Origin of the sequence: Brachybacterium sp. AOP29-B2-41, assembly GCF_052378395.1 — a bacterium.
Taxonomy (GTDB): domain Bacteria; phylum Actinomycetota; class Actinomycetes; order Actinomycetales; family Dermabacteraceae; genus Brachybacterium.
Window position 1 is genome coordinate 55,442 of sequence record NZ_JBQSXR010000006.1, and the last position, 56,313, is coordinate 111,754.

Consider the following 56,313-nt stretch of genomic DNA (forward strand, 5'->3'; position numbering starts at 1 on the left):
GGCGCTCGCGATCCCGCTGCTGGATCTCCCGCTCCCCCAGAACCCTCTGGTGCTCGTCCTCGGCCTGGGTCTCGGCGCACTCATGCTGGTCCCGCTGGCCCTGGTCACCGCGAACATCACCCGCACCGTCGAATCCGCGCAGATCACCTCGCTGCCCGCGATGGCGGTCCTGATGATCGGTGCCGGCGGCATCCTGCCCGTCGAGCTCCTGCCCGACTGGGTGGCCCGGCTGATCACCTTCCTCCCCTCCGCCCCCATCACCGCGCTGGTGCGGCTGGGCTGGCTGGGCATCGACGCCGACGGAGCCGCTCTCGCCGGCCCCGATGCGTGGATGCTCATGGCCGGACAGACCGGGATCCTGCTCGGCTGGACCCTCGTCGGCGCCCTGATCGTGCGCGAGCACTTCCGCTGGGAACCGCGCGGCTGAGCCCGCTCCTCCCCACTGCACCTCTCCCCCACCACACCACGCCGCCACTGCGACACCAGACAAGGACATCTCTTGTTCCAGGACCTCCTCTCCCAGCTCCACACCCTCGTCTCCGGCCTCGAGCCATGGCAGCAGGTGCTCGCCCTCGTGCCCGCCGGCGCGATCCCGTTCATCGAGAGCTACTTCGGCAGCTTCCTCGGCGCCGCGCTCGGCATCCCTCCGGCGATCGCGATCCCCGCCGCCGTGGCCGGGAACCTGATCTCCACCTTCGCTGTGATCGCCCTGTCCGGCAGGGCCCGCGACGCTGTCACCGACGGCAGGAGCCGCCGCAGGGGTGGGATCCAGGCGGCGCCCAGTGTCGAGGCGGGGCCCGGCGCCGAGGCGGAGCGCGGGGTGAAGCCCTCGCGGTTCCGCACGAAGATCGCCGCCGCGCTGGACAAGTACGGAGTTCCGGGAGTCAGCCTGCTGGGACCGCTGCTGGTCGCCTCCCAGATCACGGGACCGACCCTGGTGGCCCTCGGCGCCACCCGCGGAAAGGTCTACCTGTGGATGGGCATCTCGATCATCGCCTGGGGCATCGCGTTCGGCCTCTTCGGCAGCCTGTTCCTCGCCACGATCGTCTGAGCGGATTCGAGCCGATAGGCTCCCGACCTGGCCGCCCTTCTGAAAGGTGGCCGCGAGAGGAATGACATGGAGTCGACCGTCGGCCGCCAGTGGAGCGTGTTCTACGCCTACACGGCCTGGACCGTCGTCGGGGTGGTGGTGCTGCTCCCGCTGGGTATCGCCCTGTTCCTGGACCTGCGGATCCCAGCCGCCTTCGCCGCCGCCCCGCTGAGCGCCGCGGCGCTGTGCGGGCAGATCGCGCTCGCCGCCTGGTCCGCCTGGCGCGCCATGGAGGCATGGGCCGCCGCCGACGCCTCCACCGCCCGGGACCGCTGGGGCATCCGTCAGGTGGGGACCCTCCCCTCCGACCTGTCGCTGGTGGCCGCCGCAGCCCCGTCGGCGCTGATCGCCGGGACCACGCTGCTCGGCGGCGGAGATCTCCGCTTGTTGATCCTCTCGCTGTCCGCGCTGGTCACCACGGCGACGATCCGGTGGCGTTGGGAGTTCGGCCTCGTCCTCACCCTGGGGTTCACAGCGGTGGCGGCGCTTCTGATGGGCTCCCTCCCGGCGAGCCTCCCCACCGGAATCCTCATGGTGGCGGCTGTGCTCACCACTCGGCTCTCGCTGTGGCTGGCGGCGATGGTGCGCGAGCTCGATGACGCCCGCCAGGCGCAGGCCCAGCTGGCCGTCGCCGAGGAGCGCCTGCGCTTCGCCCGCGATCTGCACGACGTCTCCGGTCGGGACCTGTCCGTGATCGCGGTGAAGGCCGAGCTGGTCGCGCAGCTCACCGAGCGGGAGGATCCCCGCGCGGTGGAGCACAGTCGCGAGGTCGCCCAGATCGCCCGCACCTCGCTGGCCGAGATCCGCGGCCTGGTGCGCGGCTACCGTGAGGCGGATCTGGCCACCGAGCTGCGCGGCACCGCCTCGCTGCTGCGCTCAGCTCATGCTGAGGTCACGATCCACGGCGAGGCGGACGACATCCCAGCACCGCACGCAGGCACCGCCGCCTGGGTGCTGCGTGAGGGCGGCACCAACATCCTGCGCCACGCGAACCCTTCCGTCGTGACGATCACCCTCACCTCCGGCGGTGTCACGCTGGTCAACGACGGCGCCCCGGGCGACGACGACGTCCACGAGGGCAGCGGGCTGACCGGGATGCGTGAGCGCCTCGGCACCGACTCCGCGCTGAGCATCCACCGCGAGCGCGGCACCTTCACCCTCGACGTCCGCTTCGATGCCGCAGGAGGCACCCGATGATCCCCGACCCCGTCCCTGCTGCATCTGCTGCCACGTCTGCGCACTCCGGTCCCGCTGCCGCCGCGCTGCGCGTGATCCTCGTCGATGACGAGAACCTGATCCGTTCAGCGCTCGCCACGATGCTCTCCCTCGAGGACGACCTCGACGTGCGCGGAGAGGCGGCGACGGTCGCGGACGGTGTGCGCCTGGCGCAGGCGGAGCAGCCGGATGTCGCCGTGCTGGACCTGCAGCTGCCCGACGGTGACGGCCTCGAGCTGGCCAGCCGGATCGGCGAGGTCTCCCCCGCCACGCGCTGCCTGATCCTCACCTCGCACGCCCGGCCCGGCTATCTGAAGCGTGCCCTGGCCCAGGGCGTGCTGGGATTCCTGCCGAAGACCACCTCGGCCGATCAGCTGGCCCGGGCGGTGCGCTCGGTCGCCGCCGGGCGCCGAGTGATCGACCCCGAGCTCGCGGCGGAGACGATCTCCTCCGGCGACTCGCCGCTCACCCCGCGCGAGGCGGACGTGCTCGAGTTCGCCGCAGATGGCGCGGCGATCGAGCAGATCGCCCGCCGCGCGCATCTGGCCGAGGGCACCGTGCGCAACTACCTCTCCAGCGCGCAGGCGAAGCTGCAGGCCGCGAACCGGCACGAGGCGGTCGCGATCGCCCGCCGCCAGGGCTGGATCTGAGGTTCGTCCTTTCCGGCGAGACAGCCGACCGTTGCGCAGTGGGCGTTCTGAGCGCCCAGAACGCCCACTGCGCAACGGTCGACAGCGTCGGGATCAGGCGCTCGCGCCCTCCGCAAAGCTCGCATCGACGATCCCGGCCACGTCGAGCGGCTCGGTGTAGGTGATCTGCTCCGCCTGGATCCACGCCGCCTGCATCGCCTCGAGCTGTTCGGGCTGCGGGGCGAGGTCGGGCAGGTAGGTGTACATCGGCGAGGCCTTGAGCACGTCGATCTCCTGGCCGAGGGTGTCGGCGAGGATCTGGTAGACCTCATCGGTCTGCACGCCGTCCTCCGAGAGCTCCTGGGCACCCTTGGCCAGCGCGGTGAAGAAGCCCTGGGCGAGCTCCGCGCCCACGAAGGTCTCCGAGTAGATCACGCCGGTGCCGGTGGTGCCCTGCTTGGGGACAGCGATCGGGGAGGCCACGCCCGCCTCCTCCATCGAGGTGGAGAAGGGCGCCGAGGGGGTCGCCGCGTCGATCGAGCCGTTGGTGATGGCGGGCTCCTGATCGGGGGTGGAGAGGTTGGAGATCTCCACGTCGGCCAGGGTCAGGCCGCCCTCCTCGAGCATGGCCGCGAGCAGGTAGCCGCCGGTCGCGCCGGGGCCGCCGGCGACGCCGATGGTGCGACCCTTGAGATCCGCGACGGAGGTGACCGAGCCGTCGTCGATGAGCTCCTGGCGGACCTCGAGAGCGGTGGGCGAGTTCTCGGGGTCGCCCGGAGAGATGCCCATCGAGCCGACGACCTTGAAGGCGAGTCCCTGCTCGAGCGCGTTGAACATGCCGGCGCTGACGCCCGCGACCATCACGTCGAGCTGGTTGTTCGAGAGCATCGGAATGCCGTCCTGCCCGGACTTCAGCGGGGTGAGCTCGAGGGTGATGCCCTCCTCCTCGAAGTAGCCCATCGCGTCAGCCACGTACAGCGGGGCGAACAGCGCCGAGGGCAGGTGGCCCACGCGCACGGCGCCGGAGCCGGAGCCGGCCTCGCCGCCGGCAGCGGGATCCTCACCGGTGACGGCGGAGCCGCAGGCGGCCAGGGCCCCTCCCACGGCGGTCGCGGAGGCGAGGGAGAGAAGGGTACGACGACGCATGACGTGCTCCTATGCAGGGGTCTTCGGGTGAGGTCTTCGGGTGGCTCTTCCGGTGAGGTCCTCGGAAGCGCGGGGTCTTCGGGTGTGCGGGATCTTCGGGTGGGGTGCCGCTCAGCGCTCGCGGCGCCAGGGCAGCAGCAGCTTCTCGGAACGACTGAGCACGGTGGTGACGGTCGCGCCGATGACGCCGATGACCACCAGGCCCACGTAGAGCTTCTCGGGGATGAACAGCTGCCAGGAGTTCCAGATCAGGTAGCCGAGCCCGGTGGTGGTCGCGCCCGTGAACTCGACCGCGGTGACCACCACCACGGCGGTGCCGGTGGCGGTCTTCAGCCCGGAGAACACGAAGGGCATCGCGCCGGGCAGGACCACGAAGCGGAACCGGTCGAAGCCCCGCGCGCCATAGGCGGCACCCGCCTCGAGCAGCTTGCGGTCGATCGCCCACACGCCGGAGACGGTGTTGATCTGCATGATGAAGAAGGTGGTGATGAAGACCGCGATGATCTTCGGCGTCTCGGTGGGGCCGAAGATCATCAGCAGGATCGGGAAGATCGCGATCTTCGGCAGCGGGTAGAGGGCCGAGAAGAGCGGGCCGAGCGCGGCGTTCAGCGCGCGTGAAGAGCCCATCAGCAGGCCCACCACGATCCCGGCGAGCGCCCCGAGACCACCGCCCACGAACAGTCGCATCAGGGTGGGGGCGGTGTGCATCCACAGCTCGCCGTCGAGGAGCATCTCGTACCCGGCGGTGACGATCTGCGTGGGCGGCGGGAAGAAGCGCGGGTCGATGACCTGGCCGCGCGCGCTGAGCTCCCACAGCACCAGCAGCAGGATCGGAGTGATGATCGACAGCACCAGATCACGGGTGGCCAGGGTGCGCTCGCGGGCGCGCTGCGCCGTGGCGGCGACCAGGGTGCGCTGCTCTCGATCGCCGCGCACAGGGGTATCGGTGGCGCTCATGCGGTCTCCTCGGCGGTGCGCGCATCCTCGCGCAGCAGGTTCCAGATGCGGGAGCGCAGCTCGCTGAACTCGGGGCTGCGCTCGATGTCGAAGGAGCGGGGGCGATCGAAGGGGACGGTGATGTCCTCGCGCAGGGTGCCGGGACGGCCGGACATCACGATCACGCGGTCGGAGAGGATGATCGCCTCATCGATGTCATGCGTGACCATCAGGACCGTCTTGCGCTCCTGCTCCCACAGGGCGATGAGCTCCTCCTGCATGAGCATGCGGGTCTGGGCGTCGAGCGCACCGAGCGGCTCATCCATCAGCAGCAGCGGGGAGCCGGTGGCGAAGGCCCTGGCGATCGCGACGCGCTGGCGCATGCCACCGGAGAGCTGGTGGGGGTAGGCGTCGGCGAAGTCGTCCAGCCGCACCCTGCTGAGCCAGTCGCGGGCGATGCCGGTGCGCTCCGCCTTGCCGATCCCGCTCATCCGCAGGCCGAATCCGATGTTGTCCAGCACCGTCATCCAGGGGAAGACGCCGTGCTCCTGGAACACGAACGCCGCAGGGATCCGCTGCCCTTCATCGGGCATCGTCACCGTGCCCACGGTGCGCTCCTCGAGCCCGCCGAGGATCCGCAGGAAGGTGGACTTCCCGCAGCCGGAGGGGCCGACGATGCAGGTGAAGGACCCCGGGTCGAGGGTCAGCGAGAAGTCCTCGAGGGCCCACACCGGATCCTGCCCGGAGAAGAAGACCTTCGAGACGTCCTCGGCGACCACGGCCGATGACGGCAAGCGTGCATTCATGACTGCTCCTCGACCTGCTCGATATCGGCGCCAGTGTAGTAGCGGCGTTCGAATGGCGAGATTCCAAGCCCACAGGCTGGACAGATCGTCCGAGCTCCTGTGGCACGATCGAACAGCCCGCCTCGACCGACGGCGACGTCGCGGAGCTGAAAGTCACCAGGAAGCGATCCGGTCCTCCAGATCAGACGATCGGATCAGGCTGTCCTCCCGCGGCCCGCTTCCGCCGCGCCCGGAAGAAGTCCCGCAGCAGGTCCCCGCATTCCTGGCCGCGCACCCCGGTGGTGAGCTCGACCCGATGGTTCAGCCGAGGCTCGCGCACCAGGTCATAGAGGGACCCGGCCGCGCCCGCCTTGGGATCCATGGCGCCGACCACCACTCGGTGCGTCCGGGCCAGCACGATCGCCCCGGCGCACATGGTGCACGGCTCGAGGGTGACCACGAGCGTGCAGCCGGTGAGGTTCCAGCGGCCGGTCACTTCTGCCGCGCGGCGCAGCGCGAGGATCTCGGCGTGGGCGGTGGGGTCCTCGTCGGCCTCGCGGCGGTTGCCGGCGGTGGCGAGCACCTCGCCGTCGGGGCCGACGACGACGGCGCCGATCGGGACGTCGGCCGGTTCGCGGTCGGCGGCCGCTCGGGCCTCGTCGATCGCCAGGCCCATCAGCTCGTCATCGGTCATGGGTCCATTGTCGCGCGCGCCTCAGGGACGCTCGCCCACCACCCGGTAGCGGGCCTCGAGGAAGGCTCCGTTGGTGCCGTGCTCGAGCAGCTCCAGGTCGAACGCGCCGTCCAGCAGCGGCTTCCCGGATCCGAGAGTCACCGGCGCGATCGAGACCAGCACCTCGTCGAGCAGCCCGGTCCGCGCGAACTCGGCGGCCAGAGAACCTCCCCCGACGATCCACACGGCGCCGTCCCCGGCGGCGGCCGCGATCCGCTCATGGTGTGACTGCGGGCTGCCCGAGACGATGCGGACCGTCTCCGCGGCGGGCTCGAGGTCGCGATGGGAGAAGACGAAGGTCGGCTTGTCGTACGGCCAGCCGTCGGTGTCCGCGAACTGCTCGGCGGGGTGGTCCAGGATCCACTGATAAGTGCTCCGCCCCATCACCAGCGCGCCCACCCGGGCGTAGAAGGTGTCGTAGTCCAGCAGGCTCCCCTGCTCGAGGGGCTGGGAGAGCAGCCAGTCGAGTCCGTCGTGCTCATCGGCGAGGAATCCGTCGAGGGTGACCGCGGTGTAGTAGAGGTGCTCGGGTCGGGTCATGGGGACGAGTATCCCTGCCCGGCGCTCCCGGGGGCTGGCCGTCGTCCGGGTTCTCGACCTCGTGGTTCCGCACCAGTTCGTCACGAGGAGGCCTGGCTCACCCCTCTCGCGGGGGCGGAACGCGCATGCGCGCCGCGGCGCTCCGGTAGATTCGCCTCATGCGCGTTCTCGAGATCGACCATCCGCTCGTCGCCCACAAGCTGTCGGTGCTGCGCAATCGCGCCACCCACTCCTCCGTGTTCCGGCAGCTCGCCGATGAGCTGGTGACCCTGCTCGCCTATGAGGCGACCCGGAACGTCGCCGTCGCCCCGGTGCAGATCGAGACCCCGGTGACCACGATGACCGGCACCCGGCTCACCAACCCCAAGCCGATGGTGGTGCCGATCCTGCGCGCCGGCCTCGGCATGCTCGACGGCCTCACCCGCCTGCTCCCCACCGCCGAGGTGGGCTTCCTCGGCATGCTGCGCAACGACGAGACCCTCGAGGTCACCACGTACGCGAACCGTCTGCCCGACGACCTCACCGGGCGCCAGTGCTTCGTGCTGGACCCGATGCTCGCCACCGGCCATACCCTCATCGCCACCTGCGAGTACCTCCACGAGCGCGGCGCCCGCGACATCACCTGCGTGACCCTGCTGGCCGCCCCCGAAGGGCTCAAGGCGATGGAGGAGCAGATCGATCCCTCGATCGACCTCACCATCGTCACCGCCGCCATCGATGAGAAGCTCGACGAGAAGGGCTACATCGTGCCGGGCCTCGGCGATGCGGGAGACCGCCTCTTCGGCGTCGTCGACTGACCTCACCGCCCCGCAGCACGTCGCACGATCTGCGCGCCCCCGCCCTCCGGTGGGGGCGCGCAGTGCGTCGGGGCGTTCCGGCGCCCGAGCATGCAGGGGACGCCTGCGCAGCACCTCTCCCACTATGGGCCTGTTTGCCCACGGACGCCCCCGCGCGTCGCGCGCTTCCGTGGCCACCGGTGGCGGCAGGTGACGTCGCATGACGGCAGGTGACGGCGGGTGACGCCGTGTGACGTCCCGCGGCGACGCCGTTCCACACTGTGAACACCCTCTTGCTCTCCGGGGTGGGGCGGGGCATGCTCCTCCTATGACCTCGATCGCCGCATTCCGCGAGACCACCCACCGGGTGGTCAGCTCCGCGATGCGCTCGATGATGTTCATGATGATGATGCCGATGATGCATCGTCAGCCGAGCCTCTAGAGCTCAAGACACCTCCAGGGTCGGCTGACAGGAGCCGGCCGGAAGGCGCGGGCTCCAGGTGCTACCGGGAGCACACCCCCTGAACGATCCGCGTGAGGGCGTCGATCTCCAGGGATCCCGGGTCCACCAGCCGCCGCGCTCACCGCGCCGCACCTCGGAGAACTCGCATCATGACCATCACCCTGGATCGCCCCACTCACCACACCGACCTCCGCTTCGCCGCCCCGCGCCCCCTGTACCGGGTCGGTGGCACCGCCCCGCGCCCCAGGGCCGCGGAGGATGCGGTCACCATCACCGTGTCCGTCACCCTGCCCGCAGGCACCGGCGACGTCGAGACCGCCCTGATCGCCGATGAGCTGCGCACCCGGGCTCAGCGCCTGGTCGCAGCCCGCGACGGTCGCACCACCGTCGCGGTGAACAGCCCGAACTCCTTCGCCGCTGCGGGCCGTACGGGCTCCCGCGCGCTGCCGCCCCGCAGCCAGGGGGTCGCCGCGGTCAGCCCGCTGCGTCCGCGCCGCACGGGCATCGTCTCGCCGAACGCTCCCGCCCGCCGGGATGCCGAGGCGGTGCGTCGGCGCACCCTGCAGGCCACCGCGGTCAGCCCGTCGAGCCCCTCGGCCGCGCCGGAGGACAGCCTGGTGATCGACCTGTTCGGGCGCCGGGTGCGGATCGACGGCCACGACGTGGACTTCACGTACAAGGAGTTCGAGCTGCTGGCCCAGCTCGCGCAGAACGCCCGCCGCACCATCTCCCGCACGGAGCTCATGGAGACGGTCTGGGTCGATGCCCCCGAGGAGACCGGCGAGCGCACGGTCGACGTGCATGTACGTCGGGTGCGCACCAAGCTCGGCCGCTACCGTCGCCTGATCTCGACGGTCCGCGGAGCCGGCTACCGGCTCGATCCGGGCAGCGACGTCGCGATCCTCGGCTGAGCGACGTATTGCGAGCTTGCGAGCGATAGGAGCCAGCCAACAGGCGCAGCCTGAGCGACGCATTGCGAGCTCGCGAGCGACAGGAGCCAGCCAACAGGCGCAGCCTGAGCGACGCATTGCGAGCTCGCGAGCGACAGGAGCGCAGCCACCAGGCGCAGCCTGAGCAGTCGCCTGACGATTTCGGTCGCGTCCGAGCCACACCTGCACCGATTGTGGCTCGGACGCGACCGGGATCCGCGGTGAGCGCGACACGAGATCCGCGGCGAGCTCCACAGCAGACTGGGCGCTGGGCAGGATATGAGAAGGGCATCTGCGGCACAGGCTGGGTCTGACGCAAAAAGCGACGAGCGGCCCGGAGCACTCAACCGACAATGTCGGGGGCTCGCGGACCGCTCGTCAGGCCTGTCGTCCGTCAGGGGTGGGTGCGGGCGAACAGGCGGACGGGCTGCCATAGGTGGGGGAACCTGGCATTGATGCCCGTCTGGCCGCTCCCCATGAGGGGGGTCTTGAGGAACGGCACATCTATAAAATTTTCAACGTCTTCCGACTCTCGGAAGAGTATCAGCCGAATCGGGGATGGGCGCCACCCCCTGGCCGCCGAGCGGGAGCCCTTCCTGGCGTTCCCGTCGTGCTCCTGAGCATAGGCCTTCAAGCGGCCTCTGTAAACGCGGCAGCACTGAGTGTTCTTGCAGGTGACATGCAGGTTCGGCAAAGGTATTCCTCGGTGTCCCGCGCTTCAAGGGCGCGTCATGAACCGGGCAAATCGCCAGGCTGGAGGACGGTTCCCCGCCACCTCACGAAGTGCTGCAGACCACGCGCCCGAGGCCTGAACGGATGGTCGACACCCGGGGAGTTCCCAGCTTCAGGAGCGTCCTCACGGGCCGGTCAGGCAAAGTGTGAGGACGGTCGCATCATCGTGCAGCTTCCGGGGACGGCGAGCCGGGGCCAGCCCCGCTTCTGCGGCGCGCAGCTGGCGCAGCAGCGCCTGCGGGTCCTTCGCCAGAGAGGCGGCGAGCGAGGCGTCGTTGTGCAGCCCCAGCAGGTCCACGGCACGGGTGACTCCGTCCGAGACCAGATGCGCCCTCTGCCACTGTGCGAGCGGGCTGCTTCCCTCGATCGCCTCGTCGGCCGCCTCGGGCTCATGCCGAGCCACCCAGAAGCCGCCCGGCCTGTTGCGTCGCGCTTCGATCGCGTCGGCGGTCCGTTCGGAGCGCACCACCTCTTCGACCCTGGTGTCCGTCACCCGCATGACGTCGCCGCCGGGGCCGTGCAGCAGCAACGAGGAGTCACAGAGCACCAGATGCTCCAGCCGCTCCTCGGTGCGTCGCACTGCGACCACGGTCGCCGAGGGTCCGCCACGATCGAGGTCACAGGTGGCCTGGTGCAGCGCGCCCACGTCCTCGATCGCGCGGGCCAGCGCGGTCCGGAGCGGAACCGTCGGATCCTGGGCGTGCCCGAGCAGACGCGCGGCCAGGGCATGGGAGAACCAGCTGACCGAATGGCTGCAACCGGCTCGGAAGCGCCGCGGCACTCCGGCTCCGTCGAGCAGCACCGCGACCTCGCCGAGCACCCCGCCGGCGTCCTCATCCATCCCGGGGATCGCGGGATCGCTGAGCAATGTGGTGTGCACGCCGCCACTGTAGGTGAGCAACAGGGGGAGCACCCGGCCGTGCGCCCGTAGAGTGGTCCCGAACCAAGCCGCCCGTCCTCGGACGCGGCGGCGCTCAGTACGCGGAAGGAACCCAGATGATCGCGCAGGCGCGGATCACCTCCGATACGACTGCCACCGTGCACCTCGCCGACGAGACCGTCGAGGTCTCCGGCGCTGACCTGCCGGAGATCCGGGACCGGGTGAAGCAGGCCTTCATCACCTCCGCGAAGGCGACCGGGCAGGACATCGCCGTGGTGATCGTCGAGCCGCATGTTCGTCACCACCTGCTGGTGGAGCCGACGGGACGGATCACCGGCCGCGAGGCGGACGACCGCCCGCTGTACGGCCCCGGGATCGACGATCCGCTGATCGCCCCACCCACCGATGACACCGCGGACCTCAGCAGCATCGACCAGGCGGCGCTCCGCGGTCCGGTCACCGGTGAGCATGCGGCGATCGGCTCGCCAGCTACCGGTGAGCATGCCGCGATCGGCTCGCCGGCGACCGGGGAGCTGCCCACGGTGCGCCCGCACGGGGCCCGCCGCCGTCGGGCTGCCGCGATGCCTCCGTCGACGCTGCCCGCTGCCCGGGGCGGTTCGGGCCCGTCGGGCGTCTCCGCCGTATCCGGCACCTCGGCATCGCTCGCCGCCTCAGCCGGTTCCGGCCCGTCGGCCACCTCTGCCGTCTCGGCGTCCTCTGCCGCGTCTGCGCCGTCAGCCCTATCGGCCCCGTCGGCCCCGTCGGCGATGTCTGCTTCATCGGCCCCGTCGGCGATGTCTGCACCGTCTGCCCCGTCGGCGATGTCTGCACCGTCTGCCCGGTCGGCTCTGTCAGCCCCGTCGGTTCCTTCGGCGGCGTCCGCATCGTCCGCATCGTCGGCGTCACCGGCACCGTCCTCTCGTCCCGCGTCGCGGACCGCGCAGGAGACGGCTCGGAAGCGTCCGCTGCCAGCCCGGACCGTTCCAGAGAAGGACGCCCACCGGCCCACACTCCAGGACCTGCAGTCCTCGACCTCCAAGCGCGAGAAGGTCAAGGCCACCCGCGGGGTGCCGGGCTTCATCACCCGTCTCACCGGCGGTGTGATCTCCCCGCGGCCGAACCGTCGTGAGCGGATGGAGACCGAGCGTCTGGAGCGGATCCGTCGGCCGCTCGAGGGCCCGCGGAACATCGCGGTGGTGAACCTCAAGGGCGGCGCCCACAAGACCACCGCGTCACTGATGGTCGCGGCGACCCTCGGCGTGACTCGTGGCGGAAACGTGCTGGCCTGGGACAACAACGAGACCCGCGGCACCTTGGGCTGGCGGGGCATCCCCACGGACCACCACCGCACCGCTGTGGATCTGCTCCACGACATCGAGACCCTGCGCGCCCCCGCGGCGAGCAATGCGGACCTCGATCCGTATGTGCGTCCCCAGGGCGAGATGCGGTTCGACATCCTCGCCTCCGACGAGGATCCGGGCTCGGCCGCCTCGATCGACGAGACCGCCTTCGCCGACCTCAACGACGCCCTCTCCCGGTTCTACCGGATCAAGGTCATCGACACCGGCAACAACGTGCGCGCCTCGAACTGGCTCGCAGCGGTCAAGAGCGCAGACCAGCTGGTCATCGTCTCGACCGTGCGCGAGGACACCTTCAACGCCGCGGCGTGGATGATCGATGAGCTGCGGGCGACCGGCCTCGCGGAGCAGGTCGACCATGCGGTCACGATCCTGTCCCACTCCTCCAAGGGGAAGTTCGATCCGACTCTGCGCAGCCGCCTGCTCGCCCACTTCGGCGCCCATACCCGCGCGGTCACCGAGGTGCCCTATGAGCAGCAGTTCGTGGACGGCTCCCATCTGGACTGGCCCCGGGTCTCCGCCAAGACGAAGGAAGCCTGGCTCGACGCGACGGCGCTGATCATCGACGGGCTCTGAGCGTTCGTCCACAGTCGGGCGCCCGGCCCGGCGACTGTCCGCCCCGCCGCATAGTCTGAGGTCATGCCTGTTCGCCGCCTGCACCTCGTCGTCGATGACGACCTGGGCCCTGCGCTGTGGGTGCGAGAGCAGACCGGGCCGGGCCGATCGCGCGCGCTCGAGGATCTCTCCGCCCTGCGCAGCGATGCCCCGCCGGTGATCGCCGAGGCCCTGGCCGACGCCCCCGACCTGCTGCGCCACCGGGTGCGGATCCCCGGCCGCGACGGCGACCGCCGGGTGCCCGCCCTGGCACTCGACGGTGCGGCGCTGACCGCGCTGGTGGGCGGGGCGTCCACGCTGCTCGAAGAGCGGTTCGGGGAGGATTTCACCGACCACCTCGCGTCCCTGATCAGCGATGGCGCTGCCGCCCGGCTCGCGGACGAGCTGATCGCGATGCCCGATCTGGTGGCCGCGATCGTGCTGGACATTCGCGCCCAGGCCCTGGTGGAGCAGCGCCATCTGCGGGCACGGGCCGAGGAACGCTACGGACGCCCGGTGATGCAGTGGCGCGCCCCCGACCGCGATGCGCCCCGGATGCTGCACGCCCTGGTCGACGGGCACGCACGGCATGCCTTCGCCGCACACCTGCACCGCGTCCCGCCCCCGGCCGCAGACAAGCACGGAGTGCTGTGGGCGCTGGCCGACGAGGGCGAGCTGCGTGCAGACCTGCCCACCCAGCGCCGGATCACCGCCGCCTTCGACACCCTCGTGGACTCCGGCCGCCCGGGAGTGAAGCTCAGCTCCGGGGACAGCGAACTGGTGGTACGGCTGTTCGAGCCGCCCCTGGGCACCGCCTGGCCGCTGCAGACCTGCCTGCGGGAGCCCGACGGGACCGTGCATCCGGTCGCCGATCTGCGTGCGGTGGGCGATCTGAGCAGCGCAGGCGCCGCCGAAGCCTCCGCCGCGGTGATGCGACTGGCCCCCACCGTGCGCGGCGCCGCCGTGGATGACACCGGCGTGGACTGGCTGCTGACCACCGCCGAGGCCTCGGAGTTCCTCTCCGGTGACACCCCCTCCCTCGAGGAGGCCGGGGTGACGGTGCTGCTGCCCCGCGACTGGACGAAGCAGAAGACGACGCTGCGCCCGCAGGAGGTCGAGGAGGAGCCTGGCGAGCGCAAGGGCTCCGGAGTGGGGCTCGGAGCGATGGTCTCCTTCCGCTGGCGGGTCGCCGTGGGAGAGACCGAGCTGACCGAGATGGAGATGGAGCAGATCCGGGAGGCGCAGTCCGAGCTCGTGCAGCTGCGCGGCCAATGGGTGCGCCTGGATGCGACCACCCTGCGCGCCGCGGAGAAGTTCCTCGACACCTTCGCGGGCCGCACCCGCGAGAAGCGGAAGCAGGTGGTCCCCCCACCGGTCCGCGGTGGCCACGTCGCCGCCCCGCTGCCACCCGCTCCGGTCCCGGCAGAGGTCGTGGGCCGCGCCCCCTGGCTGGAGATGTTCTCCCTGATCCTCTCCCCCGATGCGGCGGACGTCGACTTCGGGGTCTCCGCACTCGTCTCAGGGGGCAGCCACGGCCTGGCACGGCTGATGCCGGGCGGTGGCGGCGCGCCGCACTATCCACAGCCGCGCTCGCTGCGGGCCACGCTGCGGCTCTATCAGCTCGACGGGCTGAACTGGCTGTGGGCCCTGGACCAGCAGGGCCTCGGCGGGATCCTCGCCGACGACATGGGGCTCGGCAAGACGATGCAGGTGCTCGCGCTGCTGTGCCGGGAACGGGAAGGGCTGCCCGGTCAGGTCCCCCCGCAGGCCTCAGGCACCCAGCCTGCAATCCCCCAGCCTGCAGCCCTTCATCCTGGAGTCCTGCACCCAGCGGGCCCCCACATAGCGGGCCCTCAGCCCGTGGGTCCCACCCTGTTGGTGTGCCCGATGTCCGTGGTGGGGGCCTGGCAGCGCGAGGCCGCGACCTTCGCCCCGCAGCTGAAGGTGCACGTCCATCACGGCGGTGACCGACTGCGGGACGAGGCGTTCGTGAAGGGTGCCGCGGACCTCGACCTGGTGGTCACCACCTATTCGCTGCTCGCCCGCGACCTGCGGGTGCTCTCCGCCGTGCCCTGGCATCGCCTGGTGTTCGATGAGGCCCAGCACGTCAAGACCCCCGCCACCCAGGTCACCCGGGCCGCTCGCTCGCTGCAGGCCCCGCACCGGCTGGCCCTGACCGGCACCCCGGTCGAGAACCGGCTGGCGGACCTCCACTCCCTGATGGAGGTCGTGAATCCCGGGCTGCTGGGGAGCGCGAAGAGTTTCCAGGATCGGATAGCGACCCCGATCGAGGAGGAGGGGGACGGTGCCGCGATCAGCCGCCTCAAGCTCGTCACCTCCCCGTTCATCCAGCGACGGCTGAAGACGGACCGCTCGATCATCAAGGACCTGCCGGAGAAGATCGAGCTGACGCGGGTGGTGAACCTGACCCCGGAGCAGGCCGGGCTGTACGAGGCGATCGTGCAGGATCTGATGGTCCAGATCGACGGCGCCGAGGAGAAGAACCGCCGCACCCTGGTGGTCTCCGCCATCACCCGTCTCAAGCAGGTGTGCAACCACCCCACCCACTACCTGGGCGACGGGTCCCCGCTGGTGCGCGACGGCGAGCATCGCTCGGGCAAGCTCGAGCTGGTGGACGACCTGCTGGGCGCCGCCTTCGAGAAGGGCGAGAAGGTGCTGCTGTTCACCCAGTTCACGACCTTCGGGCACCTGCTGGTGCCGTATTGGGAGGAGAAGTTCGCGGAGCTGGGGGTGTCGTCGGCGCCCTTCCTGCATGGCGGGGTCTCCAAGCGGGATCGGGATCAGATGGTCGCCGAGTTCCAGGAGCACCGCGACCGGCCCGGGCTGATGCTGCTGAGCCTCCGCGCCGGCGGCACCGGCCTGACCCTCACCGCCGCGAACCACGTGGTGCACCTGGATCGCTGGTGGAACCCCGCCGTGGAGAACCAGGCCACCGACCGTGCCTTCCGCATCGGCCAGCGCCGGGACGTGACGGTGAGCAAGCTGGTCAGCGCCGGGACCGTCGAGGAGAAGATCGACACCGTGCTCCAGGACAAGCAGTCGCTCGCGGAGCTGACCGTCGGCCCCGGCGAGGACTGGCTGGCCTCCCTCGACAACGATCGCCTGTTCGACCTGCTCTCCCTCGAGGACGAAGAGGACGGGCTGTGAGCATCGAGCTGATCTCGCGCCGTGGCCCCATCGGCAAGGGCTGGCATGCCGTCGCCCTGCGCCAGGGGGCGGAGGATCTGCTGGGTGCTGCGAGGGTGGGCCGGGGCAAGGCCGACGCCCGCGCCGGAGGGGTGCAGTGGCTGGATGTCGCCGTGGGGGTCGCTCGCGGCGACGTGCTGGACGCCGACGGCGAGCTGTACCAGGCACGCCTCGAGCTGCCCGCCTTCCGGGAGGGTGACCGACAGGCGTTCCTGCAGGTCGCAAGGGCTCGTCCCGAGCTCCCGGCCCGGATGGCCGGCGGGAGCTACCCGCAGGAGGTCGAGGCAGAGCTGGCGCGGTCCGAGGTGTCGTTGCTCCCGCGGAGTGCCGCCGAGCTCTCCCATGACTGCTCGTGCCTGGACTGGCCCGGGCCCTGCCGGCACGTGGCCGCGCTGCTGTACGTGCTGGTCGAGGCGGTCGACGAGCACCCGGTGCTGCTGCTGACCCTGCGCGGGCTCACCCTCGAGGACCTGGTGCCCACGGCGAGCGGCGGGGAACCGACGGGCGCTGCAGGGACGCCGGGCCCGTCCGAGGGGACGAACGCCGCCGGCCAGACGGGTTCGCCCGCAGGTGCGGAGCCCTCGGATGGCGCACCCGATGCCGTCAGCGCGGATGCCGTCGGTGCAGCGGCAGCGCCTTCCCCTCGAGCCCCCTTCGATCCCTCGCGCACCGATCCCGCGCCTCTGGCCGAGGTGCTCGGCGAGGAGGTCGCCGCAGTGATCCACAGCTTCTACACGGGCGCCGGAAGTAGCTGCACGGGCGCCGAAGAGACCCCTCCCCAGCCTTTAGAGTGAGAGCCATGCTTGAGACCAGCCACAGCGCCCCTGCTCTGCCCGATTCCGTGACCACCGCCGTCGCCGCGCTGTTCGACGATGCCGTCATCCAGCACCGCACTGCGGGAGTGACCTGGGCGATCATCGGCGGCCACGGCCACCAGCAGGCGGTGCTCGCCCACGGCGCCGCCGGAGCGCGGGAGCTCACCGGCGGCGTGCAGGCCGCCGGCTCCGGGCCGATGGAACGAGGGACCGTCTCCCGCATCGCCTCGATGACGAAGTCCTTCACCGCCGCGACCATCCTCGCCCTGCGGGACGAGGGCCGGCTGCGCCTGGAGGATCCCGTCTCCGCCTATGTCCCCGAAGCCGCCGGAGCCTTCGACCTCGCTGCCGACGACCGCGAACCCACCCTGCGCGAGCTGCTCACCATGAGCGCTGGGCTGGTGACCGACAATCCCTGGGGTGACCGCCAGGAGGCGATGACCCGGGAGGAGTTCGCGGCCATGCTGCGGGGCGGGCTCGGACACGTGCACCGTCCCAGCACCGGCTTCGAGTACTCCAACACCGGGTACGCGCTGCTCGGCAGGGTGATCGACGAGATCACCGGCAGCGACTACACCCACGAGATCCGGCGCCGCTTCCTCGAGCCGCTCCGCCTGGGCGCCACCGGCTGGTCGGAAGCCGAGATCGACACCGCGCAGCTGGCCACCGGGCACCGCCTGGCCGATCGCACCGACGCCAGCCGCTTCGAGCCCGTGCCGCTGGACTCCCCCGGCGTGTACGGAGCGATGGCCGGGCTGTTCTCCACTGTGGATGACGTGGCCGCCTGGGTGCGCTTCCTCGCCGCGGCCGACGCCCCCGACGCCGCGCAGCGCTCGACCGGCCCGCTGGCCACCGCCTCCCGGCGCGAGATGCAGCAGCTGTACCGCCACCAGGCGCTCCCGGCACATCCCGCCGTCCGCGGCACCTCCGCTGTCACGCCCGCCGTCACCGGCACTGCCGCCGCACCCGGCACCGCCGCCACCCCCACGAGTACCGGCGCCGCCGGCCCTGCCGCCTCTGCCGCCCTCTCGCCCGGCTTCGACCGGGTGCGCGGTTACGGATTCGGCCTGGTGGTCGAGGACTTCCCGGACCTCGGGCAGGTCATCTCCCATTCGGGCGGCTACCCCGGGTACGGCTCCTTCATGGTCTGGCACCGTGACTCCGGGGTGGGGGTGGTGGCGCTGGCGAACTCGAAGTACGCCCCGGCGACTCCCCTGTCGATGCAGACGCTGCGCCTCCTCCAGCAGGAGGTCCCCAGGCTGCTGGCCCGGCGCCCGGTGCAGGCCGCCGCCCGCACCCTCGAGGCGGCCGACGCGGCGCTGCGGTGGCTGTGCACGGACGATGACACCGTGGCCGAGGCCTGGTTCGCGGACAACATGGACCTCGACGTTCCCCGCGAGGAACGCCGACGCCGCTTCAGCGCCGCGCTCACAGCCTCCGGGGTCGAGATGGGGAGGCTCGAGCAGCTCCGCGTCCAGGACGCCCAGGTGCTCAGCCGTGCCCAGCTGCGCTGGACGGTGCCCGGCCGGGGCGACGGCGCACCCTCGCTGCGGATCGACCTGCTGATGGATCCTCGGCGCGGGGCGCTGCTGCAGTCGCTGGACACCATCGCCGTCGCCGCCCGCTGAGAGCGGTCGCGAGCTGAAGGTCGCCGCCCGCTGAAGACCGTCGCGGCCTGAGCCTCAGCCTGCACTGCGGCCTACGTGGCGATCTACGTGGCACCCACGGGCCGCCATCCCCTCTCAGCTGTCGCACAAGGACCGGCCAAGCGACAGTTCAGAGGGGATCGCGCGCGAGGAACACGAGAGGAACACGAGAGGCACTCCAGAGGAGGCGTCAGCACCAGCGAGCCTTCGCGCGCGGGGTACTCGAGAGGCACTCCGGCGCACTCGCGAGGTGGCGTCAGCACCAGCGAGCGCGTCTCAGGAGAAGGAGTAGCCCTCGCCGTCGGCGGCGAGGGTGCAGGAGAGGTAGTCACCGTCGGCGGTGAGCGCGATGATGCCCTCGTCCTCGGCGACGCACTCCTGCCCCGGCTCGACCTCGGCGAAGGAGGCATCGATGCTGCTGACGGGACCAGCCGTCCCCCCGAATGCGGAGGCGGGGCTGTCGTTGAAGACCATGAGCAGCACAGCCGCGACGATCACGCCTAGCACCAGCGCGGCCCCCGCCCCGAGCGCCACCGCGATCAAGGTGCCACGGTTGCGCGCCCCGTTCTGGCCGGTGAACCCGGTGGAGGTCTGAGTGGCGGTGAAGCCCTGGGGATTGAATCTGCCCGCCTGCTGCGGCGGGGTGCCCGGCGGGGTCTGCTGCGCCCACTGCGGACCGGTCTGCGGGGAGGGGGAGCCTGAGCTGAAGCCCTGCTGCACCTGCCCGGCACGGATCGCCTCGAGCGAGGACGGAGCGACCTGAGGTGCTGGGCGTTCGGGACGCGCGGCGCCGGGGGCGTTCTCCGGCATCGGGTCCAGGGTGTCGATGAACTCGAGCGGCGCGCCGTCGGCATGCGCCAGCGGATAGCCCTGCGGGACGCGCGGCAGATCGCGGCGCACAGACTCGGCGTCCTGGTAGCGATCCTCGGGCTGCGCAGCGACCAGGCGACGGATCACGGCCGAGAGCTTCGGGGTGACGCCCCGCAGGTGCTGGGTCAGCTCATCGGGGCGGAAGGCGCCGTCATGCAGTTTGATCGACCCATTGAGCGCGACCAGTGCGACGACCCCGGCGGCGTAGAGGTCATGGGAGGGTGCCGGCTCCGCCATCGAGAACAGCTCCGGCGCCATGTAGCCGGGGGTGCCGTTGACCATGCCCACATGGGTGAAGCGCACGTCGGTCTCGTGGACCGCGATGCCGAAGTCGGCGAGCCGGGAGGCGGGGTGAGCACGTCCGCGCGCCTCGAACATGATGTTCGCGGGCTTCACGTCGCGGTGGATCCAGCCCTCGGCGTGCACATGCGCAAGGCCGTCCAGCAGCTGGTCGAGGATCACCACCACGGCGGGTTCGCCGAGCTTGCCCTTCTTCTTCACGACGGACTCGAGCGTTCCCCCGGAGATCAGCGGCATCGCGATCACCACGTGCTCGTCCTCCGCGCCCCAGCCGTAGGGGGTGAGCAGGTGCGGGTGATCGAAGCTGACGCCCTTCTCGCGCACGAAGCGCATCAGGTCCGCGGAGTCGCGCTGTCGCAGGACCTTCGCAGCGCAGAGCTCCTGGGCCTTCGAGTCCCAGGCACGCCAGACGGACCCGGATCCGCCCTTCGCGATCAGGTCGATGAGCGCGAAGCGCCCGACAATAACGTCAGCCATAATATTTCCAGCATAACGTCAGAAAGCGGGGCGGCGTTATGCTGGCAGTGATCTCAGCGGTCCGGGGCACCCGCCCGTGACCCGTGCATCGCATCCGAGGGGGCATTCGTGAGCATCGTCGCCGGGAGCGTCATCGCCTTCGGCGGCGACCCCTTCTGGGACCCTGTCCCCTTCTCGTGGCCGCTGCTGCTGATCCTGATCGCCCTCTGCCTGCTGCTCACTCTCGGTGTCGTCGTCTGGCTGGTGGTCCAGCCGGAGGAGCCCGAGACCAGCACCAAGCCGCTGGTCGACAAGGCGGTCCGGCACGATCGCGAGACCGCGGCGACCATCCGGCGGCGGCTCGATGCGGACAGCGGCCGGGCCGACCCCGCGGACCCCGAGCTGAGATGACGGCCCGGGAGGCCCAGGAGGCCCCGGTCATGCGGCGACGCTCTCTGGCCGCGCTGCTCACCGTCCCCGGCGCCCTCCTGCTGACCACCGGCTGCGGCGGCCCTCGGCCGGTCCCCACCTCCACCGATATCGCCCGCGACCCGCTCGCCTCGCTCGACCCCGCCGTATGGAACGCGCGCTCCGCCCAGGAGCTGCGTGGCCTGAGCATCCAGGGCGCGGCCGAGGAGCTGGACGGCTGGGCCGATCTCAGCGCCGACGACAGCGTCCTCGACTCGGCTCGCGACCTCCTCACCACTTTCGTGAGCGCCGCCTATCTCGCGCCCGAGGACCTGCGCGGCCTGGACGACGAGGCCGCGCACGACCACATCGCGAAGAACTCCCCCGAGTTCTGGCGGGACGGGCTGCGCACGGCCTGGGACGACGGGAACCGTCTCTTCTATGCGATCGCGCTCGCCGAGCCGTTCCGCACCGTCGGCCGCCCCGCGCTCGCCGCCGGCTGGCACCGCACCGAGCATGAGGAGGGCCCAGCCCTCGCCCTCGGAGCCACCATCGCCTGGACCGCCATCGACACCGCGACCCGTGCCGTCGGGCTGTTCGCCTACCGCCTCGGGATCGTCGCCCAGATCGCCGAGGACGGCAGCGTCGCCGATGCCGCGATCCGCCTGACCATCCACGGCCTCGATGGCTGCGGGATCGCCGAGCAGGAGGGACTGCTGGTCCCGGCGCTCGCCGACGACGAGTTGCACCGCGCGGTGCAGAAGGCCACCAAGGAGGAGGTCCTCGCCTCTCCCCACATCCCGCTCGACGACCTCCTGGACCAGGATTCCCCGCTGTTCGCCGGGGACGATCTCACCTACGTCACCTGCGACTGAGCCTTCGCACACGCTGTTCATCTTGCGGTGGCCCGGTGCTCACCGGGCCCTCGTGTCGTGGCCAGAGGACCCTCCTATGGTTCCTGGACTGCTGTCGAGGACCTGAGGAGGTGTCCCATGAGCCGCTCTCGCACCCTGCTGCTCGCCGTCGACGGGCTCGATGAGAACGACCTCGAGATGCTCCGCGACGCCGCCGCGCCCGTTGACGGCGACAGCCGGTTCCCAGTGCTGTCACGGACCGTGCTCACCGGGATGACGGAGCTGCGGATCCGCCCGGGGGGACCCTCCGAGCCCGCACCGGCGCTCGCGAGCCTGATCACGGGGGCATCCGTCGCCCACACCGGGGTCGCCACCGCGGAGCCCTTCGCCCTGGACCGTCCCGAGAGCCGCTCCGCCTGGTATGCGAGCTCGATGGCGGCGCCCACCCTGTTCACGCAGGCGCATGCGGCAGGGCTGGTGACGGCGGCGCTGCAGTGGCCCGCGACCGCTGGCGCCGAGATCGATCTCTGCCTTCCCCTGGTCGAGGACCTGCACCGCTATCGCACTCGCTGGGAGATGGCGGTGGCCACCAGCTCGTCGCGGATGGTTGCGGAGCATCTCGCCCTCCGCCGCGAGGCCGGGGTCCAGCTCTCCCAGGTCCCTCCCGACGATCTTGTCGCCGAGATCGCCGCCGAGGCGCTCGAGCGCGGACACATCGATCTGCTCGCCGCACGACTGACCGGGCTCGCGATCACGCGCCGCACCCTCGGTCCCGGGACGGCACAGGCGCAGCGTGCCCTGCTGGACACCGCCGACGTCCTCGAGCAGATCCTCACCGCCTTCGCGCCCGTTGCCGAGGATCGGGTGCTCCTGGTGCCGGGGCGGCCGCTGATCCCCACCACCCTCCTGGCCCATCCCAACACGACGCTGGCGGCGCATGGCCTGCTCCGCGCCGAGGGGAACCGCCTGGAGGACGTCGATGCGCTGGTCTGGCCGGACGGCCCCCGCGGGGTGGTGCATGTACGGCGCGAGGCGGGTGCCGCGGCCCGCACTGACGCCCTCCGCGCGCTCAGCACTCTCAGCGAGGTCAGCGCGCATGGCCGGCTGTCGCTGCGGCAGGTGGACGACGGCGTGGGAGCCAGCGATCAGACCGATGTGATCGCGGTGCTCGAAGGAGACCGCGGGACAGTCTTCGGGCTCTCCGCCACGCATCGCTCGCTGGTGGAGGGGGACGACCCCTACTACGCAGGCCCATGCACGGTCAGCGACCCGTCGGCCGTCGCCGTCGTGCTCGCCTGCGGGCCGGGACTGCCGGCGAGCACCGTCGAGGGGTCATGGGCCGACCTCGGTGTGACGCTCGCGCACGCGATCGGGCTCAGCCTGCCCGGCGCGACCGCGGCCGGCATGAGCGCTCCGGCTGCAGCGACCGCCTGACCGCGGCTCCTGCCGAGGACAACCAGCGGGACGTGGTCTCCGCCGGACGACGACCAGTGCTCAGCGGGCGCGACGCGCTCCCCTGCCCAGGACGGCCCGGAGGCGGGCCAGGAGCCCGGGCGGCGGTGGGGCCAGCCGGTCCCGCAGCTCGTCGAGGGCGGGGGCGTGGTGCACGATGTGGTGGCGGCCGTCGTGCAGCGCCGGGTGCGGGGGCGGGCCGACGACCCCTGCGGGTGAGACCTCCAGCGAGCGCACGATGCGGACGCGGCGCGTGCGGTCGGCGTCCATCACCACCTCGAGGGAGTCCGGAGCAGCACCGAGCTCCGCGAGGATCTCGGCGCGCAGGCGTGCGAGGGCCGCATCGAGCGCTGCGGATGCTGCGGGATCGGCCCGCACGGCCTCGCCGATCGGCACCACCACCAAGTTGCCGTCCACGTCGATGATCCCGTCGATCACCTCGTGGCTCCCGACGGCGCGTCCCTGGTCTCGCAGCGTGAGCTGCTGCAGCACCAGCCGCAGGGTTCCTGCCGTGGAGTGCACGATCAGGGCGTCACGGATCTCTGCCAGCACGGAGCGGCTGCCGGTCCAGGTCATGCTCTCGCTGTGATGACTGCTGTCGCTGCTGCTGCCACTGCTGCTGCCATCACTGCTGCAGCTGTCATCGCTGCCGTCACTGCGGCTGACCCGCTGATCGCCTCGCGCCATGAGGCACAGGGTAACCGCAGGCGGTGAACTCAGTGAGCGGCGCCGCCGTCCATCCCCAGCGCGCCGCGCACCGCGGCGATCTGGAGCCGGCGGGCACGCTGCGAGGCAGGTCCCTCCCCGCGGATCGCGACGGCGTGGGAGGCCTCCGGGATCTCGAGGTACTCGTGCTCGGCGCCGGCCGCGGTGAGCGCACTGTCCAGCCTCCGGGCATCGGCGATCAGCTCGTCGTGAGAGCCCGTGACGAGGTGCACCGGGGGCAGGGCGGACAGCCCTCCCAGCAGCGGGCTGAGGCGCGGCTCTGTGCGCGGGACCCCGCCCGCATACAGGCGGGCTGCGGTGCTCAGCTCCTCCAGCCCGTGCTCCTCCCGGCTGAGATCGACCCAGGGGGATTCGAGCAGAAGCGCGGCCGGTGCCTCGTGGGTGCTCTCGGCGAGCACCTGGGCGACTGCGAGGGCGAGTCCGGCGCCCGCGCCGTCCCCCGAGAGGACCCAGCGGCCGGGGCGCAGGATCGCTGCTTCGGCCATGCCGTCGAGGGCGTGGAGGACGTCCTCGATCGCGGCCGGGTAGCGGTGGCGCGGCGCCAGACGGTAGTGGATCATCGCGCCCGCGGCGCCGGAGCGTCGGGCGATCTCCTCGAGCCAGCTCCAGGTCTGCGGGCTCTCACCGCGCAGGTAGCCGCCGCCATGGAGGTGAACGATGGTTGCGGCCCCCGCGAGCTCCTGGTCGAGCCAGGTGACGGGCACCTGTCCGTGCCGACGGCGCTCCACCCGGGACGGGGCGGCGACGGCGCGCGAGGGCGTGGAGGGCCGCTGGGAGGCCAGGATGCGCAGGGTGCGGACGAGGCTCATAGGAGCATCCTGCCACGGAACCGCCTGTCGGCAGGGGTCTCCCGCTCAGGCCGCGATCTCGTCGTCGACCATCCGCGGGAGCGCCGCGCGGAAGCCCGAGACCGCCATCACCAGGCCGGTCGCTGCGAGGAACCACAGCACCGCGTCCGAGGAGCCGGTGGCTCCCAGCAGTGCGCCGGCCACGATCGGACCGAGCGCGGCCAGGATGTATCCATAGGGCTGGGCCATCCCGGAGAGCCGGGCCGTGACCAGCGGGTTCCGGGTGCGAGCGGGCAGCAGCGCGATCGCGGTGGGGAAGACGAAGCCGCCGATCCCCAGGACGCAGGCCCACAGCATCGGGCTCACGCCGGGCGCCAGCAGCAGACCGATGTAGCCGGCCGTGGTGAGCAGACCGAAGCCGCCCACGATCCAGCGCAGTCCGCGCACCTTCGCGATCACGCTCGGCATCACGAGCCCGCCCACCAGGCCCCAGCCTGCGATCACGGCGACGAGCACCCCGGCGCGGGCAGGGGTGACACCGGCGTCGGTGAGGATCTGCGGGAGCATCCCGAACTGGGTGTACGCATTCAAGGACTGCATCGAAAAGGTCACCATCAGCGCGATCGCGGTCGGCGAGCGCAGCAGCGAACCGCTGAGCTCCCCACGGGGCGGGGCCGGCGGGAAGTCGTGACCGGTGCGGGTCAGGACGATCGCCCAGACCACCACCGGGACCACCACGATGATCCCCCAGAACCGCAGCGAGTCCTGCCAGCCGTCGGCCGCACCTCCTGCGAGCGGCACCGCGAGAGCGGCACCGAGCGAGCCGCCGATCGCGAGCATCACGCTGTACAGGGTCATCAGCGCCACCGTGCGTGCCCCGCCGTGGAGCTTCACCCATGCCGGCACCAGCACGTTGCCGAGCGCGGGTCCCAGCAGACCCAGCACCGACAGCGCCACGAACACCGAGAACAGCTCGGAGACGGGCCGCAGCAGCAGCCCGATCGCGACCAGCACGAAGGAGGCGACGATCGCACCGGTCAGCCCCACCCGGCGGGAGATCGGGACCGCCAGCAGCCCCAGCACGCCGAAGGCGAGGCACGGCAGGGCGGTCAGCAGCCCCGAGGCGAAGGCGCCCTGCCCATAAGCGCCCACGACGCTCTCCATCAGGGGGCCGACGCCGGTCGCGCCGGGGCGCAGGTTCAGTGCGATGGTCGCGATGGCCAGCACAGCGAGCACGGTGCCGACGGCTGTGGTGCGCGCGGGGACCCGGGCCGTCGCGGCGGGCACTGCCGGGGCGGCATCGTCCTGAAGAGCGTCGGCCGGGCGGGGGGCGCTGTCGCGAGGCGGGGAAGTCGTCACCGCACCCTTCTACCCCGCCCGCGCAGGAGAAGCCACCCGTTGCCTTCGATCTCACCCACGCGGTCTGCCACCGCTCTCCTCAGCCGCCGCCAGCGGCTCCACCCGCGCTCAGCCGCTGCCAGCGGCTCCGCCCGCACGTTGTCCGATCTCACCCGTCTCACCCGCGGGCGCGCTGCGCCCGCAGCGGCGCAGGAGCCTACTCTGGTGCGCGGCCGTCCCGTCGGCCCCGCCTCCTCTCCCACGTCGAGACTCCCACTCTCGACGGACCTCAAGGATCCTGATGACCACCGCCGCCGCGCCGAGCGCCCCCGCAGCCCGCACCCATCCCGTCGACCAGGTGCCGCCCGCCGGGAAGCTCACCGTGCTGTCGGTCCAGCACGTCCTGGCCTTCTACGCCGGCGCGGTGATCGTGCCGCTGCTGATCGCGTCGGGCCTGAACCTCACGGCCGAGCAGACGATCCACCTGATCAATGCCGACCTGTTCACCTGCGGCATCGCGACGCTGATCCAGTCCGTCGGCTTCTGGAAGGTGGGCGTGCGCCTGCCGATCATCCAGGGCGTGACCACCACCGCGGTGAGCCCGATCATCGCGATCGGCCTGGCCGCGACCGGCGGCGAGGGCGGCGCCGAGGGGCTGCCGATGATCTACGGCTCGATCATCGTCGCGGGCCTGTTCACCTTCCTGGTCGCCCCCTACTTCGCGAAGATCCTGCGCTTCTTCCCGCCGGTGGTGATCGGCACCGTGCTGACCACGATGGGCATCACCCTGCTGGGCGTCTCCGCCGGGGACATCACCAACTACGCCGAGGGCACCCCCGCCGCCCGCGACATCCTCTACGCGCTGGGCACGCTCGCGATCATCGTCCTGGTGCAGCGGTTCTTCCGCGGCTTCCTCGGCACCATCGCGATCCTGCTGGGCCTGGTCATCGGAACCCTGGTCGCCGTGCTGCTGGGCGACACCTCCTTCAACGGCGTCACCGAGGCGTCTGCCTTCGGGGTCACCACCCCCTTCTACTTCGGCATCCCCACCTTCTCGGCGACCGCGATCATCTCGATGATCATCGTCATGCTGATCACGATGGTGGAGACCACAGGCGACGTCTTCGCCGCGGGCGAGATCGTGGGCAAGCGGATCCGCCCCAAGAACATCTCCGAGGCGATCCGCGCCGACGGCCTCTCCACTCTGCTGGGCGGCGTGCTGAACTCCTTCCCCTACACCTGCTTCGCGCAGAACATCGGGCTGGTGCGCCTGACCCGCGTGAAGTCCCGCTGGGTGGTCGCCGGAGCGGGCGTGCTGATGATCATCCTCGGCGTGCTGCCCAAGGCCGGAGCCGTGGTCGCCGCGATCCCCTCCCCGGTGCTCGGCGGCGCCTCGCTCGCCCTGTTCGCCTCAGTGGCCCTGGTGGGCATCCAGACCCTCTCCAAGGTGGACCTCACCGACAACCGCAACTCCGTCATCGTCGGCACCTCGCTGGGCCTGGCGATGCTGGTCAGCTTCAAGCCGGACATCGCGGGGGTGTTCCCCTCCTGGGCGCAGGTGTTCGTCTCCTCCGGCGTGACCGTCGGCGCGATCAGCGCGATCGTGCTGAACCTGCTGTTCTTCCACATCGGCGGCCAGCGCGGCTCGATGGTCACCACCACCGCTGCCGGCGAGCGGATCGGCATCGATGCGGTGAACGACATGGACCGCGAGACCTTCGTGGCGACCTTCGGCTCCCTGTTCAACGGCGCCACCTGGCCTCTCGAGCGCGCCTGGGAGGCCCGGCCCTTCGCCGACGCCCCCACCCTGCGCGCCGCGATCGAGGACGCGGTGCTCACCGCGGAGCGCTCCGAGCAGGATGCGCTGGTGCGCGCCTATCCGGACATGGCCACGCTGGTCACGGCCGACGAGGAGCAGGCCGGAGCGATCAGTCAGGACGTGGGCTCCTTCGCCCTGGAGAACCTCTCCGACGAGGACATCCTCGCGGTGCGCGACCTCTCCGCCCGCTACGCCGAGAAGTTCGACATGCCCTTCGTCGCCTTCCTGGGCCGCACCGACTCCTTCGCGAAGATCATCGAGAACGGCGTGCGGCGCCTGGACCACTCCCCCGCCCACGAGCGCCGGGTCGCGCTGACCGAGGTCGCCGAGATCGCCGGGGACCGCTTCGTGATCATGGTCGCCGACGCGAATCCCATCGGCTCCGCCTGGATCCGCAAGTTCGAGTCCCTGCAGTAGGCGGGCGGCCGGAACCCGGCAGACGGCGCGGCAGCGCGTGCGGGGGCCGCAGGGACGAACGATCCTTCCCGTTCGGCGGGGGTCCGGACTACGGTGGGAGGCGAGCGCCCTCTGCGGAAACGCGGGGCGACCGTCGACTGAAGGAGTCACCATGCCCCGTCCCGTCACCTCCACCGCATCCACCGCCTGGAAGGGCGACCTGCTCTCCGGCTCCGGCACCACCACCCTGGAGACCTCCAAGCTCGGCACCTTCGATCTGAGCTGGAAGGCCCGCGCGGAGGAGTCCGCACAGGGCACCACCTCCCCCGAGGAGCTGCTGGGCGCCGCGCACGCCGCCTGCTACTCCATGCAGTTCTCGAACATGCTCGCCGAGAACGACACCCCGCCGACTGCTGTGGACACGAAGGCCGACGTCACCTTCAACATCGCCGAGGGCGGCATCACCGGCATCGCACTGACCGTCACCGCGCAGATCGACGGGATCGAGGACGCCGACTTCCAGCGCATCGCCGACGAGGCCAAGAGCAGCTGCCCGGTCTCGAAGGCACTCGCCGCCGTGAACATCACCCTGGAGGCGAAGCTCGCCTGAGCCTCGCCACCACCCGACGCTCCGGCGTCGGGCCCCGGCCCCGGCCCCGCACCTTCGCTGGTGCGGGGCCGGATGCTTGCGGACGTGCAGCGAGGCAGGCGCGGGTGCGACTGGCGTGGACGGGGGCGGACCCGCTCAGTGCATCAGTGAGCGAGGGATGATCTCCGCACCACGCACATTGCGCACCAGGCGCTCGTCGATCATCTCGCCGCGGCGCACGATGGTCAGCCCTCCGCGCGGCTCGAGGATCACCAGGTCGGTGTCGATCACGTGGCGCACGCCGCCGCGCCGCAGCAGCGTCAGCAGCTGCGTCTCGCGCAGCCCCAGATGGCGAAGATGCCAGCGGAGCACATGGCCATGGACCATCACCACCGTCGGCCGCGGCCCGCGCCGGGTGAAGATGCGGTCGACACCGAGCCGGAGCCTGCCCAGGAGGAACTCGAGCACCAGCAGGGTGGTCACCGCGATCAGCCCGCCCACCAGCGTCGGTGTGTTGCCGAGGATCGCGCGGGCGACGAGGGAGCCCAGCAGCGCCATCACCGCGAAGCTCAGCATCGACGGGTTCGCGCTGAGCCGTGGCCCGGCGACCTGGAGGATCAGGGTGAAGATCAGGTAGAGCACGATGCTCGCGATGAGCACGCCCAGCGCTCCCGCGGGCGACGCCCCGATCTGGAACCAGAGCTCCTCGAAGAAGGTCATGGGCCCATTCTCCCGCATCTCCCCGCCGCCCCGTCGCGGTGACGGACTACGGTCGGGGCATGCAGCCGATCCCCCGCCACTGGGCCACCATCCGCGAGACCGTCACCGTCCCCGGCGGGGACGAGTGGGCACTCACGATCCATGGCGCCTCCGACACCTCGCCCGAGGACGCCCAGCGCGATGCGCGTGAGCGCCTGCAGCGCGTGGCCGCGGCCGGAGGCCCCGAGCGACGGACAGACAACGGACTGGAGTACTACCCGCTGCGACGCCTTCCGGAGGAGCTGCTCGAGGAGCTCCACGGGCCCGACGACACCCTGATCGCGGCGATCACCCGCAACCGCTACGGCTCGGCGGTGCTGAACACCGATGCGGTGCTGATCAGCGACATCGACTTGGTCGAGCCGTCCTCGACGGACCGTGTGACGGCGGGCGGCGGAGGGCTGCTCTCGCGTCTGTTCGGCGGCCGCCGCGCGGAGGAGCTCACCGAGCAGCAGCAGGATCCGGACGCCTTCGGCCTGCGCTCACCGGGTCGTCGGGGGGAGCATCACGAGCGCACCCTGGCCCTGATCGAGGACTTCCGCGCCCTCCATCCCGAGCTGGGGGTGCGCACGTACCGCACCCGCAACGGCTTCCGTCTGCTGATCACCGGCAGCGGCGCGGCACCGTCGAGCGAGCGTGCGAAGAAGCTGATGGGGCAGGTGCGCAGCGATGAGCTGTACATGATCCTGTGCCGGGTCCACGACACCTATCGGGCGCGCCTGACCCCGAAGCCCTGGCGCGTGGAGGTGGACCGCTTCGAGGAGCTCGGCACCCGCACCGCGACCGATGACATCCACCGCGAGTGGGTGGAGCGCTACCGGACCGCCTCTGCGGAGGTGGCCGTGTGCCGGCTCCTGTCGAGCACCGGCCCCGCACCGGACCCCGTCGAGCAGCAGATCATCGACCTGCACGACCGGGCGGTGCGTCCGGAGTCGGGGCTGCGCCTGGCCTGAGCTCGCCCGGCCGATAACGGGTGGCGAGGTCCCTGCCTCGTGCGACAACCTCTTGCGCAGCTCGTCCGGCTCTTCGACCGCGACGCAGTCCACGGCAGGGTTACCGGTGAACGGCCCGGCGGCCGGGGATGCAGAGTTCTGCGCCCGCGAGGACCGATGCCGGATTCCGGATCGGTCCTCGCGGGCGCAGAACGTGGTCACTGGACCGTCGAGCCGCTGGGCAGCGCCGACATGCAGGGCTCCCCCGCCGGCCGCTCGCACCTGCTCAGTGGTCGATGGCCGCCTTTTCGGAGCCCGCACCGGTCATGGAGCGGACCTCCATCTCGGCCTGCTTGAGCTCGTTGTGCTCCGAGGAGGTCACCGAGCCGAGCCAGCCGAGGAAGAAGCCCAGCGGGACCGAGATGATCGCGGGGTTCGTCAGCGGGAACCAGGCGAAGTCGGCGCCGGGGATCATCGCCGTCTCGGAGCCGGAGACGACCGGGGAGAAGGTGATGAGGAACAGGGCGCTGAACAGGCCGCCGTAGATGCTCCACAGCGAGCCGCGGGTGTTGAACCGCTTCCAGTACAGGGAGTACAGGATCGAGGGCAGGTTCGCGCTGGCGGCGATCGCGAAGGCGAGCGAGACCAGGAAGGCGACGTTCTGCTCGGCGGCGAGGATGCCGCCGACGATCGAGACGGCGCCGATCACCAGCGCGGTGCGCCGGGCCACTGCGATCTCCTTCTTCGGATCGGCCTGGCCGCGCTTGATCACCCCGTTGTAGATGTCGTGCGCGAAACTCGCCGAGGCGGTGATCGTCAGGCCCGCCACCACCGCGAGGATGGTCGCGAAGGCCACCGCGGAGATGATGGCCATCAGCACCGTGCCGCCCACGGCATAGGCGAGCGCGGGAGCGGCGGAGTTCGATCCGCCCGGGAGGTCGCCGATCACGTCGACGCCCACCATGTAGGCGGCACCGAAGCCGAGCACCAGGGTGCACAGGTAGAAGAAGCCGATCAGGGCGATCGCCCAGACCACCGAACGGCGGGCCTCCTTCGCAGTGGGCACCGTGTAGAAGCGCATCAGCACGTGAGGCAGCCCTGCCGCGCCGAACACCAGCGCGATCGCGAGGGAGACGAAGCCCAGCTTCGAGGACCCGGAGGTGCCGTACTGGAGCATCGGCTCGAGGATCGCGGTACCGTCCGGATGCGCCTCCACCGCCTGGCCGAGCACCGCGGAGAGGTTGAAGCCGTTCAGGGCCAGGATCCACACGGTGGTGACGCCGACGGCGGTGATCAGCAGCACCGCTTTGATGATCTGCACCCAGGTGGTGCCCTTCATGCCGCCGATGAGGACGTAGAGGATCATGACGACGCCGACGACGGCGATCACGATCGACTGCCCGACCCGCCCTTCGATGCCGATCAGCAGGGAGACCAGTGCGCCGGCACCGGCCATCTGAGCGAGCAGGTAGAAGAAGGTGACCGCGAGCGTCGAGGTCGCGGCGGCGGTGCGCACGGGACGCTGGCGCATGCGGAAGCTGAGGACGTCCGCCATCGTGTACTTGCCGGTGTTGCGCAGCGGCTCGGCGACCAGCAGCAGCGCCACCAGCCAGGCCACCAGGAAGCCGACGGAGTACAGCAGGCCGTCATAGCCGTAGAGGGCCACGGCCCCGACGATGCCGAGGAACGAGGCGGCCGAGAGATAGTCGCCGGCGATGGCGATGCCGTTCTGGCGACCGGAGAAGGCACGGCCGCCGTGGTAGAAGTCGCTGGCGCTGGTGGTGGTCCGAGACACCCTGATGACGACCACCAGGGTGACGACCACGAAGGCCAGGAAGATCGCGATGTTGAGGACGGGATTGCCGAATTCCATCAGAGATCACCTTCCAGCTCGATGCGGATCTTCGAGGAGATCGGGTCGAGGGACTTGTTCGCGTGGCGGATATAGAGCCAGGTGATCAGGAAGGTCATGAGGAACTGGCTGAAGCCGAGGATGATCCCGAGGTTCAGGTTCCCCAGCACGTGGATCGACATGAAGCCCTCAGCGTAGGTGGACAGCAGCACGTAGGCCAGGTACCAGACCAGGAAGGCGATGGTCATCGGGATCGCGAAGCCGCGGAAGTTGCGACGCAGCTGGCCGAACTCCTCGGACTGCTGGACGGCGAGGAACTGTTCGGGGGTGGGGGACGACGGACTGCCGGGATCCGGCGTCGTCCCGGGGGACGCGTGGGACGGGGTGCTCACGGTGCACAACTCCTTCGTTCTGCGGGGACACCCAGTGGGGAGCAGGGTGTCGCTCGTGCGCAGTGACAGTAGCAGTTGTGATGGCGACCACAAGAAACGTTCGTCCGGAAAGCGTCGGGGCCGTCCTCACCCGCGCGCGACGTCGGAGCGGTGTTTCGAGAGCCCGTTGCTGATGGTGCCGCACGAGGGACCAGAAGTTTCGATGCCGGGGATCCGGCCGACGGGACATGCGGGGCCCGGCATGTCGCGCCGGCGCCGGACGCCCGGTTCCCGGGCCTCAGGCCACCCCATCCAGGCTCCCGGTCACCCGGTCGGGATCATCGATCCGGCGAGAGGTCGCGCATAGGGTGGGCCTGTGCTCGATGTCCTGGCGATCGCCCAGCAGCGGCTGACCTGTGCTTCCGACCCCGTGGCCTGTGCCGTCGCGACCATCGTCGCGACGCAGGGCTCGGTGCCCCGGCCCGTCGGCACCTCGATGCTGGTCGGCGCCGACGGCTCGCTGCACGGCTCCCTCTCCGGCGGATGCGTCGAGGGCGCGGTCCTCGAGGCCTGCCAGGAGGCGATGGAGACCGGGGACGCCGCGGTGCACCGCTTCGGGTTCAGCGAGGAGGACGCCTTCGCCGTCGGATTGATGTGCGGCGGCTCCCTGGACGTGCTCGTGCAGCCCTTCATGCCCCCGTCGGCCGAGGATTCCGAGGCGGTACGGAGCCTGCTGGGGCTCACCGTCGACGGGCGCCCGCCCGCCGCGTATGTCACGCAGGTGCCACGAGACGCCGCCCCGCCGCTGGCCGCCCTCGTGCCCGGCAGCGGACCGGACGAGGTGCGACAGTCACTCGCTCCGCTGCTCCCCGGCGCACAGCTCGCAGACGCCGTCTCCCAGGTCGCGGGGATGATCCGCGAGGGCCGCACCGGCACGATCCGGCTCGCCCCGCAGAACGAGGGCGCGCCATCGAGCGGGGGCACGCCACCGAGCATGGGCGCCCCGCCGAGGGGTAGCGCGCCGCCGAGCGCGGGTGCACCGCCGAGCGAGCTCTTCGTCGAATCCCGCACCCGGCCGGCGCATCTGGTGGTGCTCGGAGCCAACGCCTTCGGACAGTCGCTGGTCGAGGCCGCCCGCCCGCTGGGGCTGCGGATCACCCTGTGCGATCCCCGGCCGGCGTTCACCGATCCGGCATCGTTCCCGGGCGCGGAGGTGGTGCGCGCCTGGCCCCACCGGTTCCTGGCCGACGCCGCCCAGTGCGGTGACCTCGATCCCCGCAGCATGATCTGCGTGCTCACGCATGATCCGAAGGTCGACGTGCCGGCTCTCTCGGCCGCGCTGGAGCTCGACGTCGCCTATGTGGGGGCGATGGGGTCCCGGCGCAGCGATCGTGATCGACGGGCCGCCCTGCGGGAGGCCGGGGTCGGGGAGGAGGCGCTGGCCAGGCTGCGCTCCCCGATCGGACTCGACCTCGGCGCAGACACCCCCGCGGAGGTCGCCGTCTCGATCCTCGCGGAGATCCTCGCCGTGCGCGCGGCCCGCGGGACGGTGGAGCCGCTGCGCGATGGGAGCGGGCCGCTGCACGTGAGCCGCGGCCCCCGCGCCTGAGGGGTCAGCCCGAGGCGCCCAGGCGCCTGAGGGATCAGCCCGGGGTGCCCAGGCGCCAGAGCTGCTCGGGGAGGTCGAGGTCCGCGCCGTCCTCGAGGTCCGTGCAGTCCACCAGCTGCACGAGCTCCCGCTGGCCTCGCAGCAGCTCGCGGGCCCCCACCTCGTGATGCGCGGCGTCCGCCGCGGCGGCGGTCCAGCGAGCGTCGAAGAGCACCGGATGGCCCCGGCGGAGCCGCCCGGAGGCGTCACGGTGCGCGGCGGCGGTGATCTCCCCGCGGCGGTGGGCGGCGAGCACCCGGGCCACCTCCTCGGCGCTCACCCCGGGCCGATCCACCGGGGTGACCAGCACGTCTCGGCCGGGGCCGATCGCGGCCAGGCCCCTCTGCAGCGAGGTCCCCATCCCCTGGCGCCAGTGCGGGTTCTCCCGCGCCTGCACGCCGGGGACTGCCGCCACCGCGGCCCGCACCCGTGCCGCCTCCGCCCCGATGACCACCACGACCTCGGCGCAGCCACCACCGAGCAGCGCCCCGGCGAGGTGCTCGACCAAGGTGAGGCCGCGCGTCACCAGCAGCGCCTTGGGGCCACGGCCGAGGCGGGTGCCGGCACCCGCGGCGAGGATCAGGCCGACGGGCGGCTCAGCCTCGCCCCCGGGCCGCGGGCGGTCGGCCCCGGGAACGCTCACCGAGGCAGGGCCGGGCGCGCTCACCGAGGCAGGAAGGCGCTGCCGAACACGGGCAGGTCACGCACCCGCACCCCGGTGGCGTGGTGGGCGGCGTTGGCGATCGCCGCCGCGGCACCGACGATGCCGATCTCGCCGATGCCGCGGGCACCGAGCGGTCCGGCCTGCGGATCCTCCTCGTCCAGCCAGTGCACCTCAAGGGAGCGGATGTCGGCGTTGACGGGCACGTGGTATTCGGCCAGATCGTGGTTGACGACGTGGCCGAAGCGGGGATCGAGCTCGCCCTTCTCATGCAGCGCCATCCCCGCGCCCATGGTCATCCCGCCGAGGAACTGCGAGCGGGCGGTGCGGGGGTTGATGATCCGGCCGGCGGAGAACACTCCGAGCATGCGGTCCAGGCGGATCTCTCCGGTGCTCTCCTGGATGGCGACCTGTGCGAAGTGGGCACCATAGGAGTGCATCGCGAACCTCTGCTCGGCAGGGTTCTCCCCCGCCTCCCCGGTCGCTTCGGCGCCCTCGGCAGGCGCCTGGCCGTGCTCGCGGCGGAAGGTCTCCGCGGCGGCGATGACCGCCGCGCTCCAGCTGGCCATGCCGGTGGACCCGCCCGCGACGGTCGCGTTCGGCAGCGCGGTGTCGCCGATCTGCAGGGCGATCAGGTCCGGGTCCACCTCGAGGGCGTCGGCCGCGACCTGGGTCAGCGCGGTCCAGGTGCCGGTGCCGAGATCCGCGGCGCCGATGCCCACCTCGAAGGTGCCCGCCGCGTGACGGATCCGGGCGATCGAGCCGGGTTGGCGGGCGGCGGGATAGGTCGCAGAGGCGACACCGCTGCCGATCAGCCACTCGCCCTCCCGGCGCGCGCGGGGCCGCGGGTCACGCTCGCCCCAGCCGAAGCGCTCGGCACCCTCGCGCAGGCAATCGATCAGGCGGCGCTGGTTGAAGGGCAGGCCGGTGTCCGGGTCGAGCTCGGGCTCATTGCGCACGCGCAGCTCGATGGGGTCCACGCCGCAGGCCTCGGCGAGCTCGTCCATCGCGATCTCCAGGCCCACCATGCCGGGCGCCTCCCCGGGGGCGCGCATCCAGGAGGGGACGGCGAGGTCCAGCGGGAGCACCCGCTGGGTGAGGTGGCGGTGCGCGCCGGCATACATCTGGCGGGACGGCTTGATCGCCTCCTCGGGGAACTCCTTGGTGCGGGAGGAGCTGGAGACGGCGTCGAGGGAGAAGGCGCTGATGGTGCCGTCGGCCCGGGCTCCGATCCGGAAGTGCTGCGTGGTGGCCGGGCGGTACCCGGTGATCGCGAACATGTGCTGGCGGGAGACCGCGTACTTCACCGCGCGGCCGGGCACGGTGCGGGCGGCGAGGGCCGTGAGCATCATGTCCGCGTGGGGCACGCCCTTGGAGCCGAAGCCGCCGCCGACATGGGGGCTGATGATCCGCAGCCGCTCGGGGCCGATGCCGAGCATCGGGGCGAGCGCCTCCCGGGCCGGATGGACGCCCTGCGTGGAGGTCCACAGGGTGAGGTCATCGCCGTCCCAGCGCGCGATGGTCGTGTGGGGCTCCATCGGGTTGTTGTGCTCCAGCGGTGTCGAATAGCGCTGGTCCACGACGATCTCGGCGGCGGCGAGCGCGGCCTCGACGTCCCCGGTCTCGACGTCATCGGCGCCGTCCTCCGGCTCCCGCACGTCCGGGTGATCGGGACGGAAGCGGGCATCGTGGGGAGCGGCCTCGGTCGTGATCGCGACGAGGTCGGCGGCGTGGCGGGCCGTCTCCGGGGTCTCGGCCAGGACGGCGCCGAGGTACTGGCCGTGGAACCCGATCCGGTCGTCCTGGAGGATCGCCAGCTCTCCGTCCTCGGTATCGGCCAGGCGGGGCGCGTCCTGGTGAGTGAGCACCCGTGCCACCCCGTCGAGGGCGAGCGCAGCGGCGGCGTCGATCGCGGTGACGCGGCCGCGGGCGATCTTCGAGCACAGCGGGTAGAGGTGCAGCGGGTTCTCGACGGGATGCTCGTAGGCATAGGGGGCGCGGCCGCGCACCTTGTCCGGACCGTCGATCCGCACCCGGCCGGTGCCGATCGCGGAGGCACGCAGCAGGTCACTCATCACGGGCCTCCTCAGGCTCCTCGGGCTCCTCGGCGAGACCTGCGAGCTGCGCGAGCACGCTCACCATCACGCCCTGGGCCATGGGCAGCTTGAACTCGTTGCCCTCGACGGGCCGGGCCTGCTCGAGCTCGGCGGCCGCGGCCCTGCGGAACGTCTCGCGGGTGGCGGGCGCCCCGGCCAGGAGCTCCTCGGCGCGGCGGGCACGCCAGGGGGCGTGGGCGACCCCGCCGAGGGCGATTCGTGCGGAGCGGATCCTCGGTGCCGTGGCGCGCTGTCCGGGATCGCCCGGCTCGGCGTCGCTCGGTCCGGGGTCGCCCGGCTCGAGGTCGAGCAACGCCGCGACCGAGACCAGCGCGAAGGCGAAGGACGCGCGATCGCGGATCTTGCGGTAGGTCGATCGCGCCGAGCGCACCGGCGGCGGCAGCTCGACGGCGGTGATCAGGTCGCCGTGCTCGAGCACGGTGTCGCGCTCGGGCTCGGCGCCCGGGAGGCGATGCAGGTCGGTGAGGGGGATCCGCCGTTCCCCGCCGGTGCCGAGCACCACCACGGTGGCCTCGAGCGCGGCCAGCGCTACCGCCATGTCGGAGGGGTGGGTCGCGATGCAGTGCTCGGAGGCGCCGAGGATCGCGTGATAGCGGGTGTAGCCGCCGATCGCGGAGCAGCCGGAGCCCGGTTCGCGCTTGTTGCAGGGGGTGGTGGCGTCCTGGAAGTACACGCAGCGGGTGCGCTGGAGCAGGTTCCCCCCGGTGGTGGCGGCGTTGCGCAGCTGACCGGAGGCGCCCGAGAGCAGGGCGCGGGAGAGCATCGGGTAGTCGCGGCGCACCCGGGGATCGGCGGCGAGGTCGCTGTTGCGGACCATGGCGCCCAGGCGCAGGCCGCCCCCGTCGAGCTCCTCGATGTCCGCGAGGTCCAGGCGGCCGAGGTCGACCAGCAGCTCGGGCGCAGTGATCCCGAGCTTGAGATGGTCCACCAGGTTCGTGCCCCCGGCCAGGTAGGTCGCGTCAGGCCGCTCCGCGACCGCGGCGACGGCGGCGGCGGGATCGCTCGCCCGTTCGTAGTCGAAGGGTCTCATCGTGCGTCCTCTCCGGTTGCGGCCTGCGCCGTCCGGTGCGCCGCGGGCTGCGCCGCCTGCTGCGCCGTCTGTGGCGCTGCGGGTTGCGCCGCCTTCCCCACCGCCTGCTGCACGGCAGCGACGATGTTGACGTAGGCGCCGCAGCGGCACAGGTTCCCGCTCATCCGCTCGCGGATCTCGTCCTCGGTGAGCTCGACCGGGCGGCCCGGATCTGCGTCCACCGGGCTCGCGTCCTCGGGATCGGCGCCTACGGGGTCCTCGGTGACCACGCTGGGGCGCCCGTCGGCCGCCTCCCGGAGCACTCCGGCGGCGGAGCAGATCTGGCCGGGGGTGCAGTAGCCGCACTGGAAGGCGTCCTGGTCCAGGAAGGCCTGATGGAGGTCGGAGAGCTCGCCGTCGGGTGCGAGCCCGTCCGAGGTGATGACCTCCGCGCCGTCGACGGAGACGGCCAGCGCCAGGCAGGAGTTGAGGCGCCTGCCATCGATGAGCACGGTGCAGGCGCCGCACTGGCCGTGGTCGCAGCCCTTCTTCGGGGAGGTGTTCTCGAGATGGTCGCGCAGGGCATCGAGCAGGGTGGTGCGGGGGTCCACGATCAGCTCATGCTGCTGACCGTCGATGACGAGGTGCACTGGATAGCCCATCGGGCGCCTCCGGATCGGGTCGGGATTCGAACCTACTGTCCTCGGAGGTGCTCGGCAACCGGTCGCGCGCGCACCGACCGATCGTTCGCCCGCGCTCTGGGTGCGGGTCCTACGATCCCGTCATCCGTTCCGGGAGGAGAGCCATGGCGCGTCTGCATCGGGTGTCCCCGGAGCGCGACCCGGGCCTGTCCCGCTCCCTGACCTCGCGGGGCACCGTGCGCCTGACCCGGCCCGACGGTCGCGTCGCGAGTGGCCGCGATCGGCGCCGCGTCGAGGCGCTGGTCATCCCGCCCGCCTGGAGCGAGGTGTGGATCTGCGCGGACCCCCTGGGGCACATCCAAGTGGTGGGCACCGATGCCGCCGGGCGCCGGCAGTACCTCTATCACCCGCAGTGGCAGTCCCGGCGCGGCCGCAGCAAGTACGAGCGAGCGCTCGACCTCGCCGAGACGCTTCCGAGGGCCCGCGCCCAGGTCACGCGGGCGCTGCGGGGCGAGGACCTCGACCGGGAGCGAGTGCTGGCCACCGCCTTCCGCCTGCTGGACCTCTCGGCCGTGCGGATGGGTTCGACGGCCTCCCTGCGCAGCGGGCGCAGCCGGGGCCTGACCACGCTCCAGCGCCGGCACGCCCGGGTCGACGGCCCGGTGGTGACGCTCGCCTTCCGCGGCAAGAACCGGATCGAGCATCAGCTGGAGCTGGAGGACGAGGACCTCGCCTCCTCGATCAGGCAGCTGATCGCCGGCGACCCGCGCACCCTCCTGCTGAGCTGGCGGGAGGGCCGCCGACGCCGCTCACTCACCCCTGCCCTCGTCAACGAGCACATCGCAGCCGTCACGGGTGGCGCCTTCACCGCGAAGGACTTCCGCACCCTGCACGGCACCGTGATCGCCGCGCAGACCCTCGCCGATATCGGGCCGGTGCGCGGTCGCCGTGCCCGTGCGCAGGCAGAGCGGGCAGCGGTGCAGGCCACGGCGAGCGCGCTCGGGAACACCGTGGCGGTCGCGCGCAGCTCCTACATCGACCCCCGGGTGCTGACCCGGTATCGGCGGGGCGAGCTGCTGGCCGGATCGCGCAGCCCGGAGGCGGCGCTGCGGGATCTGCTGCGGGGATGACCGGTGGACATGACCGGTGGGGCATGACCGCACCCCGGGCACGGCCGCCGCTTGCTACGTTGGCGGGATGGATCTTCACGACCTCTCCCTGACCGGCAGCGATGACGGCTATGTGCACGTGCGCGGCGCGCGACTGCACAATCTGCGGGATGTCGATGTCGACCTTCCGCGCGGTCGGCTCGTGGCGTTCACCGGCGTCTCGGGCTCCGGGAAGTCCTCGCTCGCCTTCGGCACGATCCATGGGGAGTCCCAGCGTCGCTACCTCGAGTCGGTCGCGCCGTTCGCGCGTCGGCTGATCGGCAGCGCCGTGGACCCCCGGGTCGAGGCGGTCACCGGGATGCCGCCCACTGTCGCTCTCGAACAGCGCACCACCGCAGGTGGCGCCCGCTCCACCGTCGGCACCACCACGAACCTCTCCAACGCGATCCGGCTGCTGTACTCGCGGGCCGGCGACCATCCGGCCGACGTCCTCGAGCGCGGCGCCGCCCTCCATGCCGCCCAGCACAGCGGCCTCCCCAGCGGCCGCCTGACCTCGGACTTCTTCTCCCCGAACACGCCCGACGGCGCGTGCCCGCGCTGCCACGGCGTGGGCGCCCTGCGCGAGCCCACGGAGTCCTCGATGGTCCCCGACGCCTCCGTCTCGATCGATGACGGGGCGATCGCCGCGTGGCCCGGGGCGTGGCTCGGCAAGAACTTCCGCGACATCCTCGCGACCCTCGGGATCGACATCCACCTCCCCTGGCGGGAACTGCCGGAGGAGACCCGCGACTGGATCCTCCACACCGAGGAGCAGCCGGTGGTGACCGTCGAACCGGTGCGCGAGCCCGGCCAGGCCCATGGCACCTACCAGGGGCAGTGGCGCAGCGTGGAGCGATACCTGCGCGACACGGTGGCGACCTCGAAGGCGGAGTCCTCACGCCGGCGCGCGCTCACCCACTTCGAGGTCTCCACCTGCCCGCTGTGCGAGGGGCATCGGCTGGGGCCGGACGCGCTGCGCGTCACCTATGCCGGTCTGCCGATCTGGCAGCTCACCGCGCTGCCGCTGGATGACCTCCTCGCCGCGCTGACCTCCCGCATCGAGGCGCTGCCCCGCGGCGAGGGCACCCCGGAGCAGGAGGCGGAGAGGATCCTGCTGCCCTCCGTGCTCCCGGTGCTGCGCACGATCGTGGGCCTCGGCCTCGGGCACCTCGCCCTGGATCGCCCGGCGGGCACCCTGTCCACCGGTGAGCTGCAGCGGCTGCGACTCGCCGCCCAGCTGCGCTCGGGCCTGTTCGGCGTGGCCTACGTGCTGGACGAGCCGTCGGCCGGGCTGCATCCCAGCGAGAAGGCGATGCTCCAGCACCTGCTGGACTCCTTCCTCGCCGAGGGGAACTCGGTGCTGCTGGTCGAGCACGACATGGCGCTGGTCGCCGACGCGGACTGGATCGTCGACGTGGGGCCGGGCGCCGGCTCCGACGGCGGCGAGGTTCTCTACTCGGGCGTCACCGAGGGGCTGGGCGAGGCGCAGGACTCGGTGACCGCCCGCTACCTCGACCCGGCACCGCTCGCGCTACGAGGATCCGACGACGTGCGCGAGCCCGGAGGCTGGCTCGAGATCGACGGGCTGAGCACGCGCACCCTGCGCGACGTGGACCTGCGCCTGCCGCTGCGGTCCTTCACCGCGGTCACAGGCGTCTCCGGGGCCGGCAAGTCCACGCTGGTCACGCACTGCCTGGGCACGATCCTCGGCGAGCGCGTGCGCACCACGGTGGCCGACGAGCCCGACCCGTCGGCCGACGGAACCGAGGTCGCCGCGCCCACCGACGCTTCCGGCGTCGCGGATGACCGGGTAGGGCACGGCGAGGTGCGCGGCGCCGAGGGCATCGACCGGCTCGTGCACATCACCCAGCGGCCGATCGGCCGCACGCCGCGCTCGTGCCTGGCCACCTATACGGGGCTGTTCGACCGGGTGCGGCGGCTGTTCGCCGGCACCCCCGAAGCGCGGGCGCGCGGCTGGGGCGTGGGCCGCTTCTCGTACAACGTCGCCGAGGGCCGCTGCCCCGAGTGCAGCGGCACCGGACACATCGAGGTGGAGCTCGTGTTCCTGCCCGGCTCCTATGCGACCTGCCCCCGCTGCCGAGGCACCCGCTACAACCCCGAGACCCTCGAGGTCCGGTGGGAGGGGCTGAACATCGCCGAGGTGCTGGGGCTGTCCGTGACGGGCGCCCGCGAGGTGTTCGCCGCGGAACCTCGGATCTTGAGGGCGCTGGATGCGCTGCATGCGATCGGGCTCGGGTATCTCACCCTCGGCCAGCCCGCCACCGAGCTCTCCGGCGGCGAGGCGCAGCGGATCAAGCTGGCCACCGAGCTGCAGCGCACCGTGCGCGGGCACAGCGTGTACCTGCTGGATGAGCCCACCTCCGGCCTGCACCCTGCTGACGTGGACCTGCTGGTGAGCGAGCTGAACCGGTTGGTGGACGCCGGGCAGACGGTCCTCGTGGTCGAGCACGACCAGCGGGTGATCGCCCAGTGCGACCACGTGATCGACATGGGCCCCGGGGCGGGTGCGAAGGGTGGGCGGATCATCGCGCAGGGCGCTCCGGCGCAGGTCGCCGCGGCGGAGGCGAGCCTGACGGGGACGCATCTGCGCGACGCGGCCCGCGGCGGGGCCGGCTGAGCGGTCAGCTGCGCGGCGTGAGCTGTCCTTGCTCTGTCGCTCAGCGCGCCGTCGGAGCCCGTCCCTCAGCTCCGGCGGAACGGTCGGAGTCGGGATGATCACGGGCATGCCTGCAAGCGCCGGCTCGACGTCCGTCGCGTCCCTGTCCGCTCCGCGCGAGGTCGCCCCAGTGCGAGGTGCGAGCGCTCCCATGTAGTTGAGCACGGTGAGCAGGATGGACATTGCGCTGGCAACGACGGCGAAGTAGTTCCCGAGCACGAGGGCGGTGCCCATGCCACCGCTCCAGGTGTTCCGGAACAGCATCAGCTGCATGTCGAACAGCAGCACCACCAGCGCCAGCACCTTCGCCGCGTACGAGACCATCGCCCCCACCTGCCAGCCTCGGCCAACCTCCCGGTCACGGGCCACGCCCTTGACCCAGGGGTCGAACATGGTGGCGACCAGCAGCACGGACAGGATCTGGGCAGCGCCGAAGGCGGACTCCGAGACGCTCGCCCCCGACGTTCCCGCGGGAACGCTTTCGCCGCCGGTGGAGCGGGCGGCGGAGCTGGCACCGAGCTGCACCGATCGGCGGACGGCGCGATCGACGAGAAACGGCCCGGGACAGCGCACATACTCGGTCTGGTGAGCTGGGCGAGTGTAGCGTCCTGGCCACAGCGATATCTCGCGACGTCGTCGACGACGGGAGGGCCCACGGCCGGTTCGAGCTGCCAGAGCAGCTTCTGCGACCCGTGGTCTCGCCCTGATGGGCGACTGTCCCAACTCAGCGACCCAGATCTCGGAGAGGGTCATCCCAGGGAGGCTCCATGAACGCGAAAGTTGTGTGGGAGCCCTGGCCCACCGCCCCGGACGCGCCCGCCGGGTTGCTGCGCCCCGGCGCGGCCGCCCTCGGCATCCGCCACCAGGGGGAGCTGCGCGCCGTGCTGCGCCGCTGGGTCGGGGACAGCTCGAGGTGGTTCACCCGCTGGCCAGACGGCGGCCCGTCGGAAGCCCCGGCACCATCGATGTTCTTCGGCAGGGCAAGCAGCACCGACACCGCCGAGGCCTGGTTCGAGATGACCGGCGTCGACGGTCAGGACCAGGTGCTCGCCCGCGCCGCGATCGCGCCCGGGGAGGAACTGCGATGGCTCGATGAGCCGCCCGACGGCCCGCTCGGCGCTGTGACCGCCAGTCTCGCCGAGCTGACCTCCCGGGCGTTCGGACCGGGCACCGCGCCGCAGCTCCGCGACGGCAAGGTGCTCGCTCTGCCCGGGCCCGAGCTGCCCGGCCTCAGCGAGGACCTGCGCCAACGCTCGTGGCACGTGCGCGACCACCGCGGATCGGCAGGAGACTCGGTGCTCCGAGCCCTCGAGATGCCACCCCTGCGGGATCCGGAGGAGGACACTCTGCGGGCCCGGCGCGCCCACCTCGTCCGCTCGTCGGCCCCGCTGTCCGCACCGGGACTCATAGTGTGGCGCACCGGCGGCGTCCGCCTCTGGCGCGGCGGCGCGCATCCGCTGCTCGACGCCCCGGTCGCGCCGAGCGATCTCACGGAGGCCGAGTCGCTGCTCGCCGAACACGTAGCGGGCGAACCATTCGGCGACGCCTGACCGGGCGCGGCGAGTCGACCGGCTCAGCCGCTGAAGCCGCCGCCGGAGTGGGCCATGTCCTTGAATCGGGAGTAGTGGCCCTCGAAGGCGACCGGGATCGTCTTGGTGGCGCCGTTTCGGTGCTTGGCGATGATGAGGTCCGCCTCGCCGGCGCGGGCGGACTCCTTCTCGTAGTAGTCCTCGCGGTGGATCAGCAGGATGAGGTCGGCGTCCTGCTCGATCGAGCCGGATTCGCGCAGGTCGCTCATCATCGGGGTCTTGTCGGTGCGCTGCTCGCTGCCACGGTTCAGCTGCGAGATCGCGATGACCGGAACCTGGATCTCCTTGGCCAGGAGCTTCAGGGCGCGGGAGAACTCCGAGACCTCCTGCTGGCGGGACTCGACCTTCTTCCCCGAGCTCATCAGCTGCAGGTAGTCGATGACCACGAGCGAGAGGTCATGCTTCTGCTTGAGCCGACGGCACTTCGCACGGATCTCCATCAGCGACATATTCGCCGAGTCGTCCATGAACAGCGGGGCGTCGGCGATGCGGCTCATCGCGCGGGCCATCGACTGCCAGTCGCGGTCATCCATTGAGCCGTCGCGCATGCGGTTCATCGGCACCTGGGCCTCGGCGCTGAGCAGACGCATCGTGATCTCGGTCTTGTCCATCTCCAGGGAGAAGATCACCGAGGTCTTGCCGTTGTGGATCGACGCGGAGCGCAGCACGTCCATGCCGAGGGTCGTCTTGCCCATCGCAGGGCGGCCGGCGAAGATGATCAGCTGACCCGGATGCAGGCCCTGGGTGAGCTCATCCATCTCGGCGAAGCCGGTGGGGGTGCCAGTGACCTGGCCGCCGCGGTTCTGGGTGGCCTCGATCGCGTTGAGGGTCTCATCGATCACCTCGCCCAGCGGCAGGAAGTCCTCGCTCTGACCACGCTCGGTGACCGCATAGACCTGGGCCTGGGCCTCGTTGATGGCCTCCTCGACCTCGCCGCCGTCGGACGCATAGCCCAGCTGGACGATCCGGGTGCCGGCCTCGACCAGTCGGCGCAGGGTGGCGCGCTCGACCACGATCTCGGCGTAGTAGCCGGCGTTCGCCGCAGTGGGAACCATGTCGATGAGATCGGCGAGATAGGCGCCGCCGCCCACCCGGGCCAGCTCGCCGCGCTTGGAGAGCTCATCCGAGACGGTCACCAGGTCAGCAGGCTCACCGCGCCCGTAGAGGTCGATGATCGCCTCGAAGACCATCTCGTGGGCGGGCCGGTAGAAGTCGTTGCCGCGGACGATTTCGACCACATCGGCGATCGCGTCCTTGGACAGCATCATGCCGCCCAGCACGCCGCGCTCGGCGGGGAGGTCCTGGGGCGGGGTGCGCTCCAGGCCGCGGTCGGGTCCAGCTTCGAAGGCCTCGGTAGATGTCACCGAGCCAGTGTAGGAAGTCCGGCTGACCGTCGGGACGTGATCTCTGACGGATGGGGACGGCTGGTCCATGTGGAGGAGCGTTCCGCGGCCACCGGACCACCGGACCACCGGACCACCGGCGGCAGTGAGACATGCCTCCTCGGCGAGGCATGCCTCGTCACGCAGGGGCCCACGGGAGTTCGCCCGGAACCCTTGACGGCTTGATCTGCACCAGAGGTACAGTGCCTATACGCACCGCACCATTGGTACACAGCCAATGGGAATCAGGAGGGCATCATGACCACCTCATCCGCATCTCCCCCGCCCGAGACGTCATCCCGCACCGACCGTGCGCACTCGACCTTGTTCCCCTACGCCCTCGCCGCGCTTGCGGCCACAGCGGTCGCACACCTGATGATCGGGCTCGCGGGCCACCGCATCACGGTGCTGACCACACTTCCTCTGCTCGTGATCGCGCTGGGCTATGCGACATACCTGGTGATCTACGGCCGGGCGCTGGGCCGTGTCCGCTATGGGCGCCTCGTCGCCCACGCCCTCACCTACGCGATCGTCAATACCGGCTACCTGCTGCACGCCTATGTGCTGATCGCGTCGGCCTCCCCTGCCATCCAGGGCGATGGTCACCTCGCTCTGAACGCCGGCTGGTTCGGCGCCACCTTCGGCATGGCCGGGTTCTGGGGGATCGGCCTGATCGCGCACGGACTGGCGGCGCTGCACGAGCGCGGCTTCGAGGCGCGACGCGCATGACCTCGCATACCGACCTGTCTGCGGAGGATGCCGAATGGGTCGAGGAGCTGGCCCGCTCCTGGATCGAGGTGTACAAGAAGTCCGCGACCACCCTCGCGCTGCTGCGGATCGTCGGCGAGCACGGTCCGATCTCGGCCACGGGGATCGCACCGCACTTCGCGAACGCCACGGGGTGGACACTCACGGATCGCGGTCTCTATCGCACGTTGCGGCGCCTGGCAGAGTCGGGGGTGCTCAGCCTCGAGAAGGTCGACGTGGCCCGCACCGGGGCGAAGCGTCAGGACTTCGCGCTCACTGCGATGGGTCGCGCCCATCTGGAGCGGATCGAGAACGAGCTGATCTGATCGTTCAGCTGGTCTGGACACCGAGCCGGCCCGGACACCGAGCTGGTCTGGACACCGAGCCGGCCCGGACACCGAGCTGGTCCTGACATCGAGCCGGCCCGGAGATCGAGCTGGCCTGGGTACCGACGGATCCGCGGTCACTCCCCCAGCGACATCCCGAGCGCATAGGCCGCCTGAGCGAGGTGCTGGACGGCATCGTCGACGATGCTCACCAGGCGAGCTCCGCGGGTGACGGGGGGATCCCACTGCTCGTCGATGATGTCGTCGAGAGCGGCCGCCGAGAGGGTGTCGAGGTAGCTGTCCAGCGCGGCGAGCGTGGCGTGGACGTAGTCGAGCAGTCCAGCGCCGTCCTCGATGATGATCCGCCGGGCCTCCGCGGCAGTGTGCCCGTAGCCGACGGCATCGCCGGCCGGGCCGAGGTCGAAGCGCTGGTCGAAGCCGTCCGCGGTCCACACCTGCTCGCCGCCGACGAGATCGGCGAGCTGCACATCGATCTCGCGCCCGGTGTGCCAGAGCAGCCAGGCCACGGAGTTGGGGTGTCCACCGGGTCGGGCGTTGAGAGTCGCCGGGTTCAGCTGGTGGCGCAGACGCTCGGCGGCGTCGCGGGGGCGGGAGGTCAGGTCACGGAGGAGGTCGAGAGCGTCCATGTCCCGACGGTACTCCGCCGCGCTCCATGGCTCACCCCTGTCGGACCGCGCGTACCCCTGCTCTCAGTCACCGGTCCCCGCTGCGAGCCAACCCGCCACCCCGTCAACTCGCCAGCCAGCCAGCCACCCCGTCAACTCGCCAGCCAGCCCGCCAGTCAGCCAGTCAGCCAGTCAGCCAGTCAGCCAGTCAGCCCGCCACCACTTCTCTGTCGCTGGTGACGGTTGAACGCTCCCCAGCCGTTCAAAGGGGACTGCCGCACGTTTAGGTGACAGTTGGGGTGTCAGGCCGCGAGTGCGACCGGGTTCATGATGGTCTCGTATTCGATGGGGGTCAATCGACCCAGGCGAGCCTGCCGGCGCCGGCGGTGATAGGTCCTCTCGATCCAGGTGATGATCGCGATCCGCAGCTCTTCTCGGGTCCGCCACCGCTTGCGGTCCAGGACGTTCTTCTGGAGCAGCGCGAAGAACGACTCCATCGCGGCGTTATCGCCGGCAGCGCCGACCTGGCCCATCGATCCGATGAGGTGATGACGGTTCAGGGCGTGCACGAATTTCCGTGACCTGAACTGAGATCCACGGTCCGAATGCACGATGCAACCTGCGGCGTCTCGACGCCTGGATATCGCGTTGTCCAGGGCGTTCACCGCAAGACGAGCCTTCATCCGGTCGCTGATCGAGTAGCCCACGATCCGGCCGGAGAACACATCTTTGATGGCGCAGAGGTAGAGCTTGCCCTCGTCGGTCCAGTGCTCGGTGATGTCGGTCAGCCACAATTCGTTGACGTCATCGGCGGAGAAGTCCCGCTTCACGAGATCGTCGTGAACCGGCGGGCCGGGGCGCTTCCCGTTCTTGCCGCGCTTCTTACCGAACACCGACCACCACTGGTTGTCCCGGCAGATCCTCCACGCCGTGCGCTCACACATCTCCTCACCGGCCTCGGCGGCTTCGTCGACCAGGAGCCGGTAGCCGTACTCGGGGTCGTCGAGGTGAGCGTCCAGCAACGCGTTGGACCGGTAGGCCTCGACCACCTCGGCCTTGGTGACTTGCTGGTGCCGCCAGCGGTAGTAGGGCTGGCGGGAGAGCTTCAGGACCCGCAGGGACACCGCGACGGGAATGCCGTCAGCGGCGAGCTCGCTCACGAGCGGGTAGAACCTTTTCCCGGCAGGTTCGCCTGGGACAGGTAGGCGGCGGCACGGCGCAGGACCTCGTTCTCCTGCTCGAGCAGCCGGATCTTCTTGCGGGCGTCGCGCAGCTCGGTGGAGTCCTCGCGGGTCTTTCCGGGGCGGCTTCCGTCATCGATGTCGGCTTGACGGATCCATTTATGCAGCGTCATCTCGTGGACGCCGAAGTCCTTCGCGATCTGCGCGAGAGTGACGCCGTCCTCACGGGACCGGGCCACACGCACGACATCTTCGCGGAACTCCTGGGGATAGGGAGCAGGCATGGTGCACATCCTTCCAGGCCGCCCAGTGGGCAAGCCAGATCAGATGTCACCTATCCGTGCGGCAGTCCCAAGCTCACCAGAGACAGATTTCTGGTGGCGAGGGGACACCTGGTGGCGAGGGGACTTCTGGTGGCTAGAAGAGTGGAGATGGGGTGGGCCGGCACCGAGGCCGGGGCCGGGGCCAGCACCGGGGCCGGGATCAGTCCTCGACGATGACGCCGTCGGCCTGCTCGGGATGGCGCTGCAGCCAGCTCTCGATGAAGGGGCAGATCACCAGGACAGGCAACGAGATCGCCCTGGCCTCGGCGAGCGTGGTGCGCACGAGCACGGAGGCCACCCCTTCGCCCCTGTGCGCGGGGTCGGTGACGGTGTGGATCAGCTCGATCCGGTGACGGGTCCGCTCATAGATCATGATGCCCACGACCTCGCCGCCGCGCACCGCCTCGTAGCGTCCGATGGCTGGGTTGTCGCGGACCGCGATGGTCTCTTCCGGGCCGTGGACATGGTCCTCGACGTCGCTGCTGCACATCCGAGCTCCTTCCGGGGCTGCCTCCACGGTACGGCAGGGGCGCCGGAGCTGTCAGGGCACGGAGCGGGTCGGTTCCGCTCCGGCAGGAGGGTCCGGCGTGGGAGCATGCTGGGCGTGATCGAGAAAACCGCAGACAGCCCGTCCTCCCCCACCGCCACGGAGCAACCGGAGCCGACGGAGCAGTCGGAACAGGAGGAGCGGGCGGAGCCGACGGAACAGTCGAAGCAGACAGAGCAGTCCGAACAGTCGGAGCGATCGGAGCAGTCGGCCTTCACCCGGGCCGCCGACGCCCTGCAGAGCCATCGCGCGCATTCGGAGGTCTGGGGGGATGAGCGCGAAGCGGTGAGCATCGCGCTGCAGTGGGCCGCCGCACACACCACGGTCGCCACCGATCCCAAGACCACCGCCCGCAGCGCCTCCGCATTGCAGGAGGACGTCGGCGAGACCATCACCGAGGGCGGCATCGGTGCCGAGCGGGCGATGGAGCTGTTCGACCAGGTGCTGCTGCCCGCGACCCGCTCTGCCGAGGATCCGATGAACCTCGCCTACATCCCGGCCGCACCCACCCGGGCCGCGGTCGCCTTCGACTCCGTGGTCTCCGCCGCGAACGTCTTCGGGGGGATCTGGGAGAACGGTGCGGGCGCGATCTTCGCCGAGAACCAGGTGCTGCGGTGGCTCGCCGATCTGCTGGGCTGGCCCGCCGAATCCGCCGGGGTGTTCGTCGCCGGCGGCACCCACGGGAACCTCTCCGCGCTCGCGACCGCCCGCGACCACGCACTGCGGAGGCGCGGACGCCGGCCGGAGGGAGGCTGGGCCCTGGCCTGCGCCTCGACCGCGCACTCCTCGATCTCCTCGGCCGCGCGGCTGCTGGACATGGACCTGATCTCCGTGCCGGTCGATGATCGCGGGCATCTCACCGGCGACGCGCTCGAGCGCGCGCTCGAGGCCGACCCCCGGATCTGCGCGGTGGTCGCCTCGGCGGGGACCACCAACGCGGGCATCGTGGACGACCTCGCCTCCGTGATCGAGGCGGCCCATCGCCACGGCGCCTGGGTGCACGTGGACGGCGCCTACGGCGGGGCGGCCCTGGCGGCGCCGAGCGCCCGGGAGCGCTTCGCGGGGATCGAGCAGGCCGACTCCTTCATCGTGGACCCCCACAAATGGCTGTTCGCCCCGTACGACTGCTGCGCCCTGCTGTACCGGGACCCGCGCCCGGCTGCGGCGGCGCACTCCCAGCACGCCGCCTATCTCGATTCGATCGACCGCGGCGAGTCCAACCCCGCCGATCTCGCGGCGCACCTCTCGCGCCGCACCCGCGGGCTGCCGCTGTGGTATTCGCTCGCCACCCATGGCACCGACGCGTACTCCGCCGCGGTCGAGCGCTGCCTGGCGGCCTCCCGCACCGTGGCGCGCGCGATCGGGGAGACGGAGCATCTCGAGCTGCTGCTCGAGCCGGAGCTGTCGGTGGTGGTGTTCCGTCGGCCCGGATGGACGCCGGCCGACTATCGCCGCTGGTCGCAGCGGCTGGCGAAAGAGGGGACGCTCCTGTGCGTGCCCACCGCCTTCCAGGGGGAGGTCGCGCTGCGGCTCGCGTTCGTGAATCCGGCGACAGATCCGGCGGCGGTGATCGAGGTGCTGCGCACCACGATGCTGGCGGCCGACGGCAGCTGAGGCACCCGCACGCGAGGCGCCAGCAGCTGAGGCGCCAGCTGCTGAGGCACCGGCTGCTGAGGCGCCGGCGGGCCCCTCACTCCCCCGCCAGCTGCTCCTGCAGCGCGTCGAGCCGGGTGACGTCCTCGTCCCTGCCGAGCTGGGCCCAGCCCTCGCGGGCGCGACGGGCCGCTCGGCGCGCCTGCGCCTGCTCCCCCCGCGCGGCGAGCAGGTGGGCGTGGCGGTCATCGAGGTACGTCGCCCAGTAGCGGGCGCGGGCATCGTGGCCCGGGGGCATCTCGTCGATCGCCTGCATCGCCTCGCGGCGCCGCTGCTCGCAGTCCCGCTCCTCCACGCCCGTCACGCCACGTGCCAGGGCGTCGCCGGTGGCGATGAACAGGCCCACCCGGGCATCGACCCGATGATCCCAGAGCAGCTCCGTGGGCAGCACCGGGCGGCCGCCGTCCGGACGGGTGCGGCGCTCGACCGCGCGTGCCGCCGCGATGACCGGCTCGAGCTTTTCAAGGTCGAGCGCCCGCCGCAGCACCAGGGCGCTGGCCTCGAGCTCGGTGCGGATCAGCTCGCTGCGTGCCGCGGCCGGGGTGCTGAGGTCGTCAGCGAGGCGACGGGCAGCAGTGGCCAGCGTGCGCAGCTCACGCAGCGACGCGGCCTGCTCGCCCTGCCGCTCATGGATGCTGGCGCCCAATCGGGCGGCCTCGAGCAGCCCGTGCTGGTCACGCTGCCCTCGCGCGATGGTGCGCGCCTGCTCGAGAGGCACCCAGGCGGCCTCATAGCGCTCCGCCTGGACCCGCTGTGCGGCCACGGCGAGCAGCGGCTCGACGCGCAGCTCCTCGCGACCGAGGGTGCGCTGGAGGGAGACCAGCCTGCCCGCGGTGAACGAGGCATGCGCGGCGGCGCCGGCGGCCATCAGGGCCCGCAGCAGCGCGGTGATCAGCCCGATCCGCAGCGGCGGGTCCTCGATCTCGTGCAGGGCCTCGAGCGCCTCCAGCGCATGGTGCACCGCCTGCAGCGGATGCTCGATGCCGAGGGTGCGTGCCAGCACCGCATGCGCGCCGATGACGGTGCGGGCAGGGTCAGCGCGCGGCCCGTCGGCCTCGACCTCCGCCAGCTCGCTCAGCTCCAGGAGGTCCAGCGCGGCGGTGGTCGCACCCGGGAGGTCGCCCATGCCCTCGAGCGCCTGGGCGAGGTGCAGCCGCAGTTCCAGCTCCGGGTCGACCAGCAGCCGTTCCCGCACTGCGGGGAGCGCAGACAGCGCCGCTCGCAGCCTGGCCGCATCTCGTCGCGGATCCGGCGCGACGTCCCGCGGTCCGGGCAGCGAGGAGCGCGCGAAGGCGCGCATCACCACCAGCATCTCGGCCGACGCCTGCGGGGCCTGCCCTCGCCGACGACCACGGGAGGTGGGTGCGGTCTCGAGCGCCGCCCGGCTGAGTGCGCTGGGTCCCGACAGCGCGGGCTCCCGCTCGAGCAGGACGGTCAGCATCGCCGCCGCCTGCTCGAAGTAGCCCTGGCGGTGCAGCAGGGAGACCAGATCCGCGGTGTCATCCCTGATCCGGGACGGGTCAGCGCTCATCAGAGCTCCATGCAGCGCCATCCGCAGCAGATGGAAGCGGTCCGCAGGAGCGGCGGGAACCCGGCGGAACTCCTCCACCAGGCGGCGGGCGTCACGGGGGTGCTCGGCATGGAGAAGGTCGCTCGCCCGGTGCGCGGCCTCCCGGACGTCTCCCGGGTGCGGCAGCGGCAGCTCGGCAGGTCGCAGTGCGGCCCGGAACCGGCCGAGATCTGGCAGGCCGCTGCCGACCTCGTCACCACCGGGGCCCGGGAGCGAGGAGGCGCCAGAAGTGATCACAGACCGAAACCTACCAAGCGTCCATGCATCAGCCCACAGCCAGGTCTCCTCCGTACAATGACCGGGGCCCTCGAGGCCGCGACCGAAGAGAAGAGGTAGAAGGTGGTTGTCGACCTGACAGGGGGCACGGCGGCCTCGACCCCTCACTCCCAGGTGCAGGATCCCCATGACGCCCGTGCACGCCCTGCCCGCGAGGGACGCTTCACGGGGCATCTCCACTTCGACGAGACCATCGTCCCGGTGCTGCACACGGACTTCGACGTCGCCGCATATGTGCGCAGGGGCACCGCACGGCTCGAGGTGGACACCGCGCTGCAAGCGACCGAGGAGCCGCTCGGCGAGGACCTGCGCCTTGCCCTCGGGGTGCTGCAGCGCCTGGAGTCCTCGGCGCTCGGGGAGTCGCGGGCGATGCTCGCGACCACCACCGGCAACGAGGCCCGGATCACCGCCTTCCTGGCCACCTGGCTGGTGGACCGCTTCTGGCAGTCCCGTGCCCTGCGCGATCTGCTCACCGGGGACCACGCCACCGACCGTCCCCGGGCCCGGCACCACCCACATCCACTGGCCGCGCTGCGCCGTCTCCATGTGGATCGGGTCCAACCGCTGCTGACTCCGGTGTGGAACGTGACGGCCGGCGAGGCCCTGCCCGCCGGCCATATGGCGCGCATGGCGATCCAGGAGGCGTCCCTGCAGGCGGCCCTGGTGGCGGTCTCGCGCCGGACCTCCGGGGAGGCGCGACGCGTCCTCGATATGGTCGCCGAGCGGCATCAGGCCGCTGTCGACTTCTTCGTCGCCGAGGCGATCGCCCGCCTCACCCGCTCTCGCGGTGAGGCCATCACGGCCCGGGCGCTGCTCTCGTTCGGCTCGCCGCTCGACGGCGGCGGGCTCATCGATCCCGACCTGCGCCCCGCCCTCACCGTGCTCGGCGCGGACCCTCGCGATCGCGCTGCCCTGCGGCGCGCCCGGTTTGAGATCACCAGGCTCCTGCCCGGCCCCGATCTCCCGGACCCCTACCTCAGCTCTCTGCCCAGCACCGGAGTGTGACATGGCCTTCGACCTCGATCAGTTCGCCCAGACCTCGATCCCCGTGAAGTACGAGGACCTCGACTTCGACACCTTCGACACCCAGCCGCTGGATGCGCAGACCCTGCGCTCGCTGCGCTATATGTGCGACGTCGAGTACCACACCTCCTGCTTCCTGCGCGATCTGCTGGTCACGCCCTCCCACCGCGAGGAGGACGCCGGCGGCTTCATGACGATGTGGAATCGTGAGGAGTTCTGGCACGGGGAGGCGCTCTCGATGGTGCTGGCACGGCACGGGATCATCGTCGACTACGACGAGATCAAGGCCAAGCGCGTGAAGCTGGGCTGGATGGGAGCGCTCGGGCCGCTCAAGCAGTCCGTGCTCACCAACCTCGCCGGGACCGACTTCGTCGCCGTGCACATGGTGTGGGGCGCGGCCAACGAGCTCTCGGCCGTGGCCGCCTACCGTCGGCTCTCCGCACTGACCGACCATCCGGCCCTGTCCCCTCTGCTGAAGCGCATCGCCCAGCAGGAGACCCGCCACGTCGCCTTCTACACCACCCAGGGCAGGGAGCGGCTCGAGGCCTCACAGGCAGCGCAGAAAATCGTGCGCCTGGTGATGAGCCGGGTCTGGAAGCCGGTGGGCAGCGGCATGATGGACGAATCCGAGGTGGTGCACGTGATGAACCATCTCTTCGGCGGCAAGTCCTCGGAGCTGGACAAGCTCGACAAGCGGATCCAGAAGCTGCCGGGTCTGGACGGGCTGACCATCTTCCGCAGCGCCTTCGCCCGCCTCGGCATCCCCGCCTGAGACGGCGCGGAGGGGCGACGCGAACAGGTCCCTCGACAGCTCCGCTCCGCAGCGCGCCCCATGCGGTGACTCGCCAGCATCCGGTCTGAGCTGTCGCCACAGCGACCTCCGAGCGACAGCTGAGAATGGATACCGCGGCGTAGCGCTGCGGTGCCGTGGGTGGACGTCAGCTGGGGTCGGCTGACGCGGCTCTCATGACCTGCCGGGGTGCGGCGGTCAGTCGTCGTCGGACTCGTCATCGTCGTCGGAGTCGTCCACGTCCTCGCACTCCAGCTCGCCGTCGTCCCACTCGCAGACGCCAGAGGGGCGAGAGGGAGTGCTCTTGCTGCTGCCGGAGGAGGAGGAGGAGGAGCCGCTCGACCCCGAGGAAGAGCTGCCGGACCCGCTGGATGAGCTGGAGGACGAGCCCGAGGAGCGCGGCTTCTGCGCGGCGGGCTTCGGAGCGGGAGCTGGCTCGGGGGACGCCACGGGCTCCATCGTGCCCACCCCGGTGTCGGAGTGGACGCCACGCACCGGCTGTTCGGAGGCGGTGGGCGCGGGCAGGGCGACAGATTCTCCTGCAGGCTGCGCCGCTTCTCCCGCAGGCTGCTCCACGCTCTGCGACGCCGGTGCCGCCCCGCTGCCCCCGGCCGAGGTCTCGCCGACCGAGATGCCGGCCCGCGCCTGCGGGGCGTCATCCATCGAGGGCAGCACGGCGAGACCGATCACCGCGAGCGCGACCACCACGATGATCCCGAGGGTCCGCAGAATCTTCATGTCAAGCATGTTCACCGCCGCCGATGAGATGCTCGTGAAGACGAGATGAGAGTCCTCTCATGAACGTAGTGGCCTGCGGTGACACAGCTCAGGCCTCCGGATCGACGATCTTGTAGCCGGCGCCGCGCACCGTCACCAGCCGGGCCGCCCCGAGCTTGCCGCGCAGGTAGCCCACATACACGTCGACCACGTTCGAGGCACCGTCGTAGTCATAGCCCCACACCTTGGACAGCAGCAGGTCCCGAGTGAGGACCTGGTTCGGGTTCTCGAGGAACACGCGGGCCATCGTGAACTCCCGGGAGGACAGCTCCACCGAGCGCGGCTGGCCGCCGGCCGTGCTGCTCGCGATCCGGGTGCGCAGATCCAACGACAGGTCCCCCAGCTGAAGGACGTCCGCGCTGACAGCGCCCGAACCAGCAGTGGCCTCGCGGGCGCGGAGCTTGACCCGGGCCAGCAGCTCCTCGAAGCGGAACGGCTTGGCGATGTAGTCGTTCGCCCCACCCTCGAGCCCCTGCACGGTGTCATCCACCCCGGTGCGCGCCGTGACCATCAGGATCGGGATCTGCACGTCCATCGCGCGCAGCGCCTTGAGCACCTGGAAGCCGTCCATCCGCGGCAGGCCCACATCCAGGATCAGCAGGTCGAAGTCGCCGCTGGAGCCGAGGTCGAGGGCGGAGATGCCGTCCTCCACCACGGTCGAGGCGAAGCCGTTGGCTTTCAGCCCGCGTTCCATGAACCGGGCGATGCGCGCCTCGTCCTCGGCGATGAGGATCCTCATCCCCTCCCCCTCCTCGATGCAGTGGTGCCGTCGGCAGCGGAAGCCCGCGCCTGCCTGCCAGTATCCCCGGCAGGGCCGTCCTGGGTCCGCTCGTCCGCCGCTGGTCCGTCCGCGAACTGCGGGAACACGATGGTGAAGGTCGATCCCTGTCCCGGCTTCGAGAGCAGGCGCACCACCCCGCCATGGCCCTCGGCGATCGCGAGCACGATCGGCAGGCCGAGTCCCGAACCCGATCCCCGGCTGCCGTCCACCCGGGTGAACCGTTCGAAGATCCGTCGCTGGTCCTCGGAGCTGATGCCGATCCCCTCATCCTGCACCGTCACGTGGATCTCGGGGCCTTCCGGTCCCAGCACGCGGTCCACCCCGAACCGGATCCGGCTGCCCTCGTCGCTGTAGCGCACGGCGTTCGCGGCCAGCTGCACCACCGCCTGCGCGAGGCGCTGCTCGTCGGCGTCGGCCACCACGTCGACAGTGTGCTC

General features: G+C 71.2%; 50 protein-coding genes (2 of these 50 only partly in view). 25 read left to right on the forward strand and 25 right to left on the reverse strand.

The features are described from left to right. The 4 genes from ACT3T9_RS07715 to ACT3T9_RS07730 form a co-directional block, all read left to right on the forward strand. Positions 1-427: the 3' portion of an ABC transporter permease gene (locus tag ACT3T9_RS07715; RefSeq protein WP_441443980.1), read on the forward strand. Its footprint begins 422 nt before the window's first position; 427 of the gene's 849 nt are visible here — the last part of the coding sequence; the start codon falls outside the window, past its left edge; the stop codon is at positions 425-427. A 72-nt stretch (positions 428-499) separates the two neighbouring features. Then, the gene (locus ACT3T9_RS07720; RefSeq protein ID WP_441443979.1) at positions 500-1,051 is read left to right on the forward strand and encodes a hypothetical protein; all 552 of its coding nucleotides are present in this window, start codon (positions 500-502) and stop codon (positions 1,049-1,051) included. Between the two features lie 66 nt (positions 1,052-1,117). Further along, the gene (locus ACT3T9_RS07725) at positions 1,118-2,287 is read left to right on the forward strand and encodes a sensor histidine kinase (RefSeq protein WP_441443978.1); all 1,170 of its coding nucleotides are present in this window, start codon (positions 1,118-1,120) and stop codon (positions 2,285-2,287) included. After that, positions 2,284-2,955, forward strand: coding sequence for a response regulator transcription factor (locus tag ACT3T9_RS07730; RefSeq protein ID WP_345081495.1), 672 nt, complete (start codon positions 2,284-2,286; stop codon positions 2,953-2,955). The genes ACT3T9_RS07725 and ACT3T9_RS07730 overlap by 4 nt, the downstream gene beginning before the upstream one ends. Positions 2,956-3,048: 93 nt before the next feature. On the opposite strand, the gene ACT3T9_RS07735 is transcribed toward ACT3T9_RS07730, so the two are convergent. The 5 genes from ACT3T9_RS07735 to ACT3T9_RS07755 all read right to left on the reverse strand — a co-directional run bounded on the left by ACT3T9_RS07735 (position 3,049) and on the right by ACT3T9_RS07755 (position 7,074). After that, complete coding sequence (locus ACT3T9_RS07735) at positions 3,049-4,080, reverse strand: ABC transporter substrate-binding protein (RefSeq protein WP_441443977.1); 1,032 nt, start codon at positions 4,078-4,080, stop codon at positions 3,049-3,051. 111 nt (positions 4,081-4,191) lie between these two features. Continuing rightward, positions 4,192-5,037: an ABC transporter permease gene (locus ACT3T9_RS07740; RefSeq protein WP_441443976.1), complete on the reverse strand. Its 846-nt coding sequence runs from the start codon at positions 5,035-5,037 to the stop codon at positions 4,192-4,194. Continuing rightward, positions 5,034-5,822, reverse strand: a complete 789-nt coding sequence (locus tag ACT3T9_RS07745; protein ID WP_441443975.1) for an ABC transporter ATP-binding protein — start codon at positions 5,820-5,822, stop codon at positions 5,034-5,036. The genes ACT3T9_RS07740 and ACT3T9_RS07745 overlap by 4 nt, the downstream gene beginning before the upstream one ends. Positions 5,823-6,003: 181 nt before the next feature. Beyond that, positions 6,004-6,495, reverse strand: coding sequence for a tRNA adenosine(34) deaminase TadA (gene tadA, locus ACT3T9_RS07750; RefSeq protein ID WP_441443974.1), 492 nt, complete (start codon positions 6,493-6,495; stop codon positions 6,004-6,006). 21 nt (positions 6,496-6,516) lie between these two features. Then, positions 6,517-7,074: a dihydrofolate reductase family protein gene (locus ACT3T9_RS07755; RefSeq protein WP_441443973.1), complete on the reverse strand. Its 558-nt coding sequence runs from the start codon at positions 7,072-7,074 to the stop codon at positions 6,517-6,519. Between the two features lie 158 nt (positions 7,075-7,232). Here ACT3T9_RS07755 and upp point away from each other — a divergent pair, with 158 nt between their 5' ends. Together upp and ACT3T9_RS07765 are read left to right on the forward strand one after the other, a co-directional pair. Further along, positions 7,233-7,871: a uracil phosphoribosyltransferase gene (gene upp / locus ACT3T9_RS07760; protein ID WP_441443972.1), complete on the forward strand. Its 639-nt coding sequence runs from the start codon at positions 7,233-7,235 to the stop codon at positions 7,869-7,871. 591 nt (positions 7,872-8,462) lie between these two features. Next, entirely contained in the window at positions 8,463-9,224 is a 762-nt protein-coding gene (locus ACT3T9_RS07765; RefSeq protein ID WP_441443971.1) for a winged helix-turn-helix domain-containing protein, read from the forward strand. Positions 9,225-10,098: 874 nt separating this feature from the next. Here ACT3T9_RS07765 and ACT3T9_RS07770 read toward each other — a convergent pair. Then, positions 10,099-10,854: a protein phosphatase 2C domain-containing protein gene (locus ACT3T9_RS07770; RefSeq protein ID WP_441443970.1), complete on the reverse strand. Its 756-nt coding sequence runs from the start codon at positions 10,852-10,854 to the stop codon at positions 10,099-10,101. Between the two features lie 116 nt (positions 10,855-10,970). Here ACT3T9_RS07770 and ACT3T9_RS07775 point away from each other — a divergent pair, with 116 nt between their 5' ends. From ACT3T9_RS07775 to ACT3T9_RS07790, 4 genes are all read left to right on the forward strand, one after another. After that, on the forward strand, positions 10,971-12,788 hold the full coding sequence (locus ACT3T9_RS07775; RefSeq protein ID WP_444606240.1) for a MinD/ParA family ATP-binding protein: 1,818 nt from the start codon (positions 10,971-10,973) through the stop codon (positions 12,786-12,788). Between the two features lie 63 nt (positions 12,789-12,851). Then, positions 12,852-15,974 carry a DEAD/DEAH box helicase gene (locus ACT3T9_RS07780; RefSeq protein ID WP_444606241.1) on the forward strand — a complete coding sequence of 1,041 codons (3,123 nt, stop codon included), beginning with the start codon at positions 12,852-12,854 and terminating at the stop codon, positions 15,972-15,974. Then, the gene (locus ACT3T9_RS07785) at positions 15,971-16,807 is read left to right on the forward strand and encodes an SWIM zinc finger family protein (protein WP_444599132.1); all 837 of its coding nucleotides are present in this window, start codon (positions 15,971-15,973) and stop codon (positions 16,805-16,807) included. The genes ACT3T9_RS07780 and ACT3T9_RS07785 overlap by 4 nt, the downstream gene beginning before the upstream one ends. 5 nt (positions 16,808-16,812) lie before the next feature. Next, entirely contained in the window at positions 16,813-18,456 is a 1,644-nt protein-coding gene (locus ACT3T9_RS07790) for a serine hydrolase domain-containing protein (RefSeq protein WP_441443966.1), read from the forward strand. 294 nt (positions 18,457-18,750) lie between these two features. Here ACT3T9_RS07790 and ACT3T9_RS07795 read toward each other — a convergent pair whose 3' ends face one another. Continuing rightward, a complete protein-coding gene (locus ACT3T9_RS07795; RefSeq protein WP_441443965.1) occupies positions 18,751-20,121 on the reverse strand; it encodes a serine/threonine protein kinase in 1,371 nt (456 codons plus the stop codon). Positions 20,122-20,229: 108 nt separating this feature from the next. Here ACT3T9_RS07795 and ACT3T9_RS07800 point away from each other — a divergent pair, with 108 nt between their 5' ends. The 3 genes from ACT3T9_RS07800 to ACT3T9_RS07810 all read left to right on the forward strand — a co-directional run bounded on the left by ACT3T9_RS07800 (position 20,230) and on the right by ACT3T9_RS07810 (position 22,796). Beyond that, positions 20,230-20,511 (forward strand): hypothetical protein, encoded by a 282-nt coding sequence (locus ACT3T9_RS07800; protein WP_441443964.1) that lies wholly within the window; start codon positions 20,230-20,232, stop codon positions 20,509-20,511. Between the two features lie 29 nt (positions 20,512-20,540). Next, positions 20,541-21,383, forward strand: coding sequence for a hypothetical protein (locus ACT3T9_RS07805; RefSeq protein WP_441443963.1), 843 nt, complete (start codon positions 20,541-20,543; stop codon positions 21,381-21,383). A 117-nt stretch (positions 21,384-21,500) separates the two neighbouring features. After that, positions 21,501-22,796, forward strand: coding sequence for an alkaline phosphatase family protein (locus ACT3T9_RS07810; RefSeq protein ID WP_441443962.1), 1,296 nt, complete (start codon positions 21,501-21,503; stop codon positions 22,794-22,796). 60 nt (positions 22,797-22,856) lie between these two features. On the opposite strand, the gene ACT3T9_RS07815 is transcribed toward ACT3T9_RS07810, so the two are convergent. The 3 genes from ACT3T9_RS07815 to ACT3T9_RS07825 form a co-directional block, all read right to left on the reverse strand. Beyond that, positions 22,857-23,390 carry a hypothetical protein gene (locus ACT3T9_RS07815; protein ID WP_441443961.1) on the reverse strand — a complete coding sequence of 178 codons (534 nt, stop codon included), beginning with the start codon at positions 23,388-23,390 and terminating at the stop codon, positions 22,857-22,859. Positions 23,391-23,530: 140 nt separating this feature from the next. Then, the gene (locus ACT3T9_RS07820) at positions 23,531-24,349 is read right to left on the reverse strand and encodes an alpha/beta hydrolase (RefSeq protein ID WP_444606242.1); all 819 of its coding nucleotides are present in this window, start codon (positions 24,347-24,349) and stop codon (positions 23,531-23,533) included. 45 nt (positions 24,350-24,394) lie between these two features. After that, a complete protein-coding gene (locus ACT3T9_RS07825; protein WP_444606243.1) occupies positions 24,395-25,687 on the reverse strand; it encodes an MFS transporter in 1,293 nt (430 codons plus the stop codon). A 280-nt stretch (positions 25,688-25,967) separates the two neighbouring features. On the opposite strand from ACT3T9_RS07825, the gene ACT3T9_RS07830 reads away from it, so the two are divergent. Beyond that, a complete protein-coding gene (locus ACT3T9_RS07830; protein WP_441443958.1) occupies positions 25,968-27,902 on the forward strand; it encodes a solute carrier family 23 protein in 1,935 nt (644 codons plus the stop codon). A gap of 151 nt (positions 27,903-28,053) precedes the next feature. Further along, positions 28,054-28,491 (forward strand): OsmC family peroxiredoxin, encoded by a 438-nt coding sequence (locus ACT3T9_RS07835; protein WP_441443957.1) that lies wholly within the window; start codon positions 28,054-28,056, stop codon positions 28,489-28,491. Positions 28,492-28,626: 135 nt separating this feature from the next. On the opposite strand, the gene ACT3T9_RS07840 is transcribed toward ACT3T9_RS07835, so the two are convergent. After that, on the reverse strand, positions 28,627-29,190 hold the full coding sequence (locus ACT3T9_RS07840; protein WP_441443956.1) for a DUF421 domain-containing protein: 564 nt from the start codon (positions 29,188-29,190) through the stop codon (positions 28,627-28,629). A gap of 59 nt (positions 29,191-29,249) precedes the next feature. On the opposite strand from ACT3T9_RS07840, the gene ACT3T9_RS07845 reads away from it, so the two are divergent. Then, complete coding sequence (locus ACT3T9_RS07845) at positions 29,250-30,182, forward strand: hypothetical protein (protein ID WP_441443955.1); 933 nt, start codon at positions 29,250-29,252, stop codon at positions 30,180-30,182. A 265-nt stretch (positions 30,183-30,447) separates the two neighbouring features. Here ACT3T9_RS07845 and ACT3T9_RS07850 read toward each other — a convergent pair whose 3' ends face one another. Then, positions 30,448-32,034 carry a solute symporter family protein gene (locus tag ACT3T9_RS07850; protein WP_441443954.1) on the reverse strand — a complete coding sequence of 529 codons (1,587 nt, stop codon included), beginning with the start codon at positions 32,032-32,034 and terminating at the stop codon, positions 30,448-30,450. Next, positions 32,034-32,405 (reverse strand): DUF485 domain-containing protein, encoded by a 372-nt coding sequence (locus ACT3T9_RS07855; RefSeq protein WP_441443953.1) that lies wholly within the window; start codon positions 32,403-32,405, stop codon positions 32,034-32,036. Before ACT3T9_RS07855 ends, ACT3T9_RS07850 begins: the two co-directional genes overlap by 1 nt. A gap of 355 nt (positions 32,406-32,760) precedes the next feature. On the opposite strand from ACT3T9_RS07855, the gene ACT3T9_RS07860 reads away from it, so the two are divergent. Further along, positions 32,761-33,993 carry an XdhC family protein gene (locus ACT3T9_RS07860; RefSeq protein ID WP_444501853.1) on the forward strand — a complete coding sequence of 411 codons (1,233 nt, stop codon included), beginning with the start codon at positions 32,761-32,763 and terminating at the stop codon, positions 33,991-33,993. Positions 33,994-34,027: 34 nt separating this feature from the next. On the opposite strand, the gene ACT3T9_RS07865 is transcribed toward ACT3T9_RS07860, so the two are convergent. Genes ACT3T9_RS07865 through ACT3T9_RS07880 form a run of 4 tightly spaced genes read right to left on the reverse strand, consistent with a single transcriptional unit; the run spans position 34,028 to position 38,481 of the window. Next, positions 34,028-34,675 carry a nucleotidyltransferase family protein gene (locus ACT3T9_RS07865; protein ID WP_442331995.1) on the reverse strand — a complete coding sequence of 216 codons (648 nt, stop codon included), beginning with the start codon at positions 34,673-34,675 and terminating at the stop codon, positions 34,028-34,030. A 20-nt stretch (positions 34,676-34,695) separates the two neighbouring features. After that, positions 34,696-36,768, reverse strand: coding sequence for a xanthine dehydrogenase family protein molybdopterin-binding subunit (locus ACT3T9_RS07870; RefSeq protein ID WP_444501854.1), 2,073 nt, complete (start codon positions 36,766-36,768; stop codon positions 34,696-34,698). Beyond that, positions 36,761-37,840 (reverse strand): FAD binding domain-containing protein, encoded by a 1,080-nt coding sequence (locus ACT3T9_RS07875; RefSeq protein WP_444606244.1) that lies wholly within the window; start codon positions 37,838-37,840, stop codon positions 36,761-36,763. The genes ACT3T9_RS07870 and ACT3T9_RS07875 overlap by 8 nt, the downstream gene beginning before the upstream one ends. Then, positions 37,837-38,481: a (2Fe-2S)-binding protein gene (locus ACT3T9_RS07880; protein WP_444606245.1), complete on the reverse strand. Its 645-nt coding sequence runs from the start codon at positions 38,479-38,481 to the stop codon at positions 37,837-37,839. The genes ACT3T9_RS07875 and ACT3T9_RS07880 overlap by 4 nt, the downstream gene beginning before the upstream one ends. Positions 38,482-38,624: 143 nt before the next feature. Between ACT3T9_RS07880 and ACT3T9_RS07885 the strand changes: the two genes are divergently transcribed. The 3 genes from ACT3T9_RS07885 to ACT3T9_RS07895 all read left to right on the forward strand — a co-directional run bounded on the left by ACT3T9_RS07885 (position 38,625) and on the right by ACT3T9_RS07895 (position 43,835). Continuing rightward, positions 38,625-39,590 carry a DNA topoisomerase IB gene (locus ACT3T9_RS07885; RefSeq protein WP_444606246.1) on the forward strand — a complete coding sequence of 322 codons (966 nt, stop codon included), beginning with the start codon at positions 38,625-38,627 and terminating at the stop codon, positions 39,588-39,590. A gap of 67 nt (positions 39,591-39,657) precedes the next feature. Beyond that, positions 39,658-42,246, forward strand: coding sequence for an excinuclease ABC subunit A (locus ACT3T9_RS07890; protein WP_444606247.1), 2,589 nt, complete (start codon positions 39,658-39,660; stop codon positions 42,244-42,246). An 806-nt stretch (positions 42,247-43,052) separates the two neighbouring features. Beyond that, positions 43,053-43,835, forward strand: a complete 783-nt coding sequence (locus ACT3T9_RS07895; RefSeq protein ID WP_442331992.1) for a hypothetical protein — start codon at positions 43,053-43,055, stop codon at positions 43,833-43,835. Between the two features lie 23 nt (positions 43,836-43,858). On the opposite strand, the gene dnaB is transcribed toward ACT3T9_RS07895, so the two are convergent. After that, the gene (gene dnaB / locus ACT3T9_RS07900; protein WP_345081390.1) at positions 43,859-45,238 is read right to left on the reverse strand and encodes a replicative DNA helicase; all 1,380 of its coding nucleotides are present in this window, start codon (positions 45,236-45,238) and stop codon (positions 43,859-43,861) included. 276 nt (positions 45,239-45,514) lie between these two features. On the opposite strand from dnaB, the gene ACT3T9_RS07905 reads away from it, so the two are divergent. Continuing rightward, a complete protein-coding gene (locus tag ACT3T9_RS07905; RefSeq protein ID WP_444606248.1) occupies positions 45,515-45,985 on the forward strand; it encodes a hypothetical protein in 471 nt (156 codons plus the stop codon). Continuing rightward, a complete protein-coding gene (locus tag ACT3T9_RS07910; RefSeq protein WP_441443943.1) occupies positions 45,982-46,329 on the forward strand; it encodes a PadR family transcriptional regulator in 348 nt (115 codons plus the stop codon). The genes ACT3T9_RS07905 and ACT3T9_RS07910 overlap by 4 nt, the downstream gene beginning before the upstream one ends. Before the next feature lie 137 nt (positions 46,330-46,466). On the opposite strand, the gene ACT3T9_RS07915 is transcribed toward ACT3T9_RS07910, so the two are convergent. From ACT3T9_RS07915 to ACT3T9_RS07925, 3 genes are all read right to left on the reverse strand, one after another. Then, positions 46,467-46,976 carry a mycothiol transferase gene (locus tag ACT3T9_RS07915; protein ID WP_444606249.1) on the reverse strand — a complete coding sequence of 170 codons (510 nt, stop codon included), beginning with the start codon at positions 46,974-46,976 and terminating at the stop codon, positions 46,467-46,469. 281 nt (positions 46,977-47,257) lie between these two features. Next, positions 47,258-48,420, reverse strand: a protein-coding gene (locus ACT3T9_RS07920) for an IS3 family transposase (RefSeq protein WP_441446633.1) whose coding sequence is annotated in 2 segments (ribosomal slippage) — positions 47,258-48,133 and positions 48,136-48,420 — 1,161 coding nt in all. Because the reading frame shifts where the segments join, the coding sequence is not laid out codon by codon here. 199 nt (positions 48,421-48,619) lie between these two features. Further along, positions 48,620-48,949 (reverse strand): GNAT family N-acetyltransferase, encoded by a 330-nt coding sequence (locus tag ACT3T9_RS07925; RefSeq protein WP_444606250.1) that lies wholly within the window; start codon positions 48,947-48,949, stop codon positions 48,620-48,622. A 114-nt stretch (positions 48,950-49,063) separates the two neighbouring features. On the opposite strand from ACT3T9_RS07925, the gene ACT3T9_RS07930 reads away from it, so the two are divergent. Next, a complete protein-coding gene (locus tag ACT3T9_RS07930) occupies positions 49,064-50,620 on the forward strand; it encodes a pyridoxal phosphate-dependent decarboxylase family protein (protein WP_444606251.1) in 1,557 nt (518 codons plus the stop codon). 76 nt (positions 50,621-50,696) lie between these two features. On the opposite strand, the gene ACT3T9_RS07935 is transcribed toward ACT3T9_RS07930, so the two are convergent. Beyond that, the gene (locus tag ACT3T9_RS07935) at positions 50,697-52,466 is read right to left on the reverse strand and encodes a hypothetical protein (protein ID WP_444606252.1); all 1,770 of its coding nucleotides are present in this window, start codon (positions 52,464-52,466) and stop codon (positions 50,697-50,699) included. Between the two features lie 102 nt (positions 52,467-52,568). Between ACT3T9_RS07935 and ACT3T9_RS07940 the strand changes: the two genes are divergently transcribed. Then, on the forward strand, positions 52,569-53,510 hold the full coding sequence (locus ACT3T9_RS07940; RefSeq protein WP_444606253.1) for a hypothetical protein: 942 nt from the start codon (positions 52,569-52,571) through the stop codon (positions 53,508-53,510). 1 nt (position 53,511) lies between these two features. Next, positions 53,512-54,300, forward strand: a complete 789-nt coding sequence (locus ACT3T9_RS07945; protein WP_444601022.1) for a ferritin-like domain-containing protein — start codon at positions 53,512-53,514, stop codon at positions 54,298-54,300. A gap of 216 nt (positions 54,301-54,516) precedes the next feature. Here the strand turns inward: ACT3T9_RS07945 and ACT3T9_RS07950 are convergent, their stop codons facing one another. The 3 genes from ACT3T9_RS07950 to ACT3T9_RS07960 form a co-directional block, all read right to left on the reverse strand. Then, entirely contained in the window at positions 54,517-55,056 is a 540-nt protein-coding gene (locus ACT3T9_RS07950; RefSeq protein ID WP_444606254.1) for a hypothetical protein, read from the reverse strand. A gap of 88 nt (positions 55,057-55,144) precedes the next feature. Continuing rightward, positions 55,145-55,834: a response regulator transcription factor gene (locus tag ACT3T9_RS07955; protein ID WP_444606255.1), complete on the reverse strand. Its 690-nt coding sequence runs from the start codon at positions 55,832-55,834 to the stop codon at positions 55,145-55,147. Then, positions 55,831-56,313 carry the 3' end of a sensor histidine kinase gene (locus tag ACT3T9_RS07960; protein WP_444606256.1) on the reverse strand. It continues 1,095 nt past the right edge of the window, so only the last 483 of its 1,578 coding nucleotides appear in the window; its start codon lies off the right edge, out of view; the stop codon is at positions 55,831-55,833. Before ACT3T9_RS07960 ends, ACT3T9_RS07955 begins: the two co-directional genes overlap by 4 nt.

Coding starts and splice junctions, on each gene's coding strand:
- ACT3T9_RS07915 (WP_444606249.1), bottom strand. CDS start 46,976: ATGGACGCTCTCGACCTCCTCCGTGACCTGACCTCCCGCCCCCGCGAC.
- ACT3T9_RS07875 (WP_444606244.1), bottom strand. CDS start 37,840: ATGAGACCCTTCGACTACGAACGGGCGAGCGATCCCGCCGCCGCCGTC.
- ACT3T9_RS07905 (WP_444606248.1), top strand. CDS start 45,515: ATGACCACCTCATCCGCATCTCCCCCGCCCGAGACGTCATCCCGCACC.
- ACT3T9_RS07815 (WP_441443961.1), bottom strand. CDS start 23,390: ATGACCTGGACCGGCAGCCGCTCCGTGCTGGCAGAGATCCGTGACGCC.
- ACT3T9_RS07885 (WP_444606246.1), top strand. CDS start 38,625: ATGGCGCGTCTGCATCGGGTGTCCCCGGAGCGCGACCCGGGCCTGTCC.
- ACT3T9_RS07850 (WP_441443954.1), bottom strand. CDS start 32,034: ATGGAATTCGGCAATCCCGTCCTCAACATCGCGATCTTCCTGGCCTTC.
- ACT3T9_RS07790 (WP_441443966.1), top strand. CDS start 16,813: ATGCTTGAGACCAGCCACAGCGCCCCTGCTCTGCCCGATTCCGTGACC.
- ACT3T9_RS07840 (WP_441443956.1), bottom strand. CDS start 29,190: ATGACCTTCTTCGAGGAGCTCTGGTTCCAGATCGGGGCGTCGCCCGCG.
- ACT3T9_RS07845 (WP_441443955.1), top strand. CDS start 29,250: ATGCAGCCGATCCCCCGCCACTGGGCCACCATCCGCGAGACCGTCACC.
- ACT3T9_RS07765 (WP_441443971.1), top strand. CDS start 8,463: ATGACCATCACCCTGGATCGCCCCACTCACCACACCGACCTCCGCTTC.
- ACT3T9_RS07945 (WP_444601022.1), top strand. CDS start 53,512: ATGGCCTTCGACCTCGATCAGTTCGCCCAGACCTCGATCCCCGTGAAG.
- ACT3T9_RS07745 (WP_441443975.1), bottom strand. CDS start 5,822: ATGAATGCACGCTTGCCGTCATCGGCCGTGGTCGCCGAGGACGTCTCG.
- ACT3T9_RS07835 (WP_441443957.1), top strand. CDS start 28,054: ATGCCCCGTCCCGTCACCTCCACCGCATCCACCGCCTGGAAGGGCGAC.
- ACT3T9_RS07735 (WP_441443977.1), bottom strand. CDS start 4,080: ATGCGTCGTCGTACCCTTCTCTCCCTCGCCTCCGCGACCGCCGTGGGA.
- ACT3T9_RS07910 (WP_441443943.1), top strand. CDS start 45,982: ATGACCTCGCATACCGACCTGTCTGCGGAGGATGCCGAATGGGTCGAG.
- ACT3T9_RS07880 (WP_444606245.1), bottom strand. CDS start 38,481: ATGGGCTATCCAGTGCACCTCGTCATCGACGGTCAGCAGCATGAGCTG.
- ACT3T9_RS07955 (WP_444606255.1), bottom strand. CDS start 55,834: ATGAGGATCCTCATCGCCGAGGACGAGGCGCGCATCGCCCGGTTCATG.
- ACT3T9_RS07830 (WP_441443958.1), top strand. CDS start 25,968: ATGACCACCGCCGCCGCGCCGAGCGCCCCCGCAGCCCGCACCCATCCC.
- upp (WP_441443972.1), top strand. CDS start 7,233: ATGCGCGTTCTCGAGATCGACCATCCGCTCGTCGCCCACAAGCTGTCG.
- ACT3T9_RS07775 (WP_444606240.1), top strand. CDS start 10,971: ATGATCGCGCAGGCGCGGATCACCTCCGATACGACTGCCACCGTGCAC.
- ACT3T9_RS07755 (WP_441443973.1), bottom strand. CDS start 7,074: ATGACCCGACCCGAGCACCTCTACTACACCGCGGTCACCCTCGACGGA.
- ACT3T9_RS07805 (WP_441443963.1), top strand. CDS start 20,541: ATGCGGCGACGCTCTCTGGCCGCGCTGCTCACCGTCCCCGGCGCCCTC.
- ACT3T9_RS07890 (WP_444606247.1), top strand. CDS start 39,658: ATGGATCTTCACGACCTCTCCCTGACCGGCAGCGATGACGGCTATGTG.
- ACT3T9_RS07795 (WP_441443965.1), bottom strand. CDS start 20,121: ATGGCTGACGTTATTGTCGGGCGCTTCGCGCTCATCGACCTGATCGCG.
- ACT3T9_RS07895 (WP_442331992.1), top strand. CDS start 43,053: ATGAACGCGAAAGTTGTGTGGGAGCCCTGGCCCACCGCCCCGGACGCG.
- ACT3T9_RS07870 (WP_444501854.1), bottom strand. CDS start 36,768: ATGAGTGACCTGCTGCGTGCCTCCGCGATCGGCACCGGCCGGGTGCGG.
- ACT3T9_RS07820 (WP_444606242.1), bottom strand. CDS start 24,349: ATGAGCCTCGTCCGCACCCTGCGCATCCTGGCCTCCCAGCGGCCCTCC.
- ACT3T9_RS07730 (WP_345081495.1), top strand. CDS start 2,284: ATGATCCCCGACCCCGTCCCTGCTGCATCTGCTGCCACGTCTGCGCAC.
- ACT3T9_RS07740 (WP_441443976.1), bottom strand. CDS start 5,037: ATGAGCGCCACCGATACCCCTGTGCGCGGCGATCGAGAGCAGCGCACC.
- ACT3T9_RS07810 (WP_441443962.1), top strand. CDS start 21,501: ATGAGCCGCTCTCGCACCCTGCTGCTCGCCGTCGACGGGCTCGATGAG.
- ACT3T9_RS07780 (WP_444606241.1), top strand. CDS start 12,852: ATGCCTGTTCGCCGCCTGCACCTCGTCGTCGATGACGACCTGGGCCCT.
- ACT3T9_RS07925 (WP_444606250.1), bottom strand. CDS start 48,949: ATGTGCAGCAGCGACGTCGAGGACCATGTCCACGGCCCGGAAGAGACC.
- ACT3T9_RS07950 (WP_444606254.1), bottom strand. CDS start 55,056: ATGAAGATTCTGCGGACCCTCGGGATCATCGTGGTGGTCGCGCTCGCG.
- ACT3T9_RS07725 (WP_441443978.1), top strand. CDS start 1,118: ATGGAGTCGACCGTCGGCCGCCAGTGGAGCGTGTTCTACGCCTACACG.
- tadA (WP_441443974.1), bottom strand. CDS start 6,495: ATGACCGATGACGAGCTGATGGGCCTGGCGATCGACGAGGCCCGAGCG.